Source organism: Acidovorax sp. 22279 (assembly GCF_052045435.1).
Lineage (GTDB): Bacteria > Pseudomonadota > Gammaproteobacteria > Burkholderiales > Burkholderiaceae_C > Acidovorax > Acidovorax delafieldii.
The window spans coordinates 53,124-108,578 of sequence record NZ_JBQEOV010000014.1 but is presented as its reverse complement, the minus strand read 5'-3'; the positions used below and the strand labels follow the sequence as shown (position 1 = coordinate 108,578).

53 protein-coding genes (2 of these 53 running past the window's edge) are annotated in these 55,455 nt (G+C 64.6%); 15 read left to right on the top strand and 38 right to left on the bottom strand.

What is annotated here, in order from left to right:
* Nucleotides 1–304: the 3' end of an NAD(P)H-quinone oxidoreductase gene (locus ACTJKQ_RS18430; protein WP_440597666.1), read on the top strand. The gene continues 731 nt to the left of window position 1, outside the view; 304 of the gene's 1,035 nt are visible here — the last part of the coding sequence; its start codon lies off the left edge, out of view; its stop codon occupies nt 302–304.
* A 76-nt stretch (nt 305–380) separates the two neighbouring features.
* On the opposite strand, the gene ACTJKQ_RS18425 is transcribed toward ACTJKQ_RS18430, so the two are convergent.
* The 11 genes from ACTJKQ_RS18425 to ACTJKQ_RS18375 form a co-directional block, all read right to left on the bottom strand.
* A complete protein-coding gene (locus ACTJKQ_RS18425; RefSeq protein ID WP_440597665.1) occupies nt 381–2,099 on the bottom strand; it encodes a phosphoethanolamine transferase in 1,719 nt (572 codons plus the stop codon).
* A gap of 36 nt (nt 2,100–2,135) precedes the next feature.
* Nucleotides 2,136–3,008, bottom strand: a complete 873-nt coding sequence (fghA, locus tag ACTJKQ_RS18420; RefSeq protein WP_440597664.1) for an S-formylglutathione hydrolase — start codon at nt 3,006–3,008, stop codon at nt 2,136–2,138.
* Between the two features lie 173 nt (nt 3,009–3,181).
* Nucleotides 3,182–4,297 carry an S-(hydroxymethyl)glutathione dehydrogenase/class III alcohol dehydrogenase gene (locus ACTJKQ_RS18415; RefSeq protein ID WP_440597663.1) on the bottom strand — a complete coding sequence of 372 codons (1,116 nt, stop codon included), beginning with the start codon at nt 4,295–4,297 and terminating at the stop codon, nt 3,182–3,184.
* A 46-nt stretch (nt 4,298–4,343) separates the two neighbouring features.
* A complete protein-coding gene (locus ACTJKQ_RS18410; protein ID WP_056064906.1) occupies nt 4,344–4,610 on the bottom strand; it encodes a metal/formaldehyde-sensitive transcriptional repressor in 267 nt (88 codons plus the stop codon).
* Between the two features lie 218 nt (nt 4,611–4,828).
* Nucleotides 4,829–6,139 (bottom strand): citrate synthase, encoded by a 1,311-nt coding sequence (locus ACTJKQ_RS18405; RefSeq protein ID WP_056064903.1) that lies wholly within the window; start codon nt 6,137–6,139, stop codon nt 4,829–4,831.
* Nucleotides 6,140–6,198: 59 nt separating this feature from the next.
* Nucleotides 6,199–6,525 (bottom strand): FAD assembly factor SdhE, encoded by a 327-nt coding sequence (locus ACTJKQ_RS18400; RefSeq protein WP_056064900.1) that lies wholly within the window; start codon nt 6,523–6,525, stop codon nt 6,199–6,201.
* A 33-nt stretch (nt 6,526–6,558) separates the two neighbouring features.
* Nucleotides 6,559–7,263: a succinate dehydrogenase iron-sulfur subunit gene (locus ACTJKQ_RS18395; RefSeq protein ID WP_015015057.1), complete on the bottom strand. Its 705-nt coding sequence runs from the start codon at nt 7,261–7,263 to the stop codon at nt 6,559–6,561.
* Nucleotides 7,264–7,284: 21 nt separating this feature from the next.
* Nucleotides 7,285–9,093 carry a succinate dehydrogenase flavoprotein subunit gene (gene sdhA / locus ACTJKQ_RS18390; RefSeq protein ID WP_008906046.1) on the bottom strand — a complete coding sequence of 603 codons (1,809 nt, stop codon included), beginning with the start codon at nt 9,091–9,093 and terminating at the stop codon, nt 7,285–7,287.
* 22 nt (nt 9,094–9,115) lie between these two features.
* On the bottom strand, nt 9,116–9,481 hold the full coding sequence (sdhD, locus tag ACTJKQ_RS18385) for a succinate dehydrogenase, hydrophobic membrane anchor protein (RefSeq protein WP_015015055.1): 366 nt from the start codon (nt 9,479–9,481) through the stop codon (nt 9,116–9,118).
* Between the two features lie 63 nt (nt 9,482–9,544).
* Complete coding sequence (gene sdhC / locus ACTJKQ_RS18380; protein WP_056064896.1) at nt 9,545–9,979, bottom strand: succinate dehydrogenase, cytochrome b556 subunit; 435 nt, start codon at nt 9,977–9,979, stop codon at nt 9,545–9,547.
* Nucleotides 9,980–10,112: 133 nt separating this feature from the next.
* Nucleotides 10,113–10,901: a GntR family transcriptional regulator gene (locus ACTJKQ_RS18375; protein ID WP_056064891.1), complete on the bottom strand. Its 789-nt coding sequence runs from the start codon at nt 10,899–10,901 to the stop codon at nt 10,113–10,115.
* 236 nt (nt 10,902–11,137) lie between these two features.
* Here ACTJKQ_RS18375 and ACTJKQ_RS18370 point away from each other — a divergent pair, with 236 nt between their 5' ends.
* The 6 genes from ACTJKQ_RS18370 (at nt 11,138) to sbmA (ending at nt 20,407) form a co-directional block, all read left to right on the top strand.
* On the top strand, nt 11,138–12,124 hold the full coding sequence (locus ACTJKQ_RS18370) for a malate dehydrogenase (protein WP_056064888.1): 987 nt from the start codon (nt 11,138–11,140) through the stop codon (nt 12,122–12,124).
* Between the two features lie 20 nt (nt 12,125–12,144).
* Complete coding sequence (locus ACTJKQ_RS18365; protein ID WP_436079188.1) at nt 12,145–13,212, top strand: HpcH/HpaI aldolase/citrate lyase family protein; 1,068 nt, start codon at nt 12,145–12,147, stop codon at nt 13,210–13,212.
* A 32-nt stretch (nt 13,213–13,244) separates the two neighbouring features.
* Complete coding sequence (locus tag ACTJKQ_RS18360; protein ID WP_056064883.1) at nt 13,245–13,886, top strand: hypothetical protein; 642 nt, start codon at nt 13,245–13,247, stop codon at nt 13,884–13,886.
* Between the two features lie 88 nt (nt 13,887–13,974).
* On the top strand, nt 13,975–16,566 hold the full coding sequence (gene acnB, locus ACTJKQ_RS18355) for a bifunctional aconitate hydratase 2/2-methylisocitrate dehydratase (protein WP_099730771.1): 2,592 nt from the start codon (nt 13,975–13,977) through the stop codon (nt 16,564–16,566).
* 145 nt (nt 16,567–16,711) lie between these two features.
* A complete protein-coding gene (locus tag ACTJKQ_RS18350; RefSeq protein ID WP_440597662.1) occupies nt 16,712–19,267 on the top strand; it encodes an ankyrin repeat domain-containing protein in 2,556 nt (851 codons plus the stop codon).
* Between the two features lie 150 nt (nt 19,268–19,417).
* A complete protein-coding gene (gene sbmA / locus ACTJKQ_RS18345) occupies nt 19,418–20,407 on the top strand; it encodes a peptide antibiotic transporter SbmA (RefSeq protein ID WP_056064875.1) in 990 nt (329 codons plus the stop codon).
* A 104-nt stretch (nt 20,408–20,511) separates the two neighbouring features.
* On the opposite strand, the gene ACTJKQ_RS18340 is transcribed toward sbmA, so the two are convergent.
* Genes ACTJKQ_RS18340 through cyoA form a run of 7 tightly spaced genes read right to left on the bottom strand, consistent with a single transcriptional unit; the run spans nt 20,512 to nt 27,322 of the window.
* Nucleotides 20,512–21,057: a response regulator transcription factor gene (locus tag ACTJKQ_RS18340; protein ID WP_056064872.1), complete on the bottom strand. Its 546-nt coding sequence runs from the start codon at nt 21,055–21,057 to the stop codon at nt 20,512–20,514.
* 19 nt (nt 21,058–21,076) lie between these two features.
* Nucleotides 21,077–22,408 carry an ATP-binding protein gene (locus ACTJKQ_RS18335; protein ID WP_260668022.1) on the bottom strand — a complete coding sequence of 444 codons (1,332 nt, stop codon included), beginning with the start codon at nt 22,406–22,408 and terminating at the stop codon, nt 21,077–21,079.
* Nucleotides 22,383–23,180, bottom strand: coding sequence for an SURF1 family protein (locus ACTJKQ_RS18330; protein ID WP_440597661.1), 798 nt, complete (start codon nt 23,178–23,180; stop codon nt 22,383–22,385). Before ACTJKQ_RS18330 ends, ACTJKQ_RS18335 begins: the two co-directional genes overlap by 26 nt.
* A 20-nt stretch (nt 23,181–23,200) precedes the next feature.
* Nucleotides 23,201–23,623 (bottom strand): cytochrome o ubiquinol oxidase subunit IV, encoded by a 423-nt coding sequence (gene cyoD, locus ACTJKQ_RS18325; RefSeq protein ID WP_056064862.1) that lies wholly within the window; start codon nt 23,621–23,623, stop codon nt 23,201–23,203.
* Complete coding sequence (cyoC, locus tag ACTJKQ_RS18320; protein WP_015015041.1) at nt 23,624–24,259, bottom strand: cytochrome o ubiquinol oxidase subunit III; 636 nt, start codon at nt 24,257–24,259, stop codon at nt 23,624–23,626.
* Nucleotides 24,252–26,255, bottom strand: coding sequence for a cytochrome o ubiquinol oxidase subunit I (cyoB, locus tag ACTJKQ_RS18315; protein ID WP_440597660.1), 2,004 nt, complete (start codon nt 26,253–26,255; stop codon nt 24,252–24,254). Before cyoB ends, cyoC begins: the two co-directional genes overlap by 8 nt.
* An 8-nt stretch (nt 26,256–26,263) precedes the next feature.
* On the bottom strand, nt 26,264–27,322 hold the full coding sequence (gene cyoA / locus ACTJKQ_RS18310; protein WP_116747559.1) for a ubiquinol oxidase subunit II: 1,059 nt from the start codon (nt 27,320–27,322) through the stop codon (nt 26,264–26,266).
* Nucleotides 27,323–27,583: 261 nt separating this feature from the next.
* Here cyoA and ACTJKQ_RS18305 point away from each other — a divergent pair, with 261 nt between their 5' ends.
* Entirely contained in the window at nt 27,584–28,924 is a 1,341-nt protein-coding gene (locus tag ACTJKQ_RS18305; RefSeq protein ID WP_056065185.1) for an MFS transporter, read from the top strand.
* A gap of 271 nt (nt 28,925–29,195) precedes the next feature.
* On the opposite strand, the gene tolA is transcribed toward ACTJKQ_RS18305, so the two are convergent.
* The 11 genes from tolA to ACTJKQ_RS18250 form a co-directional block, all read right to left on the bottom strand.
* Nucleotides 29,196–30,167, bottom strand: a complete 972-nt coding sequence (tolA, locus tag ACTJKQ_RS18300) for a cell envelope integrity protein TolA (RefSeq protein WP_056747025.1) — start codon at nt 30,165–30,167, stop codon at nt 29,196–29,198.
* A gap of 31 nt (nt 30,168–30,198) precedes the next feature.
* Nucleotides 30,199–30,621 carry an ExbD/TolR family protein gene (locus ACTJKQ_RS18295; protein WP_056064849.1) on the bottom strand — a complete coding sequence of 141 codons (423 nt, stop codon included), beginning with the start codon at nt 30,619–30,621 and terminating at the stop codon, nt 30,199–30,201.
* Between the two features lie 15 nt (nt 30,622–30,636).
* Nucleotides 30,637–31,350 carry a protein TolQ gene (gene tolQ / locus ACTJKQ_RS18290; RefSeq protein WP_015015035.1) on the bottom strand — a complete coding sequence of 238 codons (714 nt, stop codon included), beginning with the start codon at nt 31,348–31,350 and terminating at the stop codon, nt 30,637–30,639.
* Entirely contained in the window at nt 31,347–31,766 is a 420-nt protein-coding gene (gene ybgC, locus ACTJKQ_RS18285) for a tol-pal system-associated acyl-CoA thioesterase (RefSeq protein WP_056065182.1), read from the bottom strand. Before ybgC ends, tolQ begins: the two co-directional genes overlap by 4 nt.
* A gap of 20 nt (nt 31,767–31,786) precedes the next feature.
* Nucleotides 31,787–32,971, bottom strand: coding sequence for a pyridoxal phosphate-dependent aminotransferase (locus ACTJKQ_RS18280; RefSeq protein WP_395453589.1), 1,185 nt, complete (start codon nt 32,969–32,971; stop codon nt 31,787–31,789).
* A 118-nt stretch (nt 32,972–33,089) separates the two neighbouring features.
* The gene (nusB, locus tag ACTJKQ_RS18275) at nt 33,090–33,629 is read right to left on the bottom strand and encodes a transcription antitermination factor NusB (RefSeq protein WP_056064843.1); all 540 of its coding nucleotides are present in this window, start codon (nt 33,627–33,629) and stop codon (nt 33,090–33,092) included.
* On the bottom strand, nt 33,626–34,090 hold the full coding sequence (gene ribH, locus ACTJKQ_RS18270) for a 6,7-dimethyl-8-ribityllumazine synthase (protein WP_395453591.1): 465 nt from the start codon (nt 34,088–34,090) through the stop codon (nt 33,626–33,628). Before ribH ends, nusB begins: the two co-directional genes overlap by 4 nt.
* 19 nt (nt 34,091–34,109) lie before the next feature.
* The gene (ribBA, locus tag ACTJKQ_RS18265; RefSeq protein ID WP_395453593.1) at nt 34,110–35,231 is read right to left on the bottom strand and encodes a bifunctional 3,4-dihydroxy-2-butanone-4-phosphate synthase/GTP cyclohydrolase II; all 1,122 of its coding nucleotides are present in this window, start codon (nt 35,229–35,231) and stop codon (nt 34,110–34,112) included.
* A 225-nt stretch (nt 35,232–35,456) separates the two neighbouring features.
* A complete protein-coding gene (locus tag ACTJKQ_RS18260; RefSeq protein WP_056064834.1) occupies nt 35,457–35,753 on the bottom strand; it encodes a 2Fe-2S iron-sulfur cluster-binding protein in 297 nt (98 codons plus the stop codon).
* 12 nt (nt 35,754–35,765) lie between these two features.
* Nucleotides 35,766–36,404, bottom strand: a complete 639-nt coding sequence (locus ACTJKQ_RS18255; protein WP_440597659.1) for a DUF938 domain-containing protein — start codon at nt 36,402–36,404, stop codon at nt 35,766–35,768.
* Nucleotides 36,405–36,970: 566 nt separating this feature from the next.
* Nucleotides 36,971–37,252 carry a DUF427 domain-containing protein gene (locus ACTJKQ_RS18250; protein ID WP_056064826.1) on the bottom strand — a complete coding sequence of 94 codons (282 nt, stop codon included), beginning with the start codon at nt 37,250–37,252 and terminating at the stop codon, nt 36,971–36,973.
* A 317-nt stretch (nt 37,253–37,569) separates the two neighbouring features.
* Between ACTJKQ_RS18250 and ACTJKQ_RS18245 the strand changes: the two genes are divergently transcribed.
* On the top strand, nt 37,570–38,478 hold the full coding sequence (locus ACTJKQ_RS18245; protein WP_099730762.1) for an SDR family oxidoreductase: 909 nt from the start codon (nt 37,570–37,572) through the stop codon (nt 38,476–38,478).
* Between the two features lie 71 nt (nt 38,479–38,549).
* Nucleotides 38,550–40,076, top strand: coding sequence for a glutamate--cysteine ligase (gshA, locus tag ACTJKQ_RS18240; protein ID WP_099730761.1), 1,527 nt, complete (start codon nt 38,550–38,552; stop codon nt 40,074–40,076).
* Between the two features lie 94 nt (nt 40,077–40,170).
* Here gshA and ACTJKQ_RS18235 read toward each other — a convergent pair whose 3' ends face one another.
* Nucleotides 40,171–40,341, bottom strand: a complete 171-nt coding sequence (locus ACTJKQ_RS18235; protein ID WP_056747202.1) for an oxidoreductase-like domain-containing protein — start codon at nt 40,339–40,341, stop codon at nt 40,171–40,173.
* Nucleotides 40,342–40,397: 56 nt separating this feature from the next.
* Nucleotides 40,398–40,649, bottom strand: coding sequence for a hypothetical protein (locus ACTJKQ_RS18230; RefSeq protein ID WP_440597658.1), 252 nt, complete (start codon nt 40,647–40,649; stop codon nt 40,398–40,400).
* A gap of 94 nt (nt 40,650–40,743) precedes the next feature.
* On the opposite strand from ACTJKQ_RS18230, the gene ylqF reads away from it, so the two are divergent.
* On the top strand, nt 40,744–41,715 hold the full coding sequence (gene ylqF / locus ACTJKQ_RS18225) for a ribosome biogenesis GTPase YlqF (RefSeq protein ID WP_099730760.1): 972 nt from the start codon (nt 40,744–40,746) through the stop codon (nt 41,713–41,715).
* Nucleotides 41,716–41,905: 190 nt separating this feature from the next.
* On the top strand, nt 41,906–44,182 hold the full coding sequence (locus ACTJKQ_RS18220) for a putative bifunctional diguanylate cyclase/phosphodiesterase (protein WP_436074788.1): 2,277 nt from the start codon (nt 41,906–41,908) through the stop codon (nt 44,180–44,182).
* A gap of 142 nt (nt 44,183–44,324) precedes the next feature.
* On the opposite strand, the gene ACTJKQ_RS18215 is transcribed toward ACTJKQ_RS18220, so the two are convergent.
* On the bottom strand, nt 44,325–44,468 hold the full coding sequence (locus ACTJKQ_RS18215; protein ID WP_167514358.1) for a hypothetical protein: 144 nt from the start codon (nt 44,466–44,468) through the stop codon (nt 44,325–44,327).
* Nucleotides 44,469–44,548: 80 nt separating this feature from the next.
* Nucleotides 44,549–45,835 (bottom strand): MFS transporter, encoded by a 1,287-nt coding sequence (locus ACTJKQ_RS18210; RefSeq protein WP_440597657.1) that lies wholly within the window; start codon nt 45,833–45,835, stop codon nt 44,549–44,551.
* A gap of 308 nt (nt 45,836–46,143) precedes the next feature.
* On the opposite strand from ACTJKQ_RS18210, the gene ACTJKQ_RS18205 reads away from it, so the two are divergent.
* Nucleotides 46,144–47,166: an OmpA family protein gene (locus ACTJKQ_RS18205; RefSeq protein ID WP_099730758.1), complete on the top strand. Its 1,023-nt coding sequence runs from the start codon at nt 46,144–46,146 to the stop codon at nt 47,164–47,166.
* Nucleotides 47,167–47,550: 384 nt separating this feature from the next.
* Here the strand turns inward: ACTJKQ_RS18205 and ACTJKQ_RS18200 are convergent, their stop codons facing one another.
* A complete protein-coding gene (locus ACTJKQ_RS18200; RefSeq protein ID WP_440597656.1) occupies nt 47,551–50,679 on the bottom strand; it encodes a WD40 repeat domain-containing protein in 3,129 nt (1,042 codons plus the stop codon).
* Nucleotides 50,680–50,784: 105 nt separating this feature from the next.
* Here ACTJKQ_RS18200 and ACTJKQ_RS18195 point away from each other — a divergent pair, with 105 nt between their 5' ends.
* Nucleotides 50,785–51,720 (top strand): succinylglutamate desuccinylase/aspartoacylase domain-containing protein, encoded by a 936-nt coding sequence (locus ACTJKQ_RS18195; RefSeq protein WP_056064804.1) that lies wholly within the window; start codon nt 50,785–50,787, stop codon nt 51,718–51,720.
* A gap of 43 nt (nt 51,721–51,763) precedes the next feature.
* Here ACTJKQ_RS18195 and ACTJKQ_RS18190 read toward each other — a convergent pair whose 3' ends face one another.
* The 3 genes from ACTJKQ_RS18190 to ACTJKQ_RS18180 all read right to left on the bottom strand — a co-directional run bounded on the left by ACTJKQ_RS18190 (nt 51,764) and on the right by ACTJKQ_RS18180 (nt 53,864).
* On the bottom strand, nt 51,764–51,979 hold the full coding sequence (locus ACTJKQ_RS18190; protein ID WP_440597655.1) for a hypothetical protein: 216 nt from the start codon (nt 51,977–51,979) through the stop codon (nt 51,764–51,766).
* Between the two features lie 128 nt (nt 51,980–52,107).
* Nucleotides 52,108–53,037, bottom strand: coding sequence for a DMT family transporter (locus tag ACTJKQ_RS18185; RefSeq protein WP_440597654.1), 930 nt, complete (start codon nt 53,035–53,037; stop codon nt 52,108–52,110).
* 212 nt (nt 53,038–53,249) lie between these two features.
* Nucleotides 53,250–53,864 carry a DUF7482 domain-containing protein gene (locus ACTJKQ_RS18180; RefSeq protein WP_440597653.1) on the bottom strand — a complete coding sequence of 205 codons (615 nt, stop codon included), beginning with the start codon at nt 53,862–53,864 and terminating at the stop codon, nt 53,250–53,252.
* Between the two features lie 96 nt (nt 53,865–53,960).
* Here ACTJKQ_RS18180 and ACTJKQ_RS18175 point away from each other — a divergent pair, with 96 nt between their 5' ends.
* Entirely contained in the window at nt 53,961–54,551 is a 591-nt protein-coding gene (locus ACTJKQ_RS18175) for an NAD(P)H-dependent oxidoreductase (protein ID WP_056747039.1), read from the top strand.
* A 34-nt stretch (nt 54,552–54,585) separates the two neighbouring features.
* Here ACTJKQ_RS18175 and ACTJKQ_RS18170 read toward each other — a convergent pair whose 3' ends face one another.
* Nucleotides 54,586–55,455, bottom strand: the 3' portion of a protein-coding gene (locus ACTJKQ_RS18170; protein WP_440597652.1) for an NAD(P)H-dependent flavin oxidoreductase. It continues 81 nt past the right edge of the window; 870 of the gene's 951 nt are visible here — the last part of the coding sequence; the start codon falls outside the window, past its right edge — the gene reads right to left on this strand; the stop codon is at nt 54,586–54,588.

The following is a 55,455-nucleotide window of genomic DNA, read 5'->3' as shown; positions in this document are numbered from 1 at the left end:
CGACGGCGGACGCCTGGTGTCGGTGGGGCTGCTGGGCGGTGCGCAGGGTGCGGAGCTGCCCATGGATGTGCTGCTGTACCGCCACCTGCAGATTTTTGGCACCGTGATGAAGTCCCGCCCGCCCGAGGTCAAGCAGGCCATGGTGCAGCGGTTTGCCCAGCAGTGGCTGCCAGCCTTGGCCGCTGGAGTGATCCGGCCGGTGATCGACAGTACATTTGCACTGGCCGATGCTGCACAGGCCCATCGGCGCATGGAGTCTGGCGCCAGCATCGGCAAGATTCTGTTGTTGCCCCAAGGGAGCTGAGCTGGCTGCGCCCTGCGCCACACCTTTGTGGCACAGGGCTGCCGGGGCCGTCCGCCTGGCCCCGCTTCGGTCCGCCTCAGCCCGCCGCGGCGGGCTTGCGGCACGCGGCAAACATGTCCAGCTCGGTGTTGTACGCCTCGGTCTTCACATCCATCAGGCCCAGTACCGAGTGGAAGTAGTGGTCGTGCGTGATGCGTCGCTCGCCCAGGTCTTGCTGCAGGCAGCCCGTGGCGAGGTGGGTGCGCGCCTGCATGGTGGGTGACAGCCAGGTGATCCAGGGTACGTGTTTTTGCACGTCGGGGGCAATGGAGTAGGGCAGGCCGTGCAGGTAGATGTTGTTCTCGCCCAGCGACTCACCATGGTCTGCTACGTAAATCATAGCTGTCTGGGCATGTTGTTCCTGCGCTCCCAGCCACTGGAGCACTGAATCGAGGAAATGGTCGGTCTCGACAATGCTGTTGTCGTAGGCGTTGACCACCTGCTCGCGCTGGCATTCCTGCAGCGCGGTGGAGGTGCATTCGGGGCCGAACTTCTTGTTCTCGGGCGCAGAGCGCTTGTAGTACGCGGGGCCGTGGCTGCCCATCTGGTGCATCACCACCACGGTGCCACGCTGGCGCTGCTCGGCGGGCAGGGCGGCGATCTGGGCGTCCAGGTCCTTGAGCATCACGCGGTCCAGGCACTCGCCGCCAGCGCACAGCGCTGGGTCTTTCTGGGTGCTGGTAATGGTCTCGCCCACGCGGTCGCACACGCCCTTGCAGCCCGACTGGTTGTCCACCCACAGCACCGCAAGGCCGGCGTGGTGCAGCACGTCGATCAAGCTTTCGTAGTTGGCCGAGCGGCCTTCGTAGCCTGTGCGGCCCAGGTGCGAATACATGCAGGGCACCGACGCGGCGGTGCTGGTGCCGCAGGACCAGGCATTGCGCGCACTCACCAGGTCTTTGCGGGCTGACAGGCGTGGGGTGGTGTCGCGCTCATAGCCGTTCAGGCCAAAGTTGCCGCTGCGGCCCGTCTCGCCCAGCACCAGCACCAGCAGCGGGGGCTTGGCCTGGCTGGCGTAGCTGGCGCCCAGCTGGGCGTCACGGCCCAGGGGCAGGATCTTGCTGGTGTCCATGCGCAGGGGCTTGGTGGCAATGTTGCCCAGCGCGTACACGCTGTTGAGCGGGTTGATCAGGTAGCGCAGCTTGGTGTGGTTGCGCATGGTCGATGCAAAGTCCTGGAACACCAGCAGCAGGCACACCACGATGACGGCGATGGAGCCTGCCAGCAGCAGGCCGTTGTGCGCCACATGGCGCAACGCGGTCAGGCGCTGCACCGGGCGGCGGTACAGCCACAACAGCGGCGGCACGGCCAGGATGAGCACGGTGCCCAGCATGCGCAGGTTGAGCAGGTCGCCTGCTTCCTTCACGTCGGTCTGCATCACGTTGACCAGCATGCTGGCGTCGATGGCGATGCCGTAGGCCAGCATGAAGTACGCGCCGAACGCGGCCATCAGCACCAGCACCAGCACGGCGGGCTTGAGCGTCCAGCGCCAGGCCAGCAGGCTCAGCAGCGCCGCGTTGCCCGCCGCGACGATGAGCGCAAACGCCAGCGCAAAGCCCCAGCCACGCAGGCTGCCCTGGCCGGGCAGCTGGGCCACCTCTTGCCACAGCGGGACGTTGCAGGCCGTGGCCAGCCAGGTGCTGACCAGCACCACCACCCATGCGGGGTGCAGGGGGCGGGGTGCAGGGGAGGCGGAGGGAGGCTCCGAGCGTGAAGCCGAGGCAAAGGGCAGCAGGCGCCGCAGGGACAAAAGCATAGCCCCCTAGTGTGCTGCCAGTTGCTTAAGCGCGCATTAATGTCCGGCGCCAAGACCCCGTGCATGGTGGGCCAAATGGTCGCCCACAAAGCTCTGCACAAAGTAGTAGCCGTGGTCGTAACCCGTGTGCCGGCGCAGCGTGAGCGGCTGGCCGATGGCCTGGCACGCGGCCTCGAACAGGTGGGGGTGCAGCTGGTCGGCCAGGAATTTGTCGTCCAGCCCCTGGTCGATGAGGATGCCTGCCGGGTAGGGCGCGATGGGCTGGTGCTGCATCAGCACCGTGGCATCGTGCTCCAGCCAGGTGGTGCGGTCGGGGCCCAGGTAACCGGTGAAGGCCTTTTCGCCCCAGGGGCACTGGGTGGGCGCGCAGATGGGCGCAAAGGCCGACACCGTCTTGAAGCGGCCGGGGTGGCGCAGGGCCAGCGTGAGAGCGCCATGGCCGCCCATGCTGTGGCCAAAGATGCCCAGGCGCTGCCCGTCGATGGGCAGGTGCTGGCCCACCAAGGGCAGCAGCTCTTGCAGCAGGTAGCTCTCCATGCGCCAGTGCGTGTTCCAGGGACTCTGCGTGGCGTCGAGGTAGAAGCCCGCGCCCACGCCAAAGTCCCAGCTGGCTGTGGCGCCGGGCAGAGCCAACACGGCCTCGCCGCGCGGGCTGGTGTCGGGCGCGATCAGGGCCAGGCCCAGTTCGGCCGCTAGGCGCTGGGCTCCGGCCTTGATGGCAAAGGTCTCCTCGGTGCAGGTCAGCCCGGCCAGGTACAACACGGTGGGCACAGGGCCCTGTTGTGCCTGGGGCGGCAGGTACACCGAGAACTTCATCGGCAGGCCGATGGTGGTGGAGGTGTGCTGGTAAAAGCGCTGCTCTCCGCCAAAACAGGCGTGCTGGCTGAGCAGGTCCAGGGGAGTGGTCATGGTGTTTGCTCTTGAATTGATAGCTGCTCAGGCAATATTTCGTAGCGCTTGAGGCATTTTTCGCTGGTAGGGAGCCTAAAAACCGGCTCCAGGCCGTTTGTCATGGCCCGCCAGGGCCAGCACCCAGAGTGCCCTGTGGTCTCAGGGGCTGTGGGCGCTGGCGCTGTGCAGGGTTAAGCAGCGTACTTGACGACCGAGCGGATGGACTTGCCTTCGTGCATCAGGTCAAAGGCTTCGTTGATGTCCTTCAGGCCCATGGTGTGGGTCACAAAGGGCGCGAGCTGGATCTTGCCGGCCATCGCGTCTTCGACCATGCCGGGCAACTCGCTGCGGCCCTTGACGCCGCCAAACGCCGTCCCCATCCACTTGCGGCCGGTGACGAGTTGGAAGGGGCGGGTGCTGATCTCTTGCCCGGCACCGGCCACGCCGATGATGACCGACTGGCCCCAGCCCCGGTGCGCGCATTCCAGCGCAGCGCGCATCACGTTCACGTTGCCGATGCACTCAAAGCTGTGGTCCACGCCCCAGGTTGTCATCTCGACGATGACCTGCTGGATGGGCTTGTCGAAGTCCTTGGGGTTCACGCAGTCGGTGGCGCCAAACACCTTAGCCAGGTCGAACTTGGAGGGGTTGGTGTCGATGGCGATGATGCGCCCGGCCTTGGCCAGCTTGGCGCCCTGGATCACGGCCAGGCCGATGCCACCCAGGCCGAACACGGCCACCGTGTCGCCCTCTTGCACCTTGGCGGTGTTCTTCACGGCGCCCAGGCCCGTGGTCACGCCGCAGCCCAGCAGGCAGACCTGCTCGGGGTTGGCGTTGGGGTTGACCTTGGCGAGCGAGACCTCGGCCACCACGGTGTATTCGCTGAACGTGCTGCAGCCCATGTAGTGGTAGATGGGCTGGCCGTTGTAGCTGAAGCGCGTGGTGCCATCGGGCATCACACCTTTGCCCTGCGTGGCGCGCACGCTCACGCACAGATTGGTCTTGCCGCTCTTGCAGAACAGGCACTCGCCGCATTCGGCGGTGTAGAGCGGGATGACGTGGTCGCCGGGCTTCACGCTGGTCACGCCTTCGCCCACTTCCACCACGATGCCCGCGCCTTCATGGCCCAGCACCACGGGGAACAGGCCTTCGGGGTCGTCACCGCTCAGGGTGAACGCGTCGGTGTGGCATACGCCGGTGTCGGTGATCTTGATGAGCACTTCGCCCTTCTTGGGCGGGGCGACGTCGATCTCGACGATCTGCAGGGGTTCTCCGGCTTTGAAGGCAACGGCGGCGCGGGATTTCATGGGGTGGTCCTTTCGGTCAATCGGGTAGCGAATGCGGGTGGGTGGTCTATTTGAGGTAAGAGCGAAGCAGCGCCAGCGTTTCGTCAATGGCTTGCTGGGACGGGGCCGGTTTTTCCGCCAGCGTCTCGCGCACGTGGCTGTCGAGCAGGTCGGCCATCAGTCCGTGCACGGCGCCACGCATGGCCGCCAGCTGCTGCAGGATGGGGGCGCAGTCACTGCCCGCTTCCACCGCGCGCTCCAGCGCCTCGGCCTGGCCCTTGATGCGGCGCAGGCGTGTGATGGCGCGTTGTTTGTCCTCGGCAGTGTGGGGCATGGTCAGGCGGCTGGCTGGTCGTTCACTGGGGTGTACTGGGTGGCAGTATAAAAGACAAGCACATATGCTGATTGCGCTACGGGCATTAAAAGGGCTATTACTCAGGGGGAGTATTCGAAAATTGGCAGTGAACCCCTCTCGATGAGCCATGAAAAAAGCCCGCAGGCACTGCCTGCGGGCTTTGTGGGGCGCGGGTGCGGCGCAGTGCGCCGCACCGATCAGCGGCTGGCCAGGGGAGGCACGTCGCGGCGCACGGAGCCGGTGAACAGCTGGCGGGGGCGGCCGATCTTGTACTCGGGGTCGCCGATCATTTCGTTCAGCTGGGCAATCCAGCCCACGGTGCGGGCCAGGCTGAAGATGCCGGTGAACAGGTTCACCGGGATGCCGATGGCGCGCTGCACAATGCCAGAGTAGAAGTCCACGTTCGGGTAGAGCTTGCGCTGCACGAAGTAGTCGTCTTCCAGGGCGATCTTTTCCAGTTCCTTGGCCAGCTTGAACAGCGGGTCGTTTTCCAGGCCCAGCTCGGCCAGCACTTCATTGCAAGTCTCTTGCATGAGCTTGGCGCGGGGGTCGTAGTTCTTGTACACGCGGTGGCCAAAGCCCATCAGCTTGACGCCAGAGTTCTTGTCCTTGACCTGCTTGATGAAGTCGCCGATCTTTTCCACGCCGCCTTGGGCCTGGATGTCGTACAGCATATTCAGTGCAGCTTCGTTGGCGCCGCCGTGGGCAGGGCCCCAGAGGCAGGCCACGCCCGCGGCGATGGCGGCGAACGGGTTAGTGCCCGACGAGCCGCACAGGCGCACGGTGGAGGTCGAGGCGTTCTGCTCGTGGTCAGCGTGCAGGATGAAGATGCGGTCCAGCGCGCGTTCCAGCACGGGGTTGACCTTGTACTCTTCGCAGGGCGTACCGAACATCATGCGCAGGAAGTTGCCTGCGTAGCTCAGGTGGTTCTGCGGATACATGTAGGGCTGGCCCATGCCGTACTTGTAGGCCATTGCGACCAGCGTGGGCATCTTGGCGATCAGGCGGATCGCGGCGATCTCGCGGTGCTGCGGATTGTTGATGTCCGTGCTGTCGTGGTAGAAGGCCGACAGGGCACCCACCAGACCGGTCAGCACAGCCATGGGGTGCGCGTCGCGGCGGAAGCCACGCAGGAAGAACTGCATCTGCTCGTTGACCATGGTGTGGTTGGTCACGCGGCTGGTGAAGTCGGTCTTTTGTGCTGCGTTGGGCAGATCGCCGTACAGCAGCAGGTGGCAGGTTTCCAGGAAGTCGCAGTTCTCAGCCAACTGCTCAATGGGGTAGCCGCGGTACAGCAACTCGCCCTTGTCGCCATCGATGTAGGTGATGGCCGACTGGGTGGCTGCTGTGGACAGGAAGCCCGGGTCGTAGGTGAACATGCCCGTCTGCGCATACAGCTTGCGGATGTCGATGACGTCCGGGCCGATGCTGCCCTGATAGACCGGCAGGTCCACGCTGGGGCTGCCGTTACTGAACGACAGGGTGGCTTTGTTGTCAGCTAGCTTCATTGTTACTTTCCTTGGGTAGGTTGCCGATACGAATCCGGTCTTGGTGCGAGGGCTGGGTGTCAGGCATGCACTGCCGTGGCGCCACCGCTTTGTCTCAGCATGCCGAGCACTTCACGCGCTTCTTGTGTGTCTTGTTCGCCCGAGGGCTCTCGCCGCCGCAGCAGCAGGTCCAGCAGGTCGTTGTCCGCCAGATCCATCAACGCGTTGAGGCCCTGGGCATGGCGCCGCGTCAGCGTCGATTCGAAGCGGTGGAAGAACTTCTCGATGAACAAGTCGTTCTCCAGCAAGCCGCGCCGGCAGCGCCAGTGCAGCTTGCTCAGCTCGCGTTCGTCCAGCAGCGGCGAGGCCGCCTCTGGCGCGATGGATGGGGTGGATAGCGTTTGCATGGACCGGTGTGTAGGACGATGAACGGGCCGCGCTCAGATGGCGCGGCGCACCATCAATTCCTTGATCTTGCCGATGGCCCGGGTGGGGTTCAGACCCTTGGGGCACACGTCCACGCAGTTCATGATGGTGTGGCAGCGGAACAGGCGGTACGGGTCTTCCAGGTTGTCCAGGCGCTCCGTGGTGGCTTCGTCGCGGCTGTCGGCGATGAAGCGGTAGGCCTGCAGCAGGCCAGCGGGGCCCACGAACTTGTCGGGGTTCCACCAGAAACTGGGGCAGCTGGTGGAGCAGCTGGCGCACAGAATGCACTCGTACAGGCCGTTCAGCTCTTCGCGCTCTTCCGGCGACTGCAGGCGCTCGGTTTCGGGCGGCACGTTGTCGTTGACGAGGTACGGCTTGATGGAGTTGTACTGCTTGAAGAACTGCGTCATGTCCACGATCAGGTCGCGGATGACTGGCAGGCCGGGCAGGGGCTTCAGGACCACGGTGCCGGGCAGCGTGTTCATGTTGGTCAGGCAGGCTAGGCCGTTCTTGCCGTTGATGTTCATGGCGTCCGAGCCACAAACACCTTCGCGGCAGGAGCGACGGAACGACAGGGTGGGGTCTTGCGCCTTGAGCTTCATCAGGGCGTCCAGCAGCATGCGTTCGCTGCCGTCGAGCTCGACTTCGACGGTCTGCATGTAGGGCTTGGCGTCCTTGTCAGGATCGTAGCGGTAGATTTGGAAGGTGCGTTTTGCCATGGTGGGTGCTCCTGTATCCGTTTAGAACGTGCGAACCTTGGGCGGAACTGAGTCCACGGTCAGGGGTTTGAGTTTGACGGGCTTGTAGGTCAGGCTGTTGCTCTCGCTGTGCCACAGGGTGTGCTTCATCCAGTTGGCATCGTCGCGGCCCAGTGGTGCCACTGGATCGTCTGCGGGGCGCTCGTAGTCGCTCACGGTGTGGGCACCACGGCATTCCTTGCGGGCAGCGGCAGACACCATCGTGGCTTGCGCAGCTTCGATCAGGTTCTCGACTTCCAGCGCTTCGATGCGCGCGGTGTTGAACACCTTGGAGTGGTCCTTCAGGCCCACGCTGTTCACACGGTTGCGCAGCTCGGCGATCTTCTTGACGCCTTCGTCCATGCTCGCTTGCGTGCGGAACACACCGGCGTGCAGTTGCATGCTGGCGCGGATGTCGTTGGCCACGTCCTGGGCATATTCGCCGCTGCTGGCGCCTTGCAGGCGGTTGAGGCGCTCCAGGGTGCGGTCGGCCGCATCCTTGGGCAGGGGCTTGTGGTTCTTGTTCTTGTCGTTGAACTCAACGATGTGGTTGCCGGCTGCGCGGCCGAACACCAGCAGGTCCAGCAGCGAGTTGGTGCCCAGGCGGTTGGCGCCGTGCACCGATACGCAAGAGCATTCGCCCACCGCGTACAGGCCGTTGACCACGAGGTTGTCATTGCCGCCTTGCTGCACCACCACCTGGCCGTTGATGTTGGTGGGAATGCCACCCATCTGGTAGTGGATGGTGGGCACCACAGGGATCGGCTCCTTGGTGATGTCCACGTTGGCAAAGTTGACGCCGATTTCGTACACCGAGGGCAGGCGCTTGTGGATGGTTTCTGCGCCCAGGTGGTCCAGCTTGAGCAGCACGTAGTCCTTGTTGGGACCACAGCCACGGCCTTCCTTGATCTCCTGGTCCATCGAGCGGGACACGAAGTCGCGCGGTGCCAGGTCCTTCAAGGTGGGCGCATAGCGCTCCATGAACCGCTCGCCATTGCTGTTGAGCAAAATTGCGCCTTCACCGCGGCAGCCTTCGGTCAGCAGCACGCCCGCGCCGGCCACGCCGGTGGGGTGGAACTGCCAGAACTCCATGTCTTCCAGCGGAATGCCGGCGCGTGCGGCCATGCCCAGGCCGTCACCGGTGTTGATGAAGGCGTTGGTCGAGGCAGCAAAAATGCGGCCTGCGCCGCCAGTGGCCAGCAGCGTGGTCTTGGCTTCGAGGATGTGCAGGTCGCCGGTTTCCATCTCGAGCGCCGTCACGCCCACCACGTCACCGTCGGCGTCGCGGATCAGGTCCAGGGCCATCCACTCCACGAAGAAGTTGGTGCGGGCCTTGACGTTTTGCTGGTACAGCGTGTGCAGCATGGCGTGGCCGGTGCGGTCGGCTGCAGCGCAAGCGCGTTGCACGGGCTTTTCGCCATAGTTGGCGGTGTGGCCGCCGAAGGGGCGCTGGTAGATCGTGCCGTCGGTGTTGCGGTCAAAGGGCATGCCCATGTGTTCCAGGTCGTACACGACCTTGGGGGCTTCGCGGCACATGAACTCGATCGCATCCTGGTCGCCGAGCCAGTCGGAGCCCTTGATGGTGTCGTAGAAGTGGTAGTGCCAGTTGTCCTCGGACATGTTGCCCAGCGACGCGCCGATGCCGCCCTGGGCAGCGACGGTGTGCGAACGGGTGGGGAACACCTTGGAGAGAACCGCAACGTTCAGGCCCGCGCGGGCCAGTTGCAGGGATGCCCGCATGCCGGAGCCGCCGGCTCCGATGATGATGACGTCGAACTTGCGCTTGGTGATGTTGGCTTGTGTGTAGCTCATTGTGTACCTTCAATCGCGGGAATCAGAGACGCCACAGAACCTGGATGCCCCAGCCGGCGCAGCTGACCAGCCAGACAATGCTGAACACTTGCAGTGCCAGACGCAGGCCCACGGGCTTGATGTAGTCCATCAGGACTTCGCGCAGGCCGACCCACGCATGCCAGGCAATCGCGACGATCACGGAGAAGGTCAGCACCTTCATCCATTGGGCCGAGAAAATGCCCGCCCATTTGTCGTAGCCGATGGGGCCTTTGGAGAAGATGACCTGGGCCAGCAGGGCCAGGGTGAACAGTGCCATCAGGACTGCCGTGACACGCTGGCTGAGCCAGTCGCGCAGGCCATAGTGGGCGCCGACGACGACGCGCTTGGAACCGTAATTGACGGACATGGAAATTTCCTCTCGTTCTTCAGCAGGCGCTGGCTGGCAGCAACCGCCGTTTTTGTGGGTTGATCAGTACAGACCGAAAAGCTTGGCGCCCAGCACCAGGGCCAGCCCAATGCTGATGACCAGAACGGTCAGGGCAGAGCTCTTGCCAAATTGCTTGTTCACGGCGCTGTGGCTCACGTCCATCCACAGGTGGCGCAGGCCGGCAGTGAAGTGGTGCAGATAGGCCCAGATCAGGGCCAGAGCGACCAGCTTGATGAACCAGCCGGGTACAAAACCGATGCCGATATTGAAGGCCGCCGAGAATTTGGCGAACGAGATTTCGGAAGACACCGAGGTGTCGAACATCCAGATGATGAAAGGCAGCAGCAGGAACATGATCAGTCCGCTGGCGCGGTGCAAGATCGAAACCCACGCGGCAGGCGTCATGCGGTAGGTCGTCAAGTCCTTGAAGGCATTGATGTTGCGGAATTCAGGCCGTTTTTTGGCTAGTTCTGTCATTTCTGGTGCTTTCGTGGATGTAACTGCTTTGTAATTTGAAGATGCAAAGAACGCAAAATTCTATTGCAACGCAACACAAGGGTTTAGCCGGGCTTGAAATTTTCGACGTTAATGCTCGGGTGCCAGCCTGCTGTCAGCTCAATTCATTACGGTAGTGGTGGGTATCGGTGCGATACAGCCCGCGGCGTAACTCCATGGGAACATCGTTGTAGGTGTAGGCAATGCGCTCGACGCTCAGCAGCGGTGTGACGGGTGTGATTTGCAGCAGCTGGGCTTGTTCCTCGTCGGGCAGCACGGCGCGGATTTTTTCTTCGGCCCGCACCATGCGCACGCCAAAGTCGAGTTCGAACATGGCGTAGGTCGGTCCCTGGTAGTTGGCGAGCTGCTCGGCCGTCAGGCCTTTGAAGGCTTGTCCGGGCAGCCAGATGTCTTCCAAAATGGTGGGCACTCCTGCAAACGATAGGATGCGCCGGGCCTGCATGACGGCATCGCCGCTGCGCAGCGCCAGTGCACGGGCCACATCGGCGTTGGCCCGCACGCGGCGGCAATCGATCACGCGGCGCTGCGCAGGGCCTTCCACGCGGGCGTCTCCGGTGTCGGGCAACAACTTCAGAAATCGGTACTGCACATGCTGCTCGGCGTGGGTGGCGACAAAAGTGCCTTTGCCCTGCCGGCGCATCACCAGGTTCTCTGCGGCCAGTTCGTCAATCGCCTTGCGTACGGTGCCCTGGCTGACGCGAAAACGTGCAGCCAGCTCCATTTCGCTCGGAATGGCCTCGCCAGGCTTCCATTCGCCCTGCTGCAGGCTTTGCAGGATCAGCCCCTTGATCTGTTGGTACAGCGGGCTGAACGCTGGCGTGGCGGCTCCCGCTGCGCTCTGCGGGGGCGCGGGGCTGTCTGCTGCGAACGGAAGCGATGACATGGTGTGGGATCTGTAAGTTGTGCGTGTGTTGTGGTGCGGCAGTGCGGTTGCCACATGACAATCGAACGACAAACGGGGTGCAATCATATCTTATATAAGACATAAGACAAATTGACCGGGGTGTCCAATCAGGGGTAAACTCCAATGCTGTTTTGCGGGGCACGGGCTACTGGTGACAGGCGCTGGTGCTTGCGTTGCACTCACACCTGTTTTCCTCACTTCCTGGAGTTTTCACCATGAGCAAGAAGCCCGTTCGCGTTGCTGTCACCGGCGCCGCCGGTCAAATCGGTTACGCACTGCTGTTCCGTATCGCCTCCGGCGAAATGCTGGGCAAGGACCAGCCGGTCATTCTGCAATTGCTCGAAGTCCCTGTCGAAGGCCCTCAAAAGGCGCTCAAGGGCGTGATGATGGAGCTGGACGACTGCGCCTTCCCGCTGCTCGTCGAAATGACCGCCCACAGCGATCCCATGACGGCCTTCAAGGATGCCGACTACGCACTGCTGGTCGGCTCGCGCCCACGTGGCCCTGGCATGGAGCGTGCCGAGCTGCTGGCCGTCAACGGCGCCATCTTCACGGCACAAGGCAAGGCCCTGAATGCCGTGGCTTCGCGTGACGTGAAGGTGCTGGTGGTGGGCAACCCTGCCAACACCAATGCCTACATCGCCATGAAGTCGGCCCCTGACCTGCCACGCAAGAACTTCACGGCCATGCTGCGCCTGGACCACAACCGCGCTGCCAGCCAGATCGCCGCCAAGACCGGCAAGGCTGTGGCCGACATCGAAAAGCTGACCGTGTGGGGCAACCACTCGCCCACGATGTACGCCGACTACCGTTTTGCCACCATCAAGGGCGAAAGCGTGGCCAAGATGATCAACGATCAGGAGTGGAACGCCAACACATTCCTGCCCACCGTTGGCAAACGCGGCGCCGCCATCATTGAAGCCCGTGGCCTGTCGTCGGCAGCGTCTGCAGCCAATGCCGCCATCGACCACATGCGCGACTGGGCCCTGGGCACCAACGGCAAGTGGGTCACCATGGGTGTTCCATCCAACGGCGAATACGGCATTCCCAAGGACACGATGTTTGGTTTCCCCGTGACCTGCGAAAACGGCGAGTACAAGATTGTTGAAGGTCTGGACATCGACGCGTTCTCGCAAGAGCGTATCAACATCACGCTGGCCGAACTGCAAGGCGAGCAAGACGGCGTCAAGCACCTGCTGTAATCAAGCTGGTAAACGACGCGATGCAGCCGACGCCTTTGGCATCGGGCCTTCGGGCCGTCCAAGCCTCTGTACCGGGGCTGGGCGTTGCGTCCGTCCATCCGCGCGATGTGTTGCTCGGCGCCCAGGCGCAGACTGGTTTTCTGCCAGTCTGCGACCACTACAGCGGCGTGGAAGTGCGCATGCGCAAAAGCCTGCAATTGCAGGCAGAGATGACGCAGGAATTTGGCACCTGCGTCTTTGATGTCACTCTCGATTGTGAAGATGGCGCGCCTGTCGGGCTGGAGTCCCAGCATGCGTCGCTGGTGGCACGCCTGGCAGCCGCTGCGGCTCCAGAGGCTCGGGTAGCGGCTCGTGTTCATGCGGTGGATCACCCAGCTTTTGCCAATGATGTCGCCACCATTGTGGGCGAGGCAGGACACAGGCTGTGTCATCTCATGGTGCCCAAGGTCGAGTCGGTGGATGATGTGCTGTTGGCTGAACGTGCGTTGGAGCGCGCGTCGGCGGCTCATGTGCCTCTGCATGTGTTGATCGAGTCCCCCGCTGCCGTGCAGCGCGCTTTTGAAATCGCTTCCCACCCCCGCGTCCAGAGCCTGAGTTTTGGTCTCATGGATTTTGTGTCCGCCCATGGAGGCGCCATTCCCGCGCAGGCCATGACCTCTGCCGGGCAGTTCACGCACCCGCTGGTGGTGCGTGCCAAGCTCGCAATCGCCTCGGCGTGCCACGCGCATGGCAAGGTGCCTTCCCATTGCGTGGTGACTGAGTTTTCGGACATGGCAGCCCTGCAAGGTGCTGCCGGCCGCGCATCGCGCGAGCTGGGCTACACACGGATGTGGAGCATCCATCCGGCGCAGATCCGCACCATCCTGCAGGCCTTTGCGCCCCTGCAGGACGATATCGACACCGCAGCCCGGATCATTTCGGCGGCAGCCTTGGAGGACTGGGCACCCATCAGTGTGGATGGGGTATTGCATGACCGTGCCAGCTACCGCTTTTATTGGCAGATTCTGGAGCGCGCCCACAGCACTGGGCGCGCACTACCCTTGGCGGTGCGTCACTGGTTTGACGCATCGACTCTCGTTCCATCGTGAACACCCCTGGACATTTCCACGCAGGACTTCCCATGAAATTCGTCATTGCCTCCGCTCTCATGTTGCTGGCTCCGGCCTTTGCCTTGGCACAAACAACAGCCCAGCCAGCGGCCAAGTCCGACACCAAGGCTGCAGCCAAACCCGCTGCCAAGCCAACCGCCAAGACGGCCGCCAAGCCAGCAGAGGGCAAGACCGCAGCCAAGGCTCCCGCCAAGAGCCATGCCACTGCCAAGGCCGAACCCACCAGCAGCCGTACCCAGCTCAAGAGCGCCACCAACCAGGTGGCGGCCGGCATCATCGCCGCTGAAGCAGCCCTGTCGCCCGCCGAACTGGCGATTGCAGAGCGCGTGCACGTGGGGCGCATGCCCTGTGAGCTCGGTGCTTTTGTCACTGTGACAGCCGATCCCGCCACCCCAGGCCACTTCCATGTGGAAGGCAAGGGTTTCAAGTACTACATGTCGCCGGTCGCGACGACCACGGGCACGGTGCGCCTGGAGGACGCCAAGGGTGGTGCCGTGTGGCTGCAGATCGCCAACAAATCCATGCTGATGAACCAGCGCGCTGGTCAGCGTCTGGCTGACGAGTGCATGAGCCCTGAGCAGGTGGTGGTGGCAGAAGCCATCAAGAAGAACCCGCCTGTGAGCGTGCTGGACCCGCTGCCCGCCACCAAATAAAAAACCGCGCGCACCCATCAACGACTGGTGTGTGCCGAGCCGAACGCTACACGCTACGCCCCACTTTAGAACGCAACTGGAGAAAACAATGTTGAAAGCCTACCGAGACCATGCTGCCGAACGCGCCGCACTGGGTATCCCCCCTCTGCCCCTGGACGCCAAGCAGGTGGCTGAGCTGATCGAATTGATCAAGAACCCACCCGCTGGTGAAGAGGCCTTTTTGCTTGACCTGCTCACCCATCGTGTGCCGCCTGGCGTGGACGACGCTGCCAAGGTCAAGGCCAGCTTCCTGGCTGCCGTGGCGCACGGCGACATCACCGTGGGTCTGATCTCCAAGGCCAAGGCCACGGAACTGCTGGGCACCATGGTGGGTGGCTACAACGTGCACCCGCTGATTGAATTGCTGGACGATGCCGAAGTGGCAGGTGTGGCCGCAGAGGGTCTGAAGAAGACGCTGCTGATGTTCGACTTCTTCAATGACGTCGCTGTGAAAGCCAAGGCAGGCAACGCCAAGGCGCAGGAAGTCATCAAGAGCTGGGCCGATGCCGAGTGGTTCACCACCCGTCCTGAGGTCGAGAAGAAGATTACCGTCACGGTGTTCAAGGTGCCCGGTGAGACCAACACTGACGACCTGTCGCCCGCACCGGATGCCTGGAGCCGCCCAGACATCCCGCTGCACTACCTGGCCATGCTGAAGAACACCCGCCCTGATGCGGCGTTCAAGCCCGAAGAAGACGGCAAGCGTGGTCCGATGCAGTTCATCGAAGACCTCAAGAAGAAGGGCAACCTCGTGGCCTACGTGGGCGACGTGGTGGGCACCGGCTCCAGCCGCAAGTCGGCCACCAACAGCGTGATCTGGGCCACCGGCCAGGACATCCCGTTCGTGCCGAACAAGCGTTTTGGCGGCGTGACCCTGGGCGGCAAGATCGCTCCCATCTTCTTCAACACGCAGGAGGACTCGGGCTCGCTGCCGATCGAAGTCGATGTGTCCAAGCTCGAAATGGGCGACGTGGTCGACATCCTGCCCTACGACGGCAAGATCGTGAAGAACGGCGCCACCGTGGCCGAGTTCAAGCTCAAGAGCGATGTGCTGTTTGACGAAGTGCGTGCCGGTGGCCGTATCAACCTCATCATCGGTCGTTCGCTGACGGCCAAGGCCCGCGAGTTCCTGGGCCTGCCAGCCTCCACGCTGTTCCGCCTGCCCCAGGCACCTGCCGCTTCGAAGGCCGGCTTCACCCTCGCTCAGAAGATGGTTGGCCGCGCCGTGGGTCTGCCAGAAGGCCAGGGCGTGCGCCCCGGTACCTACTGCGAACCCAAGATGACGACCGTAGGCTCGCAAGACACCACCGGTCCGATGACCCGCGACGAGCTGAAAGACCTGGCCTGCCTGGGCTTCTCGGCCGACCTGGTCATGCAGTCGTTCTGCCACACGGCGGCCTACCCCAAGCCCGTGGACGTGAAGACCCACCGCGAACTGCCTGCGTTCATCAGCAACCGTGGTGGCGTGGCCCTGCGTCCTGGCGACGGCGTGATCCACAGCTGGCTCAACCGCCTGCTGCTGCCTGACACCGTGGGTACGGGTGGCGATTCACACACGCGTTTCCCCATCGGTATTTCGTTCCCCGCAGGCTCTGGCCTGGTGGCTTTCGGCGCTGCTACGGGCGTGATGCCTCTGGACATGCCCGAGTCGGTGCTGGTGCGCTTCAAGGGCGAAATGCAGCCGGGCGTGACGCTGCGCGACCTGGTGCACGCGATTCCTCTGTACGCGATCAAGGCCGGTCTGCTGACGGTGGCCAAGGCGGGCAAGAAGAACATCTTCTCGGGCCGTATCCTCGAAATCGAAGGCCTGCCCAACCTGAAGGTCGAGCAAGCGTTTGAGCTGTCGGACGCTTCGGCAGAGCGTTCCGCCGCCGGTTGCACCATCAAGCTCAACCCTGAGCCGGTCAAGGAATACCTCACCAGCAACGTGGTGCTGATGAAGAACATGATCGCTGACGGCTATGCCGATGCCCGCACGCTGCAGCGCCGCATAGAGAAGGTCGAAGCCTGGCTGGCCAACCCCAACCTGCTCGAAGCCGACAAGGATGCCGAATACGCGGCCGTCATCGAGATCGATCTGGCCGACATCAAGGAACCCATACTGTGCTGCCCCAACGATCCGGACGACGCCAAAACCCTGTCGGAAGTGGCCGGCACCAAGATCGATGAAGCCTTCATCGGCTCTTGCATGACCAACATCGGCCACTTCCGCGCGGCCGCCAAGCTGCTCGGCGGTAGCCGTGACATCCCCGTCAAGCTGTGGGTGGCACCGCCCACCAAGATGGACGAGAGCGAACTGATCAAGGAAGGCCATTACGCCAACTTTGGTGCTGCCGGCGCCCGTACCGAAATGCCCGGCTGCTCGCTGTGCATGGGCAACCAGGCGCAGGTGCGCGAAGGCGCTACGGTGGTGTCCACCTCCACCCGCAACTTCCCCAACCGCCTGGGCAAGAACACCAACGTGTTCCTAGCCTCCGCCGAGCTGGCCGCCATCGCGTCCAAGCTGGGCAAGATCCCCTCGGTGGCTGAATACCACGAAGCCATGGGTATCGTGAACAAGGACGGCGCTTCGATCTACAAGTACCTGAACTTCGACCAGATCGAAGAGTACGCAGAAACCGCCAAGGGCGTCACCGCCTGATCCTCGCGTTTTTTTGCGCAACAGAAGCGGCCCTCAGGGGCCGCTTTTTTTTGGCCCACCTTGGGTGTCACACAAACGTCATTCATTCGTCACTATGCTGGAGCCCATAACAAGACATCCATAACAACAACAAAAGGAGGGAGCCATGGGCAACACGATGGGACGAGGGGTTTTGCTGGTTTTCTGCGCCATCTTTGCGGTGGTGTTCGGTGCCGGCGGGTATTGGGCAGGTTTGCGGCCCTTGGCTGAAACGGCGCTGGCAGCCTGGACCGTGCGCTCATGGCAGCCTGTGCCGGCCCAGGTACTGGATGTGCAACTGAAGCAGCACGCGGGCAGCGAGGGTGGCACCACCTACCAGGTGCTGGCCCGGTACCGCTACACCGTGGCGGGCCAAACGTACGAAGCGCAGCGCGTGGGGCTGGACCCGAACTCCAGTGCCGACAACGTCGGCGACTGGCAGGCGCAATGGCACCGCGCCCTGCGCCAAGCGCAGGAGCGGGGCGAATCCATCACCGCCTGGGTCAACCCCAAGGCCCCGGCCCAAGCCCTGCTGGACCGCAGCATACGCTGGCGGCTGCAAATTTTTCGGCTGCCGTTTGCCCTGGTGTTCACCGGCGTCGGGGGGGCTGCTGCATGGATGTTTCTGCGCATCTTGAGGCGCCCCCAGGACGATGTGCCAGACCTGGAGCCAACGCATTCCCTGGCCAAGGGGCAGGGGGCGCTGTGGTTCTTCGCGGTATTCTGGTGTGGCATCGCTTTCCCTATGGCCGCCTTGTTCTGGTCGGACGGCAAAGGGCCCTGGTGGGCCAAGGGCTTCATGGGCGTCTTTGTGGTGATCGGCGTGGGCCTGGTCGCTGCCGCCTGGCAGAACAGCCGCAAGGCCTGGCGCTACCAGGGGGTTGGTATGACGGCCCTGCCATCGCGGCCCACGGCGGGGCGATCGGTCGAAATCACGCTGGTGTTGCCTGCGCGGGCTGTGCAGCAAGCGGGGTCCGAAAACCTGCGCATGCAGCTGGCGCAATACCGTGTGGACGAATCCAGCTCCGGTTCGCCCGAGCGCCAGGTGGAGGTACTGAACGCCACGGCGCGGCACCAGTCGACGGGCGATGGCGGCATGCGACTGGTAGCGCGTTTTGAACTGCCTGATGACTCCCCCACCCATGGTTCGCGGCGCGGTGGCGAGCGGGTGGACTGGCGACTGGAACTGGTGCGCGCCGATGGTGCGCTGGAGCTGGCGTATGACCTGGCGGTCCAGGCCGCCACCCCGTCCTGGGCTGAGGCCGCTTCGGTGCCGGACCGCTTTGACCGGCGGGCGCAGTGGACGCAGGAAGTCCCCATCGAGCAGGTCGTCTTGGGCCGCGATGCCGCCTCTCAGCCGTTGGATCTACCGGGCATGGGGAAGTCTGCTGAATCCCCAGGCTTTCTTCCCCCTGGCGTGCGTTTGACCGAGACGCCAGATGCCTGGTCCCTCGCGTTCACGCAGACCGCTTGGCGCTGGTCCGCGGCGGTGGCCCTGGCTTTGCTGGCGCTGGAGTGGTGGGTGAACGACCGCATCCAGCCCCGCGCCCTGGTGCTGCCGAGCGGCTTTTGGGGTTGGTTGGCTGTGTTGGTGCTGCCTGCCTGGGCCTTGCATGCCGCCACCCGGCGGTGGACGCTGCGGGTGCAGGACGATGGCCTGGTCGTGCGTCGCGGCTCTTGGGTTTGGTCTCGCGTGGCGACGTTGCCAGGCGAGTCCAGCCAGTCGCTGGTGCACAAGCTGCAGTTCACGGCGGGGACCCAGGCCTACCACGCGGTGCTGGGCAAGGATGCATCAGGGCATTCGCAAACGCTGACACCAGGGCTGAGCGGCACGGCTGCCGCGCAGGCCGTGGGCCAGGCCGTGGCACGTGCGTGGCTGGATCGTCGGGGGCGCTTCACGCCAGGGGCGCAGCGGCCCCAGGTGGCTGCCCATTCACGCCCAGCCTGGGGTGGTTGGGCATGGCTCTTGGCCTTTGGCTTGCTCGTGTGGTGGGCCCATGGCGGGCGTGCGGTGTGGGGGGCAGGTCGCAGCGCTGTACTGCAAGCCCCTGCGGCAGTGGCTTCATCGCGCATTTGGGCGCCTGCAGATGCCCGCCTGATGGACGCTCAGAACGCGGGCGATGCCAGCGCACTGGCGCAGGCCCTGCGCGATGGCGCCAACCCCAACCTGCTGGCAGACACCGGCTCCTCCGTGCTGATGCTGGCCGCCCACCGGGGGCAGTTGGCGCATGTGGAGGCGCTGCTGCAAGCCGGGGCCGAGCCCGATCTGCGGCAGACGGCCAAGGACAGCGAGCGCGGCGATACGGCCCTGCTGCGGGCCTTTTATGGCGGCCATCTGGCGGTGGCGCAACGCCTGGTGCAGGCGGGTGCCAGCCTGCAAGCCCGCAACCGCTGGGACTGGGGCCCCGTGCACATGGCCGCGCAAAGCGGCTGCGTGCCTTGCCTGGATTGGCTCAAAGAGCAAGGGCAATCGCTGACCGAACCCGCGCCCGCCAGCCGAGGCGAGACCCCCGCCATGCTGGCCGCAGCCAAAGGGCGGGTGGCCGTGCTGCGTTGGCTGGATGAGCATGGAGTGGATCTTTCGCAGAAAGACCCGCACGGAAAGAGCGCGTTGGATTGGTCGCGCTGGGGTGGGCAGCAGGCGGCTCAGGAATGGCTGGAGCAAAGGGCCCGGCCGCGCTAGCCAGAGGCTGGCGCCGAGTCTGCGCGCGGTGCGAAGGCTGGTTGGCCGGTGTCTGCCCCGGCGGCAGGCGATCAGTGGCATTGTTTACTGCGGAACGATCATTGCGTGTGGCACTCAGAATTCGCAGAACCATTCCAACACGGCACTACGATGTTCAAGTCCTTCTTTTTCGCCCGCCGCTGGTGGGCCTGGTCCATCTTGGGTTCTCTCGTCATTCTTCTGGCCACGGCTTACCGTGTGCAGCTGGACGTGCAGATCAACGACTGGTTCGGCAGCTTTTACGATCTCATACAGGAGGCTCTGGGTAAGCCTGGCAGCATCACCGCAGAGCAGTTCTGGGGACAGCTTTCAACCTTCGCGCGCATTGCCATGATCTATGTGACGACGGCGGTGCTGGCGGATTTTTTCAGCAAACACTACATCTTTCGTTGGCGGCAGGCGATGAATGAGCACTACATGGCGGCCTGGCCACGCCTGCGGCACATCGAGGGTGCGGCACAGCGTGTGCAGGAGGACACCATGCGTTTCGCCCGCACGATGGAAGATCTGGGCCTGAGTTTCATGCGCAGCCTCATGACGCTCGGGGCCTTTCTGCCGGTGCTCTGGACGCTGTCCGACAAAGTCACTGCGCTGCCCTTGATCGGCGCCGTTCCGCATTCCCTGGTCTGGGTCGCACTGGCCTGGTCACTGGGGGGCACGCTGCTGCTGGCCTGCGTGGGTGTGAAGCTACCGGGGCTGGAGTTTCACAACCAGCGGGTGGAGGCGGCGTACCGCAAGGAGCTGGTGCTGGGCGAGGACGACCCGAACCGGGCTTCTCCGCCCACGGCGGCTGAGCTGTTCGCGGGTGTGCGCCGCAATTACTTCCGGCTGTTTTTCCACTACCTGTACTTCGATGTGGTGAAGTGGTCTTACCTGCAGGTGAGTGTGCTGGTGCCCCTGGTGGCTTTGGGCCCCACGCTGATCGCGGGGGTGATCACCCTGGGGGTGATGCAGCAGATTGCCCGGGCCTTTGACAAGGTGCTGGAGTCGTTCCAGTTTCTGGTGCTGAACTGGAGCACGGTGGTGGAACAGATATCGATCTACAAGCGTTTGCGCGCTTTCGAGCAGCAGATGCTGAAGGCGGTGCCTGAGGCTGCCTGAGTGCTGTTTGGGAGCCGCAGGAGCGCGTGACCGGCCGTGCAGATTGCGCCCCGCGAGATGGATCGGCACCGAAACAGGGGAGGGCGGGTCCAAAGCCGTTGCGGCTAACGCACCTGTTTCTTTTCGAGCTTGCGTGTGAGGGTGCGGCGGTGCATACCCAGGCGCCGCGCGGCCTCTGACAGGTTGAAGCCTGTTTCAGCCAGCACCTCGTTGATGCGTTCCCATTCCAGCGTCTTGATGGAACTGGAACGGTTGGTCAGTTCCACCTCGGCATTGCCTTCTTTGAGCCCAAACGCAGCTTCAATGTCGTCGGTGTTGGAGGGCTTGGCGAGATAGTGGCACGCGCCCAGTTTCACGGCTTCCACGGCGGTGGCAATGCTTGCAAAACCCGTGAGCACCACGATCAGCATCTCGTCGTCAGCGGCGTGCAGTGTCTGCACGCAGGCCAGGCCTGAGGCCTCTCCCTTGAGCTTGAGATCCACCACCGCATACCCGGGCTGGTGCTGCTCCAGCAACACCTCTACGTCGGCCAGGCTCGCTGCCTGCAACACGCTATAGCCGCGCCGTTCAAACGAGCGGGCCAGCGTGCGCGCAAAGGCTTCGTCGTCCTCGACGATCAGCAGCTGTCGTTGCGCTTCTTCAGTGTCCACGGTGGGTTCTTTCGTTCATTCATACCTTCGGGGGGAGCGCAATCGAGGCCAGGGGCAATTCGATGGTCACCTGTGCGCCCCCTTCGGGACGGTTGCGCGCCTCCACGCTGCCACCCAGGGTTCGGGCCACGTTCAGCACCAGATACAGCCCCAACCCTCCGCCAGGGCGGTTTTTGGAGGACTGGTAGGGCGTACCCAGTTTGGACAGCATGTCGGGCGCAAAGCCGGGGCCGGCATCGGTCACAGTCATGCACAGGGCGTCGGCATTGCGCGTGACCGCCAGCCGCACCCAGCCTGGCGAGGCGTCGCGTGCATTGTCCAGCACATTGAAAACCATTTGCTTGAGGGTGGTGTCCGACACCATGGACGTGTCGGTGCCGAAGTCGTTGTCGTAGTCAAACTGGGGGATCGTGCGGGTGCTGCGCCACTCCTGTGCCAGCGCATCGACAAACTTGCGCACAGTGGTCTGCACCGACGCCTCGCCGCGCGTTTCACCCGCCGAGAGCAGGATGCCGCTCACGATGCTCTTGCACCGTTGCACCTGGGTCTGCATCTCGGCAATGTCTTCCTTGAGCGCGGCGTTGCTGGCCAGTCGCTTGTCGTGTTGCCAGTCGCCCAGGATCACCGCAAGGGTGGACAGCGGGGTGCCCAGTTCGTGCGCAGCGCCGGACGCCAACAGGCCCATGCGCACGATGTGTTCTTCTTCCACACGGCGCCGGCGTGCGGCCGCCAGGCGGGCATCGCGCTCGCGCAGGTTGCGGTTGATGCGGGTGATGAACACCATCACCAGCGTGGCGTTGAGCACAAAACACACCAGCAGCCCAAGCACATACAGGCTCGACAGGCCCTGGTGCAGATCCTGGGGCAGGGCCAGTGGCAGGTGGTGATCTGCCAGCGCCGCAAAGCACAGGACGGTGATGATCACGATGGACCAGATGTAGGCACCGCGCAGCAGCACGGCGCCAAGCGTGATCTGCAACAGGTACAAAAACACGAAGGGGTTGCTGGTGCCACCGCTCAGGTACAGCTGCACCGTGAGCACCGCCACGTCGATCAGCAGCGCCAGAAACAGCTCCACATTGCGCACCGCGCGGCCCGTGCGCAGGCGCAGCAGGCTCACCACGTTGAAGACCGCCAGGCAGCCGACCACGAGCAGCATCTCCTGCAGCGGCAGCTTCAAGCCCAGGCTGTAGTGCGCCATCTCGATGGTGAACACCTGGCCCACCACTGCAATCCAGCGCAGCTCGATCAGTTGCTGGAGGTTCTTGATCCCGGCGGCGGCGTCGGCGGAACGTGCATTGCGCGGCGCAGTGGCCAGCGCAGGGTCAGGGCGTTGTGGGAGGGTGTTCATCGTTGGTCAGTAGGCGGCTGGTGGCCCGTGCGCCCAGGCGGCGCTCATAGCGTGCCACATACCAGCCGGCAACGACAACCATGAGCGCAAGACCATACCAGGTCAGGGCGTACACCAGGTGGCTGTTGTGGAACCGGATGACGGTCAGGCCAGCGCGGGGCCAGCCGGAGGCGGCTGAAGAAGCCGCTGCGGTACCCGGAAGTCCGGCGTCCACAAAAAATGGAGCTGCCCGGGGCAGGCCAAGCGCGCTGCTGATGGCCGCCACGTCGCGCGAGTACCAGCGCTGTTGCGCCGGGTCGTTGGTGCGCAGAAAGCCGCCGCCCGGCTCCGGCATGCGCAACAGCCCCTGGACGGTGGCCGTACCATCGGCGGGTGGCTGGGCCTCCAGCCATTGGGCGCGTTGCTCCTGGGGCACAAAGCCCCGGTTCACCAGCACCTGGGTACCGTCATCCCGTTGCAGGGCCGTCATTACCCAGAACCCCGCGCCCAGCTCGGTGACCGCCTGCGTCAGCACCGTTTTGCCGGGCAGCCAGTGGCCCTGAAAGACCACCGGCAGGTACTCATGCTGTGCGGCACGGATGTCAGACCATTGCTCCACAGGGGGCAAGGCGGCTGGTGCGGCGTGCACCCGTCGGTCTACTCTTTCGATGAGATCCAGCTTCCAGGCACGGCGCTGGACCTGCCAGGTGCCCAGCGACACAAAGCCCAGGAACAGAGCCATGCCCAGCACCAGCAGGACTGCGCGGCGCAACCCCCGGCGCGGCAGTGCCATGGTGGTGGGGCCTGCAGGCATCAGGGCGTGGAGTGTCCAGGCGCCTCGTGCGTGGGCGGCGTGGGCGTGGGGTGCTCGGGCATCATGTTGGCATTCATGTGGAACATCACCCACAAGGTCCCCGCGATGGCGATGGCCACGAACACCACGGTGAAGATGGTGGACAGCAGCGTCCAGCCGCCTTCGATCTTGCCGTTCATGTGCAGGAAGAACACCATGTGCACCAGGATCTGGATCACGGCGAAGCCGCCCAGCACCAGCACAGCCGTGTTGCGGTCCGCAATCACCTTGGCCATCACCAGCCAGAAGGGAATGGCCGTGAGGATGACGGACAACACAAACCCCATCACATAGCCCGAAAAGGTGCTGTGGGGGCCTGCGTCGTGGTGGTGATCGTCATGCCCATGCGCATCGTGCGCGTGTGTTGCGTGTTGTGCGCTCATTTACAGCACCCCCATCAGGTACACAAAGGTGAAAACGCCGATCCAGACCACGTCCAAGAAGTGCCAGAACATGGACAGGCACATCAGGCGGCGGTTGTTCTCGGGGATCAGGCCATGCTTGCCAATCTGGACCATCAGCACCACCAGCCAGATCAGGCCGAAGGTGACGTGCAGGCCGTGGGTGCCCACCAGCGTGAAGAACGCCGACAGGAAGGCACTGCGCTGCGGGCCTGCGCCCTCGTGCAGCAGGTGGGAGAACTCATACAGCTCCAGGCCCAGGAAGCACAGGCCAAACACGCCCGTGACCGCCAGCCACAGCAGCGTGCCCTTCACGTCGCCCAGCTGCTTGCGCAGCATGGCAAAACCGAAGGTGATGGACGACAGCAGCAGGAAGGCGGTGTTGATGGCCACCAGGGTCAGGTCGAACAGCTGCGCGCCGGTGGGGCCTGCGGCATAGCTGCGGCCCAGCACGCCGTAAGTGGCGAACAGTGCTGCAAAGATGAGACAGTCGCTCATCAGGTACAGCCAGAAACCCAGGGCCGTGCCGTTTTCAGGGTGGGGCTCGTGCGCGAGGTGGTACTCGCGCGGGGCCAGGGCGCCTGCTGCGGCGCCAGCGTGGATGCGGATATCAGACATGGCGGGCCAGTTGGAGTGTGCGGGCTTCTTCGGTGGAGATCACTTCGGATGCCGGGATGTAGAAGTCACGCTTGTAGTTGAACGTGTGGATGATGGCGGCCAGAATGACGGCCGCAAACGAGACGCCCGCCAGCAGCCACATGTGCCAGATCAGTGCAAAGCCGAACACCAGCGACAGCCCCGAGATCACCACGCCGGCGCCGGTGTTGGCAGGCATGTGGATGGGCTGGAAGCCCGCCAGAGGGCGCTTGTATCCGTGCTTCTTCATGTCCCACCACGCGTCGATCTCGTGCACCACGGGGGTGAAGGCGAAGTTGTAGTTGGGTGGAGGCGAAGAGGTGGCCCATTCCAGCGTGCGGCCGTCCCAGGGGTCGCCCGTCCAGTCGCGCAGTTGTTCGCGCTTGAGGAAGCTGACCACCAGCTGGATCAGGAAGCAGCCAATGCCAGCGGCAATCATGGCCGCGCCGATGGCAGCGATGACGAACCAGATCTGCAGCGACTGGTCTTCGAAGTGGTTGGCACGGCGGGTGACACCCATCAGGCCCAGCACATACAGCGGCGTGAACGCCACCCAGAAGCCCACCAGCCACAGCCAGAAGGAGCGCACGCCCCAGGTGCGGTCCAGCTTGTAGCCAAACGCCTTGGGGTACCAGTAGTTGATGCCGGCAAACATGGCAAACACCACGCCGCCGATGATCACGTTGTGGAAGTGGGCGATCAGGAACAGGCTGTTGTGCAGCACGAAGTCGGCCGGGGGCACGGCCAGCAGCACGCCCGTCATGCCACCGATGGCGAACGTGACCATGAACGCCACGGTCCACATCATGGGCAGCTCGAAGCGGATGCGGCCCTTGTACATGGTGAACAGCCAGTTGAAGATCTTCGCCCCCGTGGGGATCGAGATGATCATCGTCGTGATACCGAAGAAGGTGTTCACGCTGGCACCCGAACCCATGGTGAAGAAGTGGTGCAGCCACACCAGGTACGACAGGATGGTGATACACACCGTGGCATACACCATGGACGTGTAGCCGAACAGGCGCTTCTTGCTGAACGTGGCGACCACTTCGGAGAACACACCGAACGCGGGCAGCACCAGGATGTACACCTCAGGGTGGCCCCAGATCCAGATCAGGTTCACGTAGAGCATGGGGTTGCCGCCCAGCTCGTTGGTGAAGAAGTTGGTGCCGACATAGCGGTCCAGCGACATCAGCACCAGCGCGGCCGTGAGCACGGGGAACGACGCCACGATCAGTGCGTTGGTGCACAGGGCGGTCCAGGTGAACACGGGCATCTTCATCAGGCTCATGCCCGGTGCGCGCATCTTGATGATGGTCACGATCAGGTTGATGCCCGAGAGCGTCGTGCCCACCCCCGCGATCTGCAGCGCCCAGATGTAGTAGTCCAGGCCGGTGCTGGGGCTCTGCGCCCCCAGGTTGGAAAGTGCCAGCCAGCCGGAGGTGGAGAACTCGCCCAGGAACAGCGACACCATCACCAGCACGGCGCCGGCCGTGGTCATCCAGAAGCTGAAGTTGTTCAGGAACGGGAACGACACGTCGCGCGCGCCGATCTGCAGCGGCACCAGGTAGTTCATCAGGCCGGTGACCAGTGGCATCGCCACGAAGAAGATCATGATCACGCCGTGGGCGGTGAAGATCTGGTCGTAGTGGTGCGGAGGCAGGTAACCCATGTTGTCGCCAAAGGCCATGGCCTGCTGCAGGCGCATCATCACGGCGTCGGCAAAGCCGCGCAGCAGCATCACCAGGCCCAGGATCATGTACATGATGCCGATGCGTTTGTGGTCAATGCTGCAGATCCAGTCGCGCCACAGGGGGCCCCACAGGCGGAACTTGGTGATGCCGGCCAGAACGACCAAGCCGCCCAACACCACGGCAATGAAGGTGGCCAGCACGATGGGCTCATGCGCCATCGGTACGACGTCCCAGCTCAGGCGGCCCAGCGCCCAGTGGGATGGAGAAAGGGTTTCGGAGGACATAGGAGTGCTCATTGACGGATGCTGGCGCCAGTCGTTGGTGCCGGTGCGTTGCGGGTTTCGAGTGCGGCCACCACCTGGGCGGCGTTTTGCACGGTGCAGACGTCCTGGGGCAGGTTCAGCCCTGCAGCGCGCATGTAAGCGTCGCCACCCAGGGCATCGATGGCCATCATGTGGTGCATGCACATCTTTCCGTCTTCGACGCAGCGGTTGAGCACCTTGTCGTACAGGCCTTCTTCCACCGAGGCAAAGCGCTGCACCGGATCACGTTCGCTGGGCTTGACGAGGTTCAGGTAGGTGCCCTTGTCGAGCGGCTTGCCTTCGGTCTTGGCCTTTTGCACCCACTGGGCAAAGTCCTCGTTGCTCAGGCCATGGAACTTGAACGTCATGCCCGAGAAACCCGCGCCGCTGTAGTGCGACGACATGCCCTTGAACACGCCAGGCTTGTTGATCACCGCGTTCAGCTCGGTCTGCATGCCGGGCATGGCGTAGATCATGCCGGCCAGGTCGGGCACGTAGAACGCGTTCATGGTGGACGTGGCCGTCAGCTTGAACAGGATCGGGCGGTCCACCGGGGCAGCCACTTCATTGACGGTGGCGATGCCTTGCTCGGGGTAGAAGAACAGCCACTTCCAGTCCATGGCCACTACCTGCACTTCAAGCGGCTTCACATCGGCGGGGACGGCGCGCTGCGCGTCGATGCGGTCGAGAGGCCGGTAGGGGTCGAGCTTGTGGGTGCCGATCCAGGTGATGGCGCCCAGCGCAATGATGATCAGCAGCGGCACGGTCCAGATCACCAGCTCCAGCGTGGTGGAGTGGTGCCATTCCGGGTCGTACTCGGCCTCGGTGTTGCCCTGGCGGTATTTCCAGGCAAACAGCAGGGTGAGCGCGATCACGGGCACGATGATGATCAGCATCAGCAGCGTGGCGGTGATGACCATCTGGCCCTGCTGGGCAGCGACGTCACCGGCAGGGTTGAGCACGACAGCCTTGCTGCAGCCTGCCAGGCTACCTAGCGCTGTCAGGGCGAGCAGCCAGGTGGGCCCACGAAGTTGGGGAAGTTTGAGCATGTGTAGAGCGCGATCAATGCGTTTCAGGGTAAACGCGGATAACGGGATGTGTGCGAATGTACTAGCGCTAGCTTTTTTGTCGATTGGACATTTTGTCCAAGGTCAAAAGCGCAGACTGTTTTTGCACCAATTTGGTGCAATCGAGGGCTTTGAAGGACATTTCCTGCAACCGGCATAGTGAAACCGCACTTGTCGCCCACGGAAGTTGCGTGTAGAACGGAACGGTCTGAGTTAGCTACACAACGTCAAGGAGCCATGTTCATGAGCAGCCCCGCCACTGCCACTTACCCTGCGGCCGGTTTTCACGAAAGCGCCGCCTCTCTCTCGCGGGCTGATACGCATGAAGACGTCACCCCCAGCGAAATCGCTGTGGGCGTGATCATCGGACGCTCGTCCGAGTATTTCGACTTCTTCGTTTTCGGGATCGCCTGCGTTCTTGTCTTCCCGTCCTTCCTGTTTCCCTTCCTGTCGCGCCTGGACGGCACGCTGATGGCCTTTGCGCTGCTGGCCGTTGCCTTCGTGGTCCGCCCGGTGGGTACCGCCATCTCCATGGCCATCCAGCGGCGCTGGGGGCGGGGCACCAAGCTGACCATTGCGCTGTTCGTGCTGGGCGTCTGCACGGTGGGCATGGCCTTTTTGCCGGGCTACAAGGATGTGGGCACTACAGCCATCGTGGCGTTGCTGATCCTGCGTGTGGGCCAGGGCTTGGCGCTGGGTGGTTCGTGGGACGGCTTGCCGTCGCTGCTGGCCATGTCGGCCCCCAAGGAGCGCCGGGGCTGGTACGCCATGATCGGCCAGCTGGGCGCGCCTCTGGGCTTTGTGCTGGCTGCGGGCCTGTTTGCCTACCTGTACAGCAGCCTCACGGTGCAAGAGTTTCTGGCCTGGGGCTGGCGTTATCCGTTTTTTGTGGCTTTTGCCGTGAACGTAGTGGCCCTGTTTGCCCGCCTGCGCCTGGTGGTGGGGCAGTCGTACTCCGAACTGCTCAAGGACCGCGAGTTGCAGCCCGTGCCTGTGAGCCGCGTCATGCGTGATGAAGGCAGCAACGTGTTGCTGGGCGCCTTTGCGGCGCTGGCCAGCTTTGCACTGTTCCACCTGGTCACGGTTTTCCCGCTGTCATGGATCACGCTGTACTCCGACCAGCCTGTCACCCAGATCCTGGGCGTGCAGATCGTCGGCGCGTTCCTCGCGGCGGGCGCCATCATGGTGTCGGGCTGGCTGTCGGACCACCTGGGCCGCCGCAAGCTGCTGGGCGGCATGGCCGTGCTGATCGGCGTGTTCAGCTTCATGGCGCCTGTCCTGCTCAACACTGGCGAAGTGGGCAGCACCATGTTCCTGCTGCTGGGCTTTGTGCTGCTGGGCCTGTCGTACGGTCAGGCATCGGGCACCGTGACGGCCAATTTCTCGCCCCAGTACCGCTACACCGGTGCGGCCCTGTCGGCCGACCTGGCCTGGATCATCGGCGCAGCGTTTGCTCCGCTGGTGGCCCTGTATCTGTCGTCGCAGTTCGGTTTGCTGGCGGTGACGGTGTACCTGCTGTCGGGCGTTGCCTGCACGCTGGGTGCGCTGAACCTGAACCGCCGCATGGAGCGCCGTGACCGCTGATGAGTGAGATTGATTTGCTATTGAATGTATAGCTGCTAGCGCATATTCCACTAGCGCTACAGGCGTAAAAAGCCAAAAAAAGCGCCCGGTTCTGCCGGGCGCTTTGCTTTGGGGCCTCACGGGTCACGGCTCAGTCCAGCGTGCCAGCGCCAACTGCTACGGGGTTTCAGTCGCAGGCGGTGAGCGCGTCGCGCGTGGGCCTTGGCAGCGCATCGGCAGGGCCGGGGATCCGCTGCGGTGGGACAAGCCCGTTCAAGGCTCGGAGTTCCGCTCAGTCCTGGGGCCGGAAGCCAATGGTCAGTGACGGAGGCACGCGCCCATCCACATCGCGCGGCAATGTTTCGGTCTTGTCCAGGGCCCGCAGCACCGCGTCGTCCCAGGCCTTGTTGCCGCTGGACTGCACCAGCCGCTTGCCCACAATGGTGCCGTCGGGTGACAGCCGCACTTCCACCTCGGCGCGCGGGTTGCCCGAGATGGCGTCTGGATACACGATGTTGGGCTTGACCTTGGCCGCGACCTTGCCTCCGTAGCTGCCCGAGGGGCTGCGACTCTCCTTGTCTTTGCCCGTGGCGTTCTCGCCCCCTGTGGCCCCGGCCATGCCCTGGATGCGGCGCAGGTTGGCCTCACGCTGTTCAGCCAGTTGCTTAGCCTCGGTTTCTGCCTTGCGCTTGGCGGCCTCGTCGGCCTTGCGTTTGTCTTCGGCCAGCTTCTTCTGCTTGTCCTGCTCGGCCTTTTTCTGTTCGGCCAGCTGCTTTTCGCGCTGTTCCTTTTCTTTGTCGCGTTCTTTTTGCAGGCGCTCTTTTTTCTCCTGCTCCAGGCGGTCGCGGCGTTCTTCTTCCTTGCGCTCACGTTCGCGCTTTTCGCGCAGCTGCTGTTGTTCGCGGGCTTTCTTTTCCTGCTCCAGGCGCTTTTTCTCGCGCTCGATGGCAATGTCCGCCTCACGCGTGTCGGGCGGCTCGGCCGCACGCACTGGGGGGGCAGGGGGCGGGGGAGGGGTGACCTGCTGCACAGGCGGTGGTGGCGGTGGCGGTGGGGGCTCCACGGCGCGCGGCGCAGCCTGGGTGGGCACGGCGGCCCACAACTCAGCTTCTACGGCAGGCTGGTCGGCCGTGTTTTTCCAGTTCACACCCCAGGTCAACGCGCCGATCAGCACCGCATGCACCAGCACCGCCAGCGTGATGGCGCGCAGGCGCGCCGGTGGACGGGGCGGGGCAAACTGGTCGCGGTCGGTGTGGGCGTGCATGGGCGTCTGAGCGGTGCCGGGCGGGTTCGGTTCAACCGCCTTGCTTGACCGACAGGCCTACGCGTTGCACGCCTGCCTTTTGCAGGGCGTCCATCGCCTTCACCACGGTTTCGTACTGCACGCCCTTGTCGGCGCTGATGACCACGGCGCTCTCGGGCCCCTGGCCCTTTTGCCAGCGGCTGGCGGCATCGCCAATCTCCCGCTGGTTCAGGCTGCGCGTGGCTTCGGGGGTCTTGAACTGCAGCGTGCCATCCTTGTTGACGATGACCTGGGCCACTACCTTGGGCATGTTCTTGCTCTTGCCCACGCTGGGCACATCGACCACGCCGGGTGTGAGCATGGGCGCCGTCACCATGAAGATGATGAGCAGCACCAGCATGACGTCAATGAACGGGACCATGTTGATCTCGTTGATGGTGCGGCGGCCTCGGCCGCGGGATGCCATGGCGGGCATGGAGTGCCTCCCGGATCAGTGGCCCGAGGCCGTGTGGCCTGTGGACGCGGGCTGCGCGCCCAGGTTGCGCTGCAGGATGTTGGAGAACTCTTCGATGAAGGTCTCCTGGTGCGTGGCCACGCGGTCGATGTCGCGCGCAAAGCGGTTGTAGGCGATCACGGCCGGGATGGCCGAGAACAGGCCGATGGCGGTGGCGACCAGCGCCTCGGCGATGCCTGGGGCCACGGTAGCGAGCGTGACCTGTTCCATGCCTGCAAAGCCGGTGAAGGCGTGCATGATGCCCCACACGGTGCCGAACAGGCCCACATATGGCGATACGGAGCCGACCGATGCCAGGAAGGAAAGGCTCGACTCGACCACATCCATCTCACGCTGGAAGCTGGCACGCATGGCGCGGCGCGCGCCGTCCAGCAAGGTGCCGGGGTCGGTGATGCGGCGCTCGCGCAGTTTCTGGTACTCACGCATGCCGCTGGCAAAAATGCGTTCCATGGGGCCTGCCTGCTTGGCGTTTTGGGCGGCAGCGGCGTACAGGTCGTTCAGGCTGGTGCCCGACCAGAACTCGCGCTCGAAATCCTCGTTCAGTGTCTTCACGCGCTTCAAGGCAAACAGCTTGCGGAAGATGGCGGCCCAGCTGGCCACCGACACGCCCAGCAGCAGCAGCATCACGAGTTGCACCACCCAGCTGGCGTGCAGCACCAGGGAGATGATGGACATGTTTTGGGAATTCATGGTGTGAGTTGTTCCAGGAGGGTGCTTGGAATTCTGGCGGGGCGCAGGGTGGCGGCATCCACCCATCCGATGCGGATGGTGCCTTCGGTCAGCAAGGTCGGGGGCTGGTCGGTCATCTGCTCTGGTTTCAGGAGCGCCTGCTGCACTATTGTCAACGATGCGCGGCCACTGCTTTGCAGGGCGGCGGTAACAATCAGTTCATCGTCCAGCCGTGCGGGGCGGTGGTAGCGCAGCTGCGCGTCGGTTACGACAAACATGCCGCCGGTTTGTTCCCGCAACTGCTGTTGCCCCACACCCAACGACCGCAGCCACTCGGTGCGTGCGCGCTCAAAAAACTTGAGGTAGTTGGCGTAGAACACGATGCCACCGGCATCGGTGTCTTCCCAGTAAATCCGGATCGGAAATTCAAACGCCATCGTGGGGTCGCTCGCCTTGGTCATCCGAGCAGCTTGCGCAGCCGCTCCACGGACTCCTGCAATTGCGCCATGGAGTTGGCGGTCGAGAAGCGGATAAACCGCTCGGGCTCGGCCGTTCCAAAGTCGCGCCCCGGTGTCACGGCGATGTGCGCGCGGCGCATCAGCTCAAACGCAAAGTCCCAGCTACCGGTCACGCCCAGGTGCCGCGCGGCCTGCGTGCAGTCGGCCCAAGCATAGAAGGCGCCATCTGGCATCACGGGCACATTCAGACCCAGCGACTGCAGCGCGGGGATGAAGAAGTCGCGCCGCGCCTTGAACTCGGCACGGCGGCGTTCGTATTCGGCAATGCTCTCGGCCTCGAAGCAGGCCAGCGCTGCATGCTGCGACACGGTGCTGGCGCAGATGAACAGGTTCTGCGCCAGGCGTTCCACCACGGGCACCATCGCGTCGGGCACCACCATCCAGCCCAGGCGCCAGCCGGTCATGTTGAAGTATTTGCTGAAGCTGTTGATGCTGATGATGTTGTCGTCGATGGTGAGTGCGGTGTGGCCAAACTCTTCCTCGTACGACAGGCCCAGGTAGATCTCGTCGATCATCGTGATGCCGTCGTGCGACCGCACCACGTCATGGATGCGGCGCAGCTCGTCGGGCGCTATCGAGGTGCCGGTGGGGTTGGACGGCGAGGCCAGCAGCACGCCGCGCGTTTTTTCATTCCATGCCGCACGCACCTTGTCGGCGCTCAGCTGGTAGCGCTCTGCCGCCGTGGTGGGCAGCAGCACGGCCTTGCCTTCTGCGGCGCTCACAAAGTGGCGGTTGCAGGGGTAGCTCGGGTCGGGCATCAAAATTTCGTCGCCCGACTCGATGAGCGCCAGGCACGCCAGCTGCAGCGCGGCCGATGCACCGGCGGTGACCACGATGCGGCGCGCAGGCACGTTGACGCCAAAGCGGCTCTGGTACCAGCCGCTGATGCGCTCGCGCAGCGCATCCAGCCCCAGCGCGTTGGTGTACTGGGTGGCGCCGTTGTGCACGGCGCGGGCGGCGGCTTCCTGCACCAGGGGCGGGGCGGTGAAGTCGGGCTCGCCGATGTTCAAGAAGATCATCGGTTCGCGCGTGCCCGCCACCTCGCGGGCCAGGGCCTGCGCGGCCTTGGCGACCTCCATCACATAGAACGGTTCAATGCGCTCGGCGCGCGTGGAAAACTTCATGGAATGGCATCCTGCCCCGACCGGGCCCCTTGTGGACGTGGTGGCGTGAGGGCGTAGAGAGAAAAGAAACCAAGCCGCCCCGCTTCAACGGGCAGGGCGGCAGCGGGGCGGTGGCAGGTCAGGCAGCGCCCGCGCCTGCGGCCTTGTCGGCTGCCACTTCCACGGCGCGCAGTTGGGGGGCCAGGCCGTTGAGCACGGCGTTCACGTACTTGTGGCCGTCCGTGCCGCCAAATTCCTTGGCGAGTTCGATGCATTCGTTGAGCACCACGCGCCAGGGCACATCCAGGCAGTTCTGGAACTCGTACACGCCGATCCACATGGTGGCGTGTTCGATGGGCGAGATCTCGGCCATCTTGCGGTCCAGCAACGGGGTGATCAATGCGTCCATGCTGGCGGCATGCTCGATGCAGCCATGCAGCAGCGCGTCATAGTGCGCCGAGTCGGCCTTGTGGAAGCCCGCCAGGTCGCGCGTGAACGCATCGATGGCAGTAGCGTCGTTGCCGCCCACCAGGTGCTGGTACAGCGCCTGCAGCGCAAATTCGCGCGCACGGCTGCGGTTGGACTTGGAGGCGGCCTTGCGGGTGCCCGTGCTTTTAAGGCCGGTGCGGGTTTGCTTGGGTGGACGTGCCGACGATGGCGTAGGGGTGTTTTCGCTCATGACAGTTCGTCCAGCAGGTTGGCCATTTCCACCGCCACGCGGGCCGCGTCCACGCCCTTTTCGGTCTGGCGGGCGATGGCCTGTTCCATGTTCTCGGTGGTGATGATGGCGTTGGCAATCGGGATCTGGTAGTCCAGCGACAGGCGCGTGACGCCCGCGCCGGATTCGTTGGCTACCAGCTCGAAGTGGTAGGTCTCGCCGCGGACGATGCAGCCCAGCGCGATCAGCGCGTCGTACTCGTCGCTCTCGGCCATGGCCTGCAGGGCCACGGGCACTTCGAGCGCGCCGGGCACCAGCACATGCTTGATGTGCTTTTCCTGCACGCCCAGGGCCAGCAGCTCTGCGCGGCAGGCAGCGGCCAGGGTGTTGGTGATGCTCTCGTTGAAACGGGCCTGCACGATGCCGATGTGCAGCTTCTTGCCGTCCAGTTTGTCTGCGGTGCCTTTGTCTGCGCCAAACATAGTGATCCTGTTCCTGTCTTTATTCTTTGGGGATGAAGCCGGTGATTTCGAGGCCGTAGCCTGTCATGCTGGGCATGCGGCGCGGCTGGCCCATCAGGGCCATCTTGTGCACGCCGCATTCGCGCAGGATCTGCGCGCCCACGCCGTAGGTACGCAGATCCATGCGGCCGCGCTCGGGCGCCTGGGCGGAGCGGGCGGTGCCTTCAAACTGCGCCAGCAGCTGGGAGGCGCTTTCGCCGCAATTGAGCAGCACGGCCACGCCCTTGCCTTGTTTGGCCAGGTATTGCAGGCTGGTGTCCAGGCCCCAGGAATGCATGGAGCGGTTGACTTCGAGCGCATCGAACACCGACAGCGGCTCGTGCACACGCACGGGCACCACGTCGTCGGCGCTCCACTGGCCCTTGACCAGTGCCAGGTGCACGGCCTGGCTGGGCTTGTCACGAAATGCGTGGGCGGTGAACTTGCCATACGCCGTCTGCAGTGCGCGCGTGCCGACCTTTTCGACCAGCGACTCGTTGCGGCTGCGGTATTCGATGAGGTCCGCGATGGTGCCGATCTTGAGGCCGTGCTCGGCGGCAAACAGCTGCAGATCGGGCAGGCGGGCCATGGTGCCGTCGTCCTTCATGATCTCGCAGATCACCGATGCGGGGCTGCAGCCCGCCATGGCGGCCAGGTCGCAACCGGCTTCGGTATGGCCGGCGCGCATCAGCACGCCGCCGTCCACCGCCTGCAGCGGGAAGATGTGGCCGGGCTGCACCAGGTCGCTGGGCTGGCTGTTGCGGTCCACCGCCACCTGCACGGTGCGGGCGCGGTCGGCGGCCGAGATGCCGGTGGTCACGCCCTCGGCGGCTTCGATGGAGACGGTGAACGCCGTGCTGTACACCGTGCCGTTGCGCGCTGCCATGGGCGGCAGCTTGAGGAACTCGCAGCGCTCGCGGCTCAATGTCAGGCAGATCAGGCCCCGGCCGAAGCGGGCCATGAAGTTGATGGCCTCGGGCGTCACATGGTCGGCGGCCAGGACGAGGTCGCCTTCGTTTTCGCGGTCTTCTTCATCCACCAGGATGACGATGCGCCCGGCGCGCATCTCGGCCACGATGTCCTCGACGGGCGAGATCGGCACGGGGGTGAGGGGGGTGTTCATGGAAGGTCGGGGCTTTCTGTGGAGCCTCTGGCGGTTGCCAGCTGGCGGTGTGCTGCAGCACAGGTCCCCGTGGCCGAAGGCAACTGTGGTGCCTCCAAGAAACCGCCCCAAAGAACATGCGATGCGGCGCTGCCGCACGTCAAAGGGGCATCGTGCCCCCAAAGCTCTGGATTTTAGTGCACCAGGGCCTGCTTGGTGTTTGAAAGGCGCGGTGCCTGACGCAGATCAGATGGCGCTGCCCTGCAGCACCACGTCCGACGTGGGGTAGGCCACGCAGGGCAACACGCAACCTTCTTCCTTTTCTTCGGCCGTGAGGCCTGGCCATTCGATGGCGTAGCGCACCGTGCCTTCGACCAGCTGGCCCAGGCAGGTGCGGCAGGTGCCGTTGCGGCAGGAGCTGGGCCAGTCGATGCCGCCTTGCTCCATGGACAGCAGCAGCGGCTGCTCGGGCCACGCGTCGCACTGGGTGCCATCGGGCTCGACCTTGGCGATGAAGAAGGGAGCGGCGGTGGGTGTCGTCATGGGCGTGTCTCTTCAGGGTTGGTGGGCGGCGTGGGTCCACACCAGCAGCAGGTTGTTGGCGGGCATCGCGTGCCGCGCGGCCAGGTGCAGGCCGGCCTGGGCGGCCACCGCCATCACGTCTTCGATGCGGCGGATGCCCCAGGCGGCGTCTTGCGCGCGCAGGCTGGCGTCAAAGGCCAGGTTGCCGGGGGCGGTGGGCACGCCGTCTTCCAGGTAGGGGCCGTAGGTGACCAGGTGGCTGTCTGGCGCCAGGTGCCGGGCGGCGCCCTGCATCAGCCCGGTGCAGCAGGCCCAGGGGGCGATGTGCAGCATGTTGGCGCAATAGACCAAGTCGAACGACGCGGCGCCGAATGCCGGGCCGTCGCTGGGCCACCGGTCGTGCAGCACGTCCAGCCGCCGGGGCGCCTGCACGTTGCGGGCACCGGCCTGCGCGGCCCAGCCGGTGATGGAGGCGAAATGGGTGTCCTGCAGGTCGGTGGGCTGCCAGGTCCAGCCGGGCAGGGCGGCGGCAAAGTGCGCGGCGTGCTGCCCGGTGCCACTGGCAATCTCCAGCGCGGCGCCGGTGTTGGGCAGCAACGCCAGCAGCTGTGCCAGGATGGGCCCCTGGTTGCGCTCTGCGGCGGGACTGTGCTGAAGGTACGTGGTGGACACTGGTAGATGGAGTGTTTTTGGCCGCTAGCGCTAGTGGATCATGTGCTGGCAGCTATGAAATAAAGAGCGGCCAACCAGAGGCCGACGTGCACTGTACCGCAGACGATTTACCCACCCGTGCTGCCTGTTTTTTCAGCGGCACAAGAAGTTTCCTTGTAAATCAATGACTTAAGACTGTCATACAAGGCTTGTTCACAGTTATCCACAAGATTGTCCAGTGCGGGCAGGGATAACCGGGGGTTTGTATGCCTGTGAAGGGGTATCGGCCGCACGTGGCAAAGGACGTTCTGCAATAGCCTGTTTTTTGAGCAATGCAAGGATATTCCTTGCAAATCAACCACTTAAGCGTGCCATACAAGGCTTATCCAAGGTTATCCACACCATTGTCCAGTGTGCGCCGGGATAACTCACGCCATGATTTACCGGGTTGCCTAAAAATAAGGCAATGCAGTGCATTTCCTTGCAAATCAAGCACTTGGCGTTGTCATACAGGACTTGCCAAAACTTATCCACACGATTGTCCAGTGCGCGCAGGGATAACCTGCGCAGGGTGCTGGCAGGCCGTTTCAGGCCGTGACCTTCACACCCTTCCAGAACGCGACGCGGCCCTTGATCTCGGCGGCCTCGGGCTTGGGGTCGGCATAGAACCACGCAGCGTCGGTGTTCATCTCGCCGTTGACCAGCAGCGACAGGTAGCTGGCCTGGCCCTTCCAGGCGCAGGTGGTCTTGTGGTTGCTGAACGTGAAGTAGTCGCGGTGCAGCGCGCTTTCGGGAAAGTAGTGATTGCCTTCCACCACCACGGTGTCGTCGCTCTCGGCGACTACCACGCCGTTCCAGATTGCTTTCATGGGAGATCCTTGGGTAAAAATGGCCGATAGCGCCGGTGTTACATGCGCCAACAGCTATCAAAAAATGAGTTCAGGAGGACTGCGCCGGCCGCTACCCCGGGGCTGGCGCAGGCACCCATTATTCCCAATGTGCCGCGTGGGCGTGTGCGGTGCTCGGCCTGCTTGGCCGGAGGAGGCGGAGCAGCCAGTCGCCTGTGCAACCTGCACGGGCCGCGCTGTGGCTTACAGTGCAGCGCGCGGCGCCAGCCCATTCGGGCAGGTGCCAGAGGTTTTTATTCCACTGACCGATTGACCAAGACAACAGGAGAACCTTCACCATGGGTATTGATTTCCAAGGCCGCGTGGCCATCGTGACGGGCGCGGGCGGCGGCCTGGGCCGCCAGCATGCTCTGGCGCTGGCCAAGCGCGGCGCCAAGGTGCTGGTCAACGACCTGGGCGGCGCGGTGGACGGCAGCGGCGGCACCGTGGGTGCGGCGCAGGCCGTGGTCGATGAGATCCGCGCTGCGGGCGGCGAGGCGCTGGCCAATGGCGCGTCGGTCACCGACTTTGCGGCGGTCGAGGCCATGGTGCAGCAGGCCATCGACGCCTGGGGCCGGGTGGACATCCTGGTCAACAACGCCGGTATCCTGCGCGACAAATCGTTCGCCAAGATGAGCATGGATGACTTCCGCCTGGTGGTGGATGTGCACCTGATGGGCGCCGCCAACTGCTGCAAGGCCGCGTGGCCGCACATGGTGGCCCAGCAATATGGCCGCATCGTGATGACCACTTCGTCCACCGGCCTGTATGGCAACTTTGGCCAAGCCAACTATGGCGCAGCCAAGCTGGCCCAGGTGGGGCTGATGCAGACCCTGGCTATCGAGGGTGCCAAGTACAACATCCACGTGAACGCCCTGGCTCCCACGGCCGCCACGCGCATGACCGAGGGCCTGATGCCCCAGGAAGTGCTGGACGCCTTGAAGCCCGAGGCCGTGGTGCCCGCCATGCTGGTGCTGGCGCACGAAAGCGCGCCCACGCGCACCATCCTGTGTGCCGGTGCGGGCACGTTTGAAGCTGCCCACATCACCCTCACGCAGGGTATCCATCTGGGCATTGGCGCCGATGTGCCCGAGCAACTGGCCGCCCGCCTGGCCGAGGTGACGGAGCGGGCGGGCGAGCAAGTACCACAAAGTGGCGCAGCGCAGGGAACCAACGAGGTTGGACGCGCTTTGGCCGCAAGGGCTTGACACCCCTCTGGGCGGGCCAGCGCTCAACGTGCTAAGTTCCGGGCCGACAGAAGTTGGATCGGTATAAACATATGAGCAAACTGCACGAGAGACTGGCCGCCTACCCGGCGGACGCCCTGGGGGGGATTCGCCGTGGCATCGAAAAGGAAGGGCTGCGCGTGCTGCCCACCGGCGGCCTGGCCCTCACCCCCCACCCGCTGGCGCTGGGCTCGGCCCTCACACATCCCCTGATCACCACGGACTACAGCGAGTCGCAGCTGGAGTTGATCACTGGCGCCCACAAGGGCGTGCAGCAGTGCCTGGATGAGCTGACCGAGGTGCACCAGTTCGTGCACCACACCCTGAAAGACAGCGGCGGCGAGCTGCTGTGGGCCTCCAGCATGCCCTGCGGCCTGCCCACGGACGAGACCATTCCCATCGGCCGCTACGGCAGCTCCAACGTGGGCCGCGCCAAGAGCGTATACCGCATGGGCCTGGGCCACCGCTATGGCCGGCGCATGCAGACCATTTCGGGCATTCACTACAACTGGTCGCTGCCGGGCGTGGACAGCGAGCAGTATTTCGCGCTGATTCGCAACTTCCGGCGCCACGCGTTTGTGCTGCTGTACCTGTTTGGCGCCTCACCCGCCTTGTGCCCCTGTTTTGTGGAGGGGCGCGAGCACCGCCTGGAGCGCATGGAGGGCGGCAGCGCGCTGTACCTGCCCCACGCCACATCGCTGCGCATGGGCCGCCTCGGCTACCAGAGCGACGCGCAGGCCACGCTGGCAGTGAGCTACAACGGCCTCACGGGCTACGCCAACTCGCTGCACGAGGCATTGACCAAGCCATACCCCGCCTACGAAACCGTGGGTGTGCGCAACCCCGGCGGTGACTACAACCAGCTCGGCACCAGCCTGCTGCAGATCGAAAACGAGTTCTACGGCACCATCCGCCCCAAGCGCACGGTGCGCACGGGCGAGCGTCCGCTGCATGCCCTGCGCGAGCGCGGGGTCGAATACGTCGAAGTGCGTCTGATGGACCTGGACCCGTTCGTGCCCGTGGGCATCACCGCACCCACCATGCGCCTGCTCGACGTGTTTTTGCTGCACTGCCTGCTGTCCGACAGCCCGCCGGACACGCCCGCAGAAATTGCCGAACTCAAGCAGAACCAGCACCTCACCGCAGAGCGGGGCCGCGAGCCCGGCCTGCGCCTGTCGCGCAATGGCCAGAGCGTGCCGCTGACCGAATGGGGCACTGAAGTGCTGGCCGCTTGCGAGCCCTTGGCCGCCGCGCTGGATGCCACCCACGGCACCAACGACTACAGCGTTGCACTGCGCGATGCCCGCGCACTGATGGCCGCGCCCGAGCGCACACCATCGGCCCGCGTGCTGGACAGCATGGCGCGCGAGCACCAGCACCACTTTGAAGCCTTTGCACGGCAGCAGTCCATCGCCGCCCGCGACGCACTGCTGGCCCTGCCCTGGACGGCCGAGCAGCAGGCACGCTACCTGGCGATGGCCGATGAGTCGATTGCCGCGCAAAAGGCCATCGAAGCCGCAGACACGCTCCCGTTTGAAGAATGGCGCGAGCAGTACATGGCGGTGGAGCAGCTGGGCTGAGGGCGCAACCGTGCCGAGTGGCATGGGCGTGCTATTAATTTGGTAGCTGCTTGGGCATATCGCACTAGCGCTACCAGCACAAACGGCTTCAAAATCAGTCTTGCAGCTGCAGCAGAGCCTCTTGCCGCCAGTATTCGGCGGCGTCCAGGAATCCTTCCCAGACGCAGCCATTGCAGCCGCGCCCACAGCAGGTGGTGGGCTCGGGCGGCGGGTTGCGCAGCGTGATGCCCGCAGTGGCCGCGCGTTGCTGCAGCGCCGCGAACATGGCTTGCGCCGTGGCGCCGTCCGCAGCCGGTGCCGGGGCCGTCCACTCGGGCAAGGTCACGGCTGGCGGCGCCCCGCCTTGGCGCGGCGCAGGCCGTACTGCACGCCGAATGCTATGCCCAGCACCAGCGCAAACCAGCCCACCAGCGCCGCCTGGGTCATGAGGTCGCGCACGCTGCTGGAGCGGGCGACATAGGGCGCCAGCAAGATGACCAGGCCGATAAGGGCCAGGGTCACGCCCTTGAACAGCAGCTCCTTGTCGGCCTTGGTGGCATTGGCTTTGCGCGAGGTGTCGAGAGGGGCTGGCATGGAGGTCAAATAGCGCGGTGGCGTGGTGCAAGTGGGACCGCGATTATCCTTGCCACCCTCAGAACCTGTTGAATCAAGAAGAAAGTACCCCCGCATGGCCATCCAGTGGTTCCCCGGTCACATGCACCTGACCCGCAAAGCCATCACCGAACGCATCAAGGACATTGACGTGGTGATCGAGGTGCTGGACGCGCGCCTGCCCGGCTCCAGCGCCAACCCGCTGCTGGCCGAGATCACGGGCCACAAGCCCACGCTCAAGGTGCTCAACAAGCAGGACGTGGCCGACCCCGAGCGCACTGCGCTGTGGGTGGACTGGTACAACGCCCAGAGCGACACGCGCGCCGTGCCGCTGGATGCGTCCGACCCCGCCCCTGCGCGCAAGCTCATCGACGCCTGCCATCTGCTGTCGCCCAACCGGGGAGGCATGGCCAAGCCCATGCGCGTGCTCATCTGCGGCGTGCCCAACGTGGGCAAGTCCACGCTGATCAACACCTTGACCAACAAGCGTCATGCCAAGACGGGCGACGAGGCGGGCATCACCAAGCTGGAGCAGCGCATCACCCTGGCCGACGACTTCTACCTGTGGGACACGCCGGGCATGCTGTGGCCGCGCATTGTGGTGCCCGAAAGTGGCTACAACCTGGCCGCCAGCGGCGCCGTGGGCCGCAATGCCTACGACGAGGAACTGGTGGCGCTGGAGCTGCTGCGCCGCCTGCAAAAACACTACGCCCCCTTGCTGGAGTCCCGCTACAAGCTGGGCCTGCCTGCGGGGGCCGTGGCCACGATGCACGACGAGGAACTGCTCGCAGCCATCGGCAAGAAGCGCGGCGCCATGCTGGGTGGCGGCAAGGTCAACCTGCAAAAGACGGCCGAGATTGTGATGACGGACTTTCGCACCGCCATCCTGGGCCGCATCACTCTGGAAACGCCCGCCGAGTTTGAAGCCTGGCGTGCTGCAGGCCTGGCCGAAGACGCCAAGCGCCAAGCCAAGAAAGACGCGCGTGCCAAGGCCAAGGGCAAGGGCTCTGGCGTGCGCGAGCCTGCGCCGGACAGCGACGCGGACTGATTGATCAGGCCTGCGCCTGCGGGCCTGTAGGCTGCGGCGGCCATTTTGGGCCGAAGCTGGCGACGGTTCTTGGTGACACCGATGCAGATGCCGATGGATGGGCGCCGCAGCCACTCCGGCGGCGTTTTGTTCATAGGCGTTTTCTATGCCTGCGGTTACGATGGTTTCCTCCCCCGTAATTCCCGTCGCCATGGCCGAAGCCCCCGTTGTTCCGCTGCCAGACCACGAAGACGCTACAACGCGCCACCTGGTGCGCGTAGCGGGTTGGTCCGTGATGCTGCTGGGTTTTGTCATCGGCTTGCTGCTGCTGTGGGACCAGCCCGTGCAGCCGGTGCGCGTGGCGCTCAACTTTGTCGCTGGCTGCATTGGCGGCACGGCGCTTCTGCTGGCCCGCTGGCGGCGGTGGACGCTGGCCACCTATCTGCTGGTGTGGGGCGTGTGGGTATCGGTGTCGCTGGTGGCGGCTCGCAATGGCGGCGTGAACGGCCCCAACCTGCTGAACTATCCCGTGATCATTGTGCTGGCCGGATGGCTGCTGGGAGCGCGTGCCACGCTAACGCTTGTGGGGCTCACGGCCCTGCTGTTCCTGGGTTTCATCTGGGCGGACGTTCAGGGGTTGCTCAAGCCCGTTCAGGTGGCCAACCGCGTGGCGGGTGCTGTGTACCTTGCAGGCATTCTGGTGCTGACCGCTGCAGCCACGCTGCTGTCGCGCCGCAACTACATGAGCCGGGTGCGTGAGGCCCAGCAGACTGCGGCCAACCTGGCAGCCAGCGAGGCGTCGCTGCGCAAGCTGTTGCGGGCAGTGGAGCAAAGTCCAGAGGCCATCGTCATCACCGATCTGCGCGAGGACATCGAGTACGTCAACGAGGCCTTTGTGCGCCGCACGGGCTACGCGCGCGACGAGGTGGTGGGCCGCGCCTCGGCAGACTATTCCAGCAACGGCCTGGCGCCCGCGCAGCGCGAGGGCCTGCGCACCACACTGGCGCGCGGTGACAGCTGGGCAGGCGAGCAGGTGAACTACCGCAAGGACGGGCAGGAATTGATCGAATCTGTGGTGGTGGCCCCCATCCGCCAGACCGACGGCCGCGTGAGCCACTATGTGGAGCTCAAGCAGGACATCACCGAACGCAAGCGCGCTGCCGATGAAATTCACCGCCTCGCGCATTTCGACGGCCTCACCAGCCTTCCCAACCGGTCCACCCTGATGGAGCGGCTGCACGTGTTGCGCGGGCGTGCAGGTCGCCCGCCTTCCACCCAGCATGCCTTGCTGCTGCTGGACCTGGACCGGTTCACCACTTTCAACGATGCGCGCGGCAGCGAGATGGGGGACCGACTGCTCTGTGCCGTGGCGCTGCGGCTGTCCGAGATCCTGCCGCCCCAAGACCTGCTGGTGCGCGTGGCGGGCGATGAGTTTGCCGTGGTGCTGCATGGCCTGGGGGTGGATGCCTCGCTGGCGGGCCGGCATGCGCTGGCCTTTGCCGAAAAACTGCAGGCCGCCTTGCTGCGCCCCTTGCGTCTGGAGGGCGATGCGCAGGACGCCCAACTGGGCGCCAGCGTGGGTATCACCCTGTACCCCCAAACGTCGGACGACGGTGCACACGATGCGCTGCGGCGCGCGGGCACCGCCCTGCACCGCGCCAAGCAGGCCGGGGGCGGACGGGCTGCGTTTTTTGAGCAGGGCATGGGCGAGGCCGCCGAGCAGCGCTTTCGGGTGGAGCGCGAACTGCGCCATGCCATTGGCGCAGGCGAGCTGCGGCTGCACCTGCAGTCGCAGGTGGATGTGTCGGGCCAGGTCACGGGTGCCGAGGTGCTGGTGCGCTGGCAGCATCCGCGTGACGGCCTGGTGGCGCCGGGCGTGTTCATTCCGGTGGCCGAGGAGTCCGACCTCATCGTCAGCCTGGGCGAGTGGGTGCTGGCCCATGCCTGTGCGCTGCTGGCGCAGCCGGTGTTCCGCGAGCGGCGGTTGCGGCTCTCGGTCAACCTCAGCGCGCGGCAGTTCCGGCAGGCGGGTTTTGTGGGGCAACTGCGGGCAGTGCTGGCTGCCACGGGGGCCGACCCCCGGCTGCTGACGCTGGAGGTGACCGAAGGCCTGGTGATCGACGACTTTGATGATGCGGTGGCCAAGATGCGCGCCCTGGCCGCGCTGGGCGTGGACATGTCGCTGGACGACTTTGGCACCGGCTACTCATCGCTGGCCTACCTCAAGCGCCTGCCCATCCAGGAGATCAAGATCGACCGGTCGTTCGTGCACGAGGCCCCCACCAATGCCGACGATGGCGTGCTGGTCGAAGGCATCTTGTCGGTGGCACGGCACTTCGGCCTGCGTGTGGTGGCCGAGGGGGTGGAGACCCAGGCCCAGGCCGACTTCCTGCGCCAGCGCGCCCCGGACATCGTGTACCAGGGCTACCTGTTTGGCCGGCCAGAGCCCGATGCACAGTGGCTGGCGCAGTGGGCCCAGCCTGCCTGAGCCCGGCGGCGGCGAGCGCCGAATGAAGGGCTGCCTGATGCGGAATTTCAAACAAAAATAGCTGCAGGCGCTTATGCAATATGCGCCTGAAGCTATTGTTTTGGTAGCGTATTCGCCGGGACAGGCGGAGTGCTGGTGTGACCTATTTGTTTTTGTCTTTGCCCTTGGGCATGACGGTGGTCATCGGCGGCATGGGCCGGTCCGATGCGCTGTGTTCCTTGGGCGGCGAGGTGTCCTTTTTGGGTTTCTTCGCCATCTTGTTGCTGCGCTGTTCGCCTTTGGCCATGGGGCCTCCTTGAAAGGTCTCGGGATGGGACCGTGCGAGGATGGTACGTCACAAATTACGCCGCTGGCAGCTGCCGGGGGCTACGCACCTGCGCCTTCTGTAGCCTGCCGCACACCATCACCCAGCGCCCGCACAGCCAGCCGCTGGTCGTAAGCCAGTGCCAGCGCGTTCAGCACGGCAATGCCCATGCCCAGCGCGCAGGTGGCGCCCCATCCGCCCCACAGCCAGGCCACCGACCCCATCGCCGAGCCCATGGCCGCACCCACAAAGTAGCTGGTCATGTACACCGCGTTCAGCCGCGCGCGGGCGGTGGGGTCCAGCCGGTAGATCACGTTCTGGTTGCTGATGTGCACGCCCTGCAGCGCCAGGTCGGCCACCAGCATGCCCACCACAAACCACACCAGGCTGCTGGCGCCCAGCCACAGCGCGCCCCAGCCCAGCAGCAGCAAACCTACCGATGCGGCGGTGGCCACCTGCGCCTGCCCACGGTCAGCCATGCGGCCTGCCACATTGGCCATGAGTGCACCGGCCACGCCCGCCAGCCCCACCAGCCCAATGCCGGCGTCGCCCAGTCGGTGTGCAGGTCCCGCCAGCAGCAGCGCCATGGTGGAGAACAACACACTGACGGAGGCAAACGACAACCCTCCCAGCAAGGCCCGGCTGCGCAACCGGGGGTGGTGCAAGGTCAGCGTGCCCAGCGACCGCAAGACCTGTCCATACCCCTGTGTCGGTGCTGAGGTCGTATTGCGTGACATCGGCATCACCCACCACAGCGCCAACGCCACGGCCACCATGGCGACGCCCGCCACCCGGTACACCAGCGTCCAGCCGCCCACCTCCGACAGCAGCCCTGCCACACTGCGCGCCGCCAGAATCCCGGTCAGCAGCCCGCTCATCACCAGCCCCACGGCCCGGCCGCTGCGGCCCGGCGCAGCCAGGGTGGCTGCCAGCGGCACCAGCACCTGCGCCGCCACCGAAAACAGGCCGGTGAGCAGCGTGCCCAGCGCCAGCATGGCGTAGTTGTGCGCAAACCCGCTGGTAAACAGTCCCAGAGCGGCCAGCAGCATCAGTGTGGTGATAAGCCGCCGCCGCTCCAGCAGATCGCCCAGCGGCACCAACAGCAGCAGCCCTGCCGCGTACGCCACCTGCGCCAGCGTCACGATGAGCGCCGCCGACGCGTCCCGCACTTGCAGCTGCGTGGCAATGGAGTGCAGCAGCGGCTGGTTGAAGTAGTTGCTGCCCGCACACAGGCCGCAGGCCACGGCCATGAGCAAGAGCACCGGCGTGCTGAGGTCAGGGGCGCTGGGTGGTGGCGCATCTGAAGGAGCGGGTGCACGGGAGCGGGCTGGGCGGTGGGATGAAGTCATGGAGGGTGCAGGTGCGTGCAGGGGGCGCATGCAACGCTCATGCCATGAGCCAGTGCATGGGTCTCAATTTCCTGTGGGATCCGGTTCGGCGTTTGGCAAGTGACATGAAGCTTGCGGGAGGTCTCCAACACAAAGCCGGTGTGAAACCGTGATGCATTTCGCGAAAGCGGCGCGCTGCGCCATGGCGTCGCATGAAGGCTGGGTGGCCTGCAGCCAGGTGCTCGCCTATGATGGATGCGAGCCCGCCGCCTGTCGCAACGCCGGGTGCAGCTCAGTCAGCGATGCGTGTATTCAACCGGAGATTGCCCATGAGCATGAAGCTGTTTCGTCAGTGGGGCGCATCGCTGTGCCTCGGGTTCCTGGCCTCGGTCAGCGTGTGGCCAACGTTTGCACAGGACCTTGCCGGCGCCAAGGATCACCCCGCCGTGAAGCGTTTTGGTGGTAGCACCATCGTGGGCTACGAGGTGCGCAACTTCGACGCCGTGGAGTTCCAGACTTCCACGTTCAAGGAGTTCGACCTGCAGACCTACAAGCGGCGCTACGTGCAGCCGCCACTTGCTCTGGAAGGCAAGCTCACCCGCCTGTGGTACGAGGCCCCCGGTGCCACGCGGTCACTGGAGCTGTTTCGCAACTATGCCAACGACCTTACGGCCAGCGGTTTCACGGCGCTGTATGACTCCACCCGTGACAGTGCTGCGGGCAGTTACACCAACTTTTTGGCCAACTTCAGCAGTGGCCAGCGCGACTTCATCAAGAACAACCGCAGCGAATACGTGATGTATGGCGCCGATGCGAGCACCGTGCGCACGGGTACCTTCCAGAAGGGCAATACTACCGTGCGCCTGATCTCCATCGACTGGCCTAAGGAAGACGCTACGTACAAATCCAGGCAGGGCGCCTACATCGCAGTGGACATCCTGGAAACCAAAGCCATGGAGCAGAACATGGTGGTGGTCAGCGCATCGGACATCAGCAAGTCCATCACGGCCAATGGCAAGGTCGCCATCTACGGCATCCTGTTCGACACTGGCAAGGCCGACGTGAAGCCCGAGTCCAAACCCTCGCTGGAGCAGATCGCGGCCTTCCTGAAGGCCGAGCCCACTGTCAAGCTGCATGTAGTGGGCCATACCGATAGCGTGGGCAGTTTCGATAGCAACCTGGCGCTGTCCAAGCGCCGCGCCGACGCAGTGGCCGCCGTGCTGGCCAAGGACTACGGCATTGCGGCCAATCGCCTGGTGGGCAATGGCGTCGCGTCGCTCGCACCTGTAGCCAGCAACAACAGCGATGAGGGCAAGGCCAAGAACCGGCGCGTGGAGCTGGTGCCGCAGTGAGATTTTGTCGCTGATGCATGCAGCTGGGTTGGGCTCCTTCAACCTAATCTGGGCACTGCACTTGTCGGTGCCCACTCATCCAACGTCACGCCTTCGCCGCGTGGGCAGAACATCTGCATGAGACTTCTTGGGGCCGTATGGGGCTTGGGCATTTTGGCAGCATTGACAGGTTGCCAACCGCGAGTTGTGGAGTCTTATGACTTCGGCGTTCAGATCGCCAGGCCCGCTTTTGCGACAGAAGAGGACGTCAAGAATCTGGCCGACGCAGAATGTGGACGCGGGCGGGAAGCCGTGTTCCAGCGCTTTCACGGACCTGGTCGGTATGTGTTTTCCTGCAGATCAAAATGAGAGTCTGGTGTTGCTACCGTGGGCAGAATTGCTCTGCTACCACCGCACCAGCCCCACCTCATCCCGCCAAAATATCCACCGCCGCGTCTCCATATACAGTGACGTGCTGATGGAGTAAGGGTCCATGCCCGCCTCGCTGCGCTGCAGCCGCACCAGGTAGCCGCCATAGCTGGCTGCCCACAGGGTTTCTCCATCGGGGGATGCATCGACAGCGCTGATCGTGCTGCCGATGTGGTGGTGCCACAGGGCTTGTCCCTCGTCGCTGATGGCATGCAGGTAGCCGTCCGCATCGCCCAGGATCACCAGGCCCGGCAAGGTGACAGATGCGTACACGCGGCAGCGTTCGTCCAGTGGTAGGGTGTCCTCATCGGTCGCTTTTTGCGGTGCCGCACCGATGGGGATCGAGCAGGTACTGCCCCAATACAGATGGCGTGAGTTGGCAAACAGGCGTGTGCCGTCGTGCGAGAACGCCGCGTGGTGGGGGTAAGACGATAGGGGCTCGTATTCGGCCACCAAAGCGCCGTGCGCGTCCAGCAGGATGTGGCAGCTGTCCTGGTCACCCACGGCGATGTGACGCTCATCAGGCGACAGGGCCATGTGCAGCATGTCCAGCGCCAGCACGGTGACGGTCTCACCATCGACCTTTTCATCCATCTGGTTCTTGGGCCAGGTGTAGGGGCCATTTTCTTCAAACGTCTGCGGGTGCAGGCGTTGCACTGGGCTGTCGGCACCTTGGGCTGCGGGGTGCAGAAGATACACCCCTGTGGGGTTGCGCAGCAGCACGCGCAGGCCATCGTTGAAGGGAATGATTTCATCGCAGCGCTGCCCCAGCGGGCCTGCCGACACCAGCACCTGCGGGGGCAGGCCTTCGTTGCCGCGCGGCAGGGCAAATTGCGCAATCACGGGGCCATTCCATCCGTGGTGGGTGGTGATGTGCAGGCCGTCGCATTGGGCAAAGCACCGGCGATCGGGCGAGCGGCCCAGGCCCTGGATGGCGGGCAGGGGCGTGTGCTCTGTGCCATGCAGCAACACCCAGCGGGCGTCGCCGTCATGGGCCGCGCCGATGCGGGCGACCACACGGTCATCGTCCACCACAAACACGGGGCCGATGAATTGGCCGGCCTGGGCGGCACGCGCCACATAGGCATCCGGAGCAAAGGCAAAGCGCTGGCGAAACCGCGTGGCAAGCTCTTCGTCGGCCCAGTGGCTCACCACCCGCGCCAGTTGCAGCACGGTGGGCGCATCGGCCTTGCGCGGGTCTTCGGGCAGGGCGTTGTCGTGTTCTTCGGCTCCGTTGTCCTCATCGCCGCCGCCGGCTGTTGCCGAGGTCTCGGCGCGGTTGGCATCGTTGGCCAGCTGGTGCGCGCGGATGGCCGCCACGTAGGCTTGCCCATCGGCCTGCCACTGCTCCGACAGCGTCATGAGTTCGACAGGAAACACGGCGGCATCGGGCAGGTCGGGGGGCAATGGGGGGGGAGTCAGCAGTTGCACGGCGGCTTCGATGCGGCGGGCCTCGGCCTGCTGGGCCTGCGCCTCTTCGTGCCGCGCGCGGATGCGGGCCTGCACCAGACCGTGAAAGCGCAGCAGGCGGGCAATGTGGTCGGCGGCGCAGCGGGGCAGGGGGGCGCGGCTGTCGCTCTGGCGCTGGGCGTAGCTGAACTCGACAGCGGCCGGCCCCTCGCGCGCCTCGTCCACCTGGATCTGGTAGGCGCTGTGGGCGTTGTCTTCGTCGTCGCCCGGCGCGTCATCACCGTTGCGCCAGCTGTACTTGAGCGCGCGGCCCCAGGGTTCGCCGTCGTGCATGCAGGGCTGGCGCGCCCCCACCCAGACCTCGCCCTCCCAGTAGCCGTTGCGGTCGCTGTCCCACCAGTCGTTGTACTGCTCGGTGAACACGGGCAGGCTGGTGAAGGCCTCGATGTGCTCTGCCGTCAACGTGGCCTGCAGGCGCTGGTAGAGCGGGTAGCGTGCGCGGTGCTGGCCCACGGCTTTGCGCACGTAGTTCAGCACACCGCGCCAGGCGTGTTCGCAGGCCTTCCAGGCGTCGGGGTCGTGACCGGGTTCCGTGGGGGGGGCCAGCACCTGCCAGTCCCCAGGCTCGCCCTGTGCGTAGCGGCGGTACAGCAGCGTGCGCTGCGCTACCGTGGGGGCAGCATGGCGCCACAGCTTGGTGGCTACACGCTCCATCCAATTGCGGGGCGCGGGCACCTGCTCCACCGACAGGTAGAAGTCCCAGGTTTTCCACACCGTGATGAAAACGTTGTCGTCGCGCGCGTCGCCTTCTTCGTCCACATGCCGTTGGCACAGCGAAAAATCAGTCTGCTGGAACCAGCCGTAGGCTTTGTGTTCCTTGTGCGCGATCACTGGCGTGTGTACCACGGCCAGGATGTTGTCGATGCTGATGGTGTTGTCGGCGCACAGGTCGTCGGCCACAGGCTGGTCGGCGTGGATGTCTGCGCTGCTGCGCACCGCGCTCTGGCCTGCCCGCACGGCGGCCAGCACCTGGCGGCGGCTGATCATGGCGGCCAGGCCGTCTTCGCCGGCGTCCACGCCCTCATGGAATTCGGGGGCGAACACGGCACCCACGATCTCGGCCGAGAACTCCGCACGGTGCGTCACACCGCGCACCTCGTCCAGCAAAAACTCCACCTGCTCGGGGCCTTCGATGTGCAGGTGGTATTCGTCGGTGAACAGCGCGACCCGGGTCTGCAGCCCACCACGCACGCGCAGCTCGCCATGGTTGTAGTGGCCCCAAAGCAGGTCATGCACCTGCAGCGCACCTTGCAAACACACCAGCTGTCCGCCGATCACGGCGTTCTGCACATGCAGGTTGCCGTTGACGACCAGGTGCGTCGTGCCATCGGTGTCGGCGCTGGTCAAGGCGCCGTCGATGCGCAGGTCTCCATCCACCACGATCACAAAGGGCGCACGGGGTACGGAGGCCTCATTGGGGCCGTCGGGTTGCTCTTGCAGCCATTGGCGCAGCGGGCTGCCCTGGGCCAGGGGGGCGTCGAGGTGCAGCGCAGGCCAGTGCGCGTCGCCTGTGATCCATAGCGCGGTTTCATCGGCCAGGGCCTCAGGGTCCTGCGCCAGACGCTCTGCCATCCAGCAGTCGGGGGGAATGCGGTGGGCCAGATCGGCCAGTGGGCAAAGTCGGGCAGTGGGCATGGGCAGGGACACAGGAGGGACTCAACCGGCGGGCATCGTACACCGCGCCCAGCAATGATCCGGCTTTGCGCAGACAATGATGTGTCATCTTATTAATTCATTGCCATGACGCAGAACCCCCCCGTTTTTGAAGTCCTCCCCCGCGACCTCTCTGCCTACCGCCAAGGCAATGTCGGCATCGACTATGTGCACCGCTTTGAGTCGGGCAAGCCTGGCCCCCACGTGCTCATCAACGCCCTCACGCATGGCAACGAGATCTGCGGCATGGTGGCGGCCACCCACCTGCTGGACACGGGTGTGCGACCCCTCATCGGCACGCTGACCGTCAGCTTTGCGAATGTGGCCGCCTACGAATCGTTTGACCAGAGCCGCCCGTTCGAGAGCCGCCAGCTGGTGCACAACCTCAACCGCATCTGGTCGGCGGCCGAGTTGGACGGCACGGCCGACAGCCCCGAGCTGCAGCGTGCCCGCATCCTGCGCCCCGTGGTGGCTGCGGCTGATCACATCCTCGACATCCACTCCACCAGCCAAGACGTGCAGCCGTTCTGGGTGTACCCAGCCTACCCGCGCAATGCGGAGGTGGCGCTGGCCATCGGCCGCCCGCCGGTGCACCTGGTGATGCCCAGCGGCCTGGGTTCGGGCACGCCGCTCATCCAGCACGGTCGCCACGGGCAGGCCGAGGGAGATGGGGTGGCGCTGGTGGTGGAATGTGGCCAGCACTTCCGCCAATCGGCGGCCGACATGGCCACGGCGGTGGCGCTGGACTTTCTGGCGCACTTTGGCCTCATCGCACCGGTGGCCGACCGGCCCACGCCAGCCGAGCAGCGCCGCTACGAGCTGCTGGAGACCTGCATGGTGCGCACGTCGGACTTCCGCTTCACAAAGCCCGTGCAAGGGTTTGAGGTGTTTGCCAAGGGTGACCTCATCGCCACCGATGGGCCGCACGAGATCCGCGCGCTGTGCGACGACTGCACCATCCTCATGCCCACCCGCGAGCCCATCGTGGGCCGCGAGGCGGTGTACCTCACACGGCCGATCTGATACGGATCGGGCGGCAGGGAGGTCCGGGGTATGGGCGCCCGGGCTATTTCTTCAAACGGATCTTGCCGTCCTTGACGTACTGGTTGAACTGGTCGGGTGGCAGCGCCGCAGACCCGGCGATGTCTTCTTCGACCGACCAGCTCAGCGTGGTGCTGTCCGCGCTGGTGGTCACCTCGATCGGGCCCTCTGGGATGGCGATCGGGGCGCCGTCGCCCGGGGTGTAGGTCACGTGGCCGTGGACGGTGGCGTGTTGTGTCATGGCGATTTCCTTGCGGCAGTGCCGCTGTGTTCATCGCTTCATTACAGGGTGAACTGCCTGACTGCCGTGTCAGCGCATGCCGCGCCGGAGCGACGGCAAGTGGCCGGTCTCGCACCGGTTCGCGCCGGTCAGGGTGGCACCACTGCCTGCGTGCGCTCCTGGCGCACCAGGTACAGGCCGCTGCCAATGATGATGGCGCCGCCCAGCAGCGTGCTGTAGCCTGGGACCGTCTGCCACAGCGCCCAATCCAGCCCCATGCCCCAGGCCAGCGCGGTGTATTCAAATGGCGCCACCACGGACGCCTGCCCGTGGCGAAAGGCTTCGGTGATCGCCAACTGGCCTGCAAACCCTGTGATGGCGAGCCCTGCCACCAGTGGCCAATGCACCTGCGCCACGCTCACCCAGTGCGGCCAGGCCAGCGCGCCGGCACCCAGTGCCAGCAGCGTGGTGGTCCAGAACACCAGGCTGGCACTGGAGTCGGTGCGGGTGAGCATGCGCCCCGTGATGGCCGACACCGCATAGCAGGTGGCTGCCGCCAGCACGGCCAGTGCGCCCAGGGTAAAGAACGCCTCCTGATTGGGTCGCAGAGCCACCAGCACGCCCACCATGCCCAGCGCAATGGCGACCCAGTGGGCAGCGCGCACCTTCTCGCGCAGCACCACGGTGGACAGCGCAGTGATGAGCAGCGGCGCAATGAAGAACAGTGTGTAGGCCTCGGCCAGTGCCAGTTCACGGATGGCAAATGCAAACAGTGCCAGCATGGCCACATTGAGTCCGCCACGCAGCAAGTGCAGGGGCCAGCGCACCTTCAGCAACCGTGGCACCTCGCCACGCCACAGCGCATAGAGCGCCACCAACGGCAACGCAGCCCAGCCCCGCAACGCCGCGACCTGCATGGCGGGGTAGTGGGCGCTCAGCGTCTTGAGCAGCGCATCCATCAGCGAAAAGAAACCCACCGCAGCCACCATGGCGATGATGCCCCGCAGGTTGCTGGACGGTGCAGCCTGTATGGGCGGGACGGGCGATGCGGAGGACTGGGAGGGGGCGTTTTCAGCCATGGGGATGCTTTAGAGGTTGCAGAGCGTGCGCCACGGCCGACACGGCGTTGGGTGCGGAAGGGGGCTCACAGCTGCCGAATAGGGAAGGCATTGCGGGAGTGCGTCGGTGCCATGGCGGCCGCCGCGCAGAGCAGGGGCAAAAAGTGTAGCGCAGGGGATGGCAGTGAGTTGCCGCGGAACGCAGTCCCGCTTGTATTGCGTGGCGGTCTGCTTCAGGGTGTGCGCCCATCAACTGAAACACCCGGCAGTGCCCTCAGCCGACCACGGTGGATGATGGGGCAGTTGAGCACCACCCGCGTTATCTGCAGCGTGATCTGGCCTTTGTCCTGCGCGTCCAGCACTTCTTCCTCGGACCGCAGGGTGCGAGCCTGCGTGGCATCGACCCAGGTGACCTGAACCAGTTGCCACAACGGGCTGTAAGCCGTGTAGGCATTTGCAGGCCCCACAGGGCGGGGAGCGGATGCAAACACGCTGGCCTGCTCGAAGTTGGTGGTGCCGTAGACGCGATCGGTCGCCCCCAGGCGCTGCATGCCAGAGGATGTTGATGCCTGTGGGTCGGGCAGGGCGTTGGCCAGCAGAGGCGCGTAGTTCGCATGCTTGGCGCGGGCCATGTCGGCATCGGATGCATCGGTGGTCACATAGAGGACCTCTTGCCCCTCGAACCAGCCACGAAGCAACGGCAGGTGTGCCTTCTCAGGGGGATCGATGGGGGCTGGAGCCGTGCCGCACGCCACCAGGGCGATCAGGACCACTGCCGAAGTAGCCATTCGCAGCCGGGACTGCAGGAACTGCGGGGACAACGTGGTGCAACGGAGAATGGTGCGCATGGTCGGGTCCAGGAACGTGGAATGTTGCGGGAAGGCGTAGAGTCAGACGATAGTGCTTGCAGGCTTTCCGCATAGATGTGGATGAGGAGAACGAACATGGACCCCATGCGCATTCTGTTGATCCAGGGACACCCAGACGCCCTGGCGCCCCACTTGTGCCACGCCTTGTCCCAGGCCTACGCCGAAGGGGCCATGGCGGCGGGCCACGTGGTGAGGCTGGTGGATGTGGCCGCCATTGATTTTGCCCTGCTGCGCAGCCAGCACGAGTGGGAGCTGGGCCTGCTGCCCGCGTCTCTCAAGCCTGCGCAGGCTGACATCGGCTGGGCGCAGCACATCGTGCTGTTCTTTCCGCTGTGGCTGGGCGACATGCCAGCCTTGCTCAAGGGTTTTCTGGAGCAGGTTGCAAGGCCCGGTTTTGCCTTCAACCCCGAAGGCAGCAACCCCTTTGGGCGCAAGGGGCTCACCGGGCGCAGTGCGCGGGTGGTGGTCACGATGGGCATGCCAGCGCTTGTCTATCGCTGGTACTTCCGTGCACACAGCGTGAAGTCGCTGGAGCGCAATATCCTGGGCTTTGTGGGCGTTGCGCCGGTGCATGAGACGCTGGTGGGCAGCGTGGATCAACTGGGCGAGGGTGGGGTTGCCAAGTGGAAGGCGCGCATGCGCGCGCTGGGGGCCAAGGCGGCGTAGGCCACAGGCGCGGCTGGCCGCACCGCCGTGTTCTTCAGCCAAACGTGCGCGCCATGCCCATGGCACCCATGCGCTGGCTGATGGCAAAAAATTCCGCCACGGTGTCTTCAATGATCTGCTGCGCGGTCTTGACGGAGTCAATCAATCCCGCAGTCTGCCCCGCCAGCGCAGGGGCCGCCTCCATGTCACCGTCAAAGTACACGCGCTGGATGCCCGCAAAGCTGTCGGCGGGCATCAGTCCCGCCTCGTGGATGGCCTGCGTGCGCTGCGACTTGAGCGCGCGGATGCAGGGGCTGGCCTTGGTGTTGAGCATCCAGGTGCCGGTGACGCCCGCATCGACGATCGCGTTCTTGTAGTTGGCGTGCACGGGGCTTTCGGCGCAGCTGACAAACCGTGTGCCCATCTGCACCGCCTCGGCCCCCAGCGCAAAGGCTGCGGCCATGCCGCGCCCGTCGCAGATGCCACCTGCCGCCACCAGCGGCACGTCCACCCGTGCGCGGATGGCCTGCAGCAGCACCAGAGTGGAGACCTCTTCGGGGTTCTTGAAACCGCCGCCTTCACCGCCTTCGACCACCAGGCCGTCAATGCCTGCGTCCACGCATTTCAGCGCGGCGTCCACCGTGGGCACCGCGTGGTACACGGTGATGCCCGCGTCCTTAAGCGGCGCAATGAACTTGGCCGGGCTACCCGCCGAGGTGGTCACAAATTTCACACCCGATGCGCACACAAAGCGCAGCATGGCGTCGTCCTTCAAAAAGCGGATGGGCAGGTTCACGCCAAACGGCAGGCCCAGCGCGCTCATCTTGGTGATCTCGGCTTGGCAGTTGGCCGTCTCGCCGGAGGACGTCTCAATGATGCCCAGCCCACCCGCGCGCGACACCGCCGCGGCCAGCTGCGTGCGCGC

Coding starts and splice junctions, on each gene's coding strand:
- ACTJKQ_RS18425 (WP_440597665.1), bottom strand. CDS start 2,099: ATGCTTTTGTCCCTGCGGCGCCTGCTGCCCTTTGCCTCGGCTTCACGC.
- fghA (WP_440597664.1), bottom strand. CDS start 3,008: ATGACCACTCCCCTGGACCTGCTCAGCCAGCACGCCTGTTTTGGCGGA.
- ACTJKQ_RS18415 (WP_440597663.1), bottom strand. CDS start 4,297: ATGAAATCCCGCGCCGCCGTTGCCTTCAAAGCCGGAGAACCCCTGCAG.
- ACTJKQ_RS18410 (WP_056064906.1), bottom strand. CDS start 4,610: ATGCCCCACACTGCCGAGGACAAACAACGCGCCATCACACGCCTGCGC.
- ACTJKQ_RS18405 (WP_056064903.1), bottom strand. CDS start 6,139: ATGAAGCTAGCTGACAACAAAGCCACCCTGTCGTTCAGTAACGGCAGC.
- ACTJKQ_RS18400 (WP_056064900.1), bottom strand. CDS start 6,525: ATGCAAACGCTATCCACCCCATCCATCGCGCCAGAGGCGGCCTCGCCG.
- ACTJKQ_RS18395 (WP_015015057.1), bottom strand. CDS start 7,263: ATGGCAAAACGCACCTTCCAAATCTACCGCTACGATCCTGACAAGGAC.
- sdhA (WP_008906046.1), bottom strand. CDS start 9,093: ATGAGCTACACACAAGCCAACATCACCAAGCGCAAGTTCGACGTCATC.
- sdhD (WP_015015055.1), bottom strand. CDS start 9,481: ATGTCCGTCAATTACGGTTCCAAGCGCGTCGTCGTCGGCGCCCACTAT.
- sdhC (WP_056064896.1), bottom strand. CDS start 9,979: ATGACAGAACTAGCCAAAAAACGGCCTGAATTCCGCAACATCAATGCC.
- ACTJKQ_RS18375 (WP_056064891.1), bottom strand. CDS start 10,901: ATGTCATCGCTTCCGTTCGCAGCAGACAGCCCCGCGCCCCCGCAGAGC.
- ACTJKQ_RS18370 (WP_056064888.1), top strand. CDS start 11,138: ATGAGCAAGAAGCCCGTTCGCGTTGCTGTCACCGGCGCCGCCGGTCAA.
- ACTJKQ_RS18365 (WP_436079188.1), top strand. CDS start 12,145: ATGCAGCCGACGCCTTTGGCATCGGGCCTTCGGGCCGTCCAAGCCTCT.
- ACTJKQ_RS18360 (WP_056064883.1), top strand. CDS start 13,245: ATGAAATTCGTCATTGCCTCCGCTCTCATGTTGCTGGCTCCGGCCTTT.
- acnB (WP_099730771.1), top strand. CDS start 13,975: ATGTTGAAAGCCTACCGAGACCATGCTGCCGAACGCGCCGCACTGGGT.
- ACTJKQ_RS18350 (WP_440597662.1), top strand. CDS start 16,712: ATGGGCAACACGATGGGACGAGGGGTTTTGCTGGTTTTCTGCGCCATC.
- sbmA (WP_056064875.1), top strand. CDS start 19,418: ATGTTCAAGTCCTTCTTTTTCGCCCGCCGCTGGTGGGCCTGGTCCATC.
- ACTJKQ_RS18335 (WP_260668022.1), bottom strand. CDS start 22,408: ATGAACACCCTCCCACAACGCCCTGACCCTGCGCTGGCCACTGCGCCG.
- ACTJKQ_RS18330 (WP_440597661.1), bottom strand. CDS start 23,180: ATGGCACTGCCGCGCCGGGGGTTGCGCCGCGCAGTCCTGCTGGTGCTG.
- cyoD (WP_056064862.1), bottom strand. CDS start 23,623: ATGAGCGCACAACACGCAACACACGCGCACGATGCGCATGGGCATGAC.
- cyoC (WP_015015041.1), bottom strand. CDS start 24,259: ATGTCTGATATCCGCATCCACGCTGGCGCCGCAGCAGGCGCCCTGGCC.
- cyoB (WP_440597660.1), bottom strand. CDS start 26,255: ATGTCCTCCGAAACCCTTTCTCCATCCCACTGGGCGCTGGGCCGCCTG.
- cyoA (WP_116747559.1), bottom strand. CDS start 27,322: ATGCTCAAACTTCCCCAACTTCGTGGGCCCACCTGGCTGCTCGCCCTG.
- ACTJKQ_RS18305 (WP_056065185.1), top strand. CDS start 27,584: ATGAGCAGCCCCGCCACTGCCACTTACCCTGCGGCCGGTTTTCACGAA.
- tolA (WP_056747025.1), bottom strand. CDS start 30,167: ATGCACGCCCACACCGACCGCGACCAGTTTGCCCCGCCCCGTCCACCG.
- ACTJKQ_RS18295 (WP_056064849.1), bottom strand. CDS start 30,621: ATGCCCGCCATGGCATCCCGCGGCCGAGGCCGCCGCACCATCAACGAG.
- tolQ (WP_015015035.1), bottom strand. CDS start 31,350: ATGAATTCCCAAAACATGTCCATCATCTCCCTGGTGCTGCACGCCAGC.
- ybgC (WP_056065182.1), bottom strand. CDS start 31,766: ATGGCGTTTGAATTTCCGATCCGGATTTACTGGGAAGACACCGATGCC.
- ACTJKQ_RS18280 (WP_395453589.1), bottom strand. CDS start 32,971: ATGAAGTTTTCCACGCGCGCCGAGCGCATTGAACCGTTCTATGTGATG.
- nusB (WP_056064843.1), bottom strand. CDS start 33,629: ATGAGCGAAAACACCCCTACGCCATCGTCGGCACGTCCACCCAAGCAA.
- ribH (WP_395453591.1), bottom strand. CDS start 34,090: ATGTTTGGCGCAGACAAAGGCACCGCAGACAAACTGGACGGCAAGAAG.
- ribBA (WP_395453593.1), bottom strand. CDS start 35,231: ATGAACACCCCCCTCACCCCCGTGCCGATCTCGCCCGTCGAGGACATC.
- ACTJKQ_RS18260 (WP_056064834.1), bottom strand. CDS start 35,753: ATGACGACACCCACCGCCGCTCCCTTCTTCATCGCCAAGGTCGAGCCC.
- ACTJKQ_RS18250 (WP_056064826.1), bottom strand. CDS start 37,252: ATGAAAGCAATCTGGAACGGCGTGGTAGTCGCCGAGAGCGACGACACC.
- ACTJKQ_RS18245 (WP_099730762.1), top strand. CDS start 37,570: ATGGGTATTGATTTCCAAGGCCGCGTGGCCATCGTGACGGGCGCGGGC.
- gshA (WP_099730761.1), top strand. CDS start 38,550: ATGAGCAAACTGCACGAGAGACTGGCCGCCTACCCGGCGGACGCCCTG.
- ACTJKQ_RS18235 (WP_056747202.1), bottom strand. CDS start 40,341: ATGTTCGCGGCGCTGCAGCAACGCGCGGCCACTGCGGGCATCACGCTG.
- ACTJKQ_RS18230 (WP_440597658.1), bottom strand. CDS start 40,649: ATGCCAGCCCCTCTCGACACCTCGCGCAAAGCCAATGCCACCAAGGCC.
- ylqF (WP_099730760.1), top strand. CDS start 40,744: ATGGCCATCCAGTGGTTCCCCGGTCACATGCACCTGACCCGCAAAGCC.
- ACTJKQ_RS18220 (WP_436074788.1), top strand. CDS start 41,906: ATGGCCGAAGCCCCCGTTGTTCCGCTGCCAGACCACGAAGACGCTACA.
- ACTJKQ_RS18215 (WP_167514358.1), bottom strand. CDS start 44,468: ATGGCCAAAGGCGAACAGCGCAGCAACAAGATGGCGAAGAAACCCAAA.
- ACTJKQ_RS18210 (WP_440597657.1), bottom strand. CDS start 45,835: ATGACTTCATCCCACCGCCCAGCCCGCTCCCGTGCACCCGCTCCTTCA.
- ACTJKQ_RS18205 (WP_099730758.1), top strand. CDS start 46,144: ATGAGCATGAAGCTGTTTCGTCAGTGGGGCGCATCGCTGTGCCTCGGG.
- ACTJKQ_RS18200 (WP_440597656.1), bottom strand. CDS start 50,679: ATGCCCACTGCCCGACTTTGCCCACTGGCCGATCTGGCCCACCGCATT.
- ACTJKQ_RS18195 (WP_056064804.1), top strand. CDS start 50,785: ATGACGCAGAACCCCCCCGTTTTTGAAGTCCTCCCCCGCGACCTCTCT.
- ACTJKQ_RS18190 (WP_440597655.1), bottom strand. CDS start 51,979: ATGACACAACACGCCACCGTCCACGGCCACGTGACCTACACCCCGGGC.
- ACTJKQ_RS18185 (WP_440597654.1), bottom strand. CDS start 53,037: ATGGCTGAAAACGCCCCCTCCCAGTCCTCCGCATCGCCCGTCCCGCCC.
- ACTJKQ_RS18180 (WP_440597653.1), bottom strand. CDS start 53,864: ATGCGCACCATTCTCCGTTGCACCACGTTGTCCCCGCAGTTCCTGCAG.
- ACTJKQ_RS18175 (WP_056747039.1), top strand. CDS start 53,961: ATGGACCCCATGCGCATTCTGTTGATCCAGGGACACCCAGACGCCCTG.